At 73.7% G+C, this 48,719-nt stretch carries 42 protein-coding genes; 16 read left to right on the top strand and 26 right to left on the bottom strand.

Features of this window, described 5'->3' with window-relative positions:
• Positions 1-94: 94 nt before the first annotated feature.
• Both ABZ924_RS11785 and ABZ924_RS11780 read right to left on the bottom strand, forming a co-directional pair.
• The gene (locus tag ABZ924_RS11785; protein WP_361907141.1) at positions 95-919 is read right to left on the bottom strand and encodes a hypothetical protein; all 825 of its coding nucleotides are present in this window, start codon (positions 917-919) and stop codon (positions 95-97) included.
• Positions 919-2,208, bottom strand: a complete 1,290-nt coding sequence (locus ABZ924_RS11780) for a VWA domain-containing protein (protein WP_361907139.1) — start codon at positions 2,206-2,208, stop codon at positions 919-921. The genes ABZ924_RS11785 and ABZ924_RS11780 overlap by 1 nt, the downstream gene beginning before the upstream one ends.
• A 188-nt stretch (positions 2,209-2,396) precedes the next feature.
• Here ABZ924_RS11780 and ABZ924_RS11775 point away from each other — a divergent pair, with 188 nt between their 5' ends.
• The gene (locus tag ABZ924_RS11775; protein ID WP_361907137.1) at positions 2,397-2,675 is read left to right on the top strand and encodes a hypothetical protein; all 279 of its coding nucleotides are present in this window, start codon (positions 2,397-2,399) and stop codon (positions 2,673-2,675) included.
• A 102-nt stretch (positions 2,676-2,777) separates the two neighbouring features.
• On the opposite strand, the gene ABZ924_RS11770 is transcribed toward ABZ924_RS11775, so the two are convergent.
• Complete coding sequence (locus ABZ924_RS11770; protein ID WP_361907135.1) at positions 2,778-6,272, bottom strand: M28 family peptidase; 3,495 nt, start codon at positions 6,270-6,272, stop codon at positions 2,778-2,780.
• Positions 6,273-6,430: 158 nt separating this feature from the next.
• On the opposite strand from ABZ924_RS11770, the gene ABZ924_RS11765 reads away from it, so the two are divergent.
• Together ABZ924_RS11765 and ABZ924_RS11760 are read left to right on the top strand one after the other, a co-directional pair.
• On the top strand, positions 6,431-7,390 hold the full coding sequence (locus ABZ924_RS11765) for a LysR family transcriptional regulator (protein WP_361907133.1): 960 nt from the start codon (positions 6,431-6,433) through the stop codon (positions 7,388-7,390).
• 233 nt (positions 7,391-7,623) lie between these two features.
• Complete coding sequence (locus ABZ924_RS11760; RefSeq protein WP_361907274.1) at positions 7,624-8,256, top strand: NAD(P)H-dependent oxidoreductase; 633 nt, start codon at positions 7,624-7,626, stop codon at positions 8,254-8,256.
• A 48-nt stretch (positions 8,257-8,304) separates the two neighbouring features.
• Here ABZ924_RS11760 and ABZ924_RS11755 read toward each other — a convergent pair whose 3' ends face one another.
• On the bottom strand, positions 8,305-8,913 hold the full coding sequence (locus ABZ924_RS11755; RefSeq protein ID WP_361907131.1) for a TetR family transcriptional regulator: 609 nt from the start codon (positions 8,911-8,913) through the stop codon (positions 8,305-8,307).
• A gap of 103 nt (positions 8,914-9,016) precedes the next feature.
• Positions 9,017-11,125: a discoidin domain-containing protein gene (locus ABZ924_RS11750; RefSeq protein WP_361907129.1), complete on the bottom strand. Its 2,109-nt coding sequence runs from the start codon at positions 11,123-11,125 to the stop codon at positions 9,017-9,019.
• A gap of 435 nt (positions 11,126-11,560) precedes the next feature.
• Here ABZ924_RS11750 and ABZ924_RS11745 point away from each other — a divergent pair, with 435 nt between their 5' ends.
• The gene (locus tag ABZ924_RS11745; protein WP_361907127.1) at positions 11,561-12,097 is read left to right on the top strand and encodes an HPP family protein; all 537 of its coding nucleotides are present in this window, start codon (positions 11,561-11,563) and stop codon (positions 12,095-12,097) included.
• Here ABZ924_RS11745 and ABZ924_RS11740 read toward each other — a convergent pair.
• Both ABZ924_RS11740 and ABZ924_RS11735 read right to left on the bottom strand, forming a co-directional pair.
• Entirely contained in the window at positions 12,085-13,323 is a 1,239-nt protein-coding gene (locus tag ABZ924_RS11740; RefSeq protein ID WP_361907125.1) for an aromatic amino acid transaminase, read from the bottom strand. The genes ABZ924_RS11745 and ABZ924_RS11740 overlap by 13 nt on opposite strands.
• 69 nt (positions 13,324-13,392) lie before the next feature.
• Positions 13,393-14,361, bottom strand: coding sequence for a DMT family transporter (locus ABZ924_RS11735; protein WP_361907124.1), 969 nt, complete (start codon positions 14,359-14,361; stop codon positions 13,393-13,395).
• A gap of 151 nt (positions 14,362-14,512) precedes the next feature.
• Between ABZ924_RS11735 and ABZ924_RS11730 the strand changes: the two genes are divergently transcribed.
• Positions 14,513-14,971 (top strand): Lrp/AsnC family transcriptional regulator, encoded by a 459-nt coding sequence (locus tag ABZ924_RS11730; RefSeq protein WP_360633737.1) that lies wholly within the window; start codon positions 14,513-14,515, stop codon positions 14,969-14,971.
• Here the strand turns inward: ABZ924_RS11730 and ABZ924_RS11725 are convergent.
• A complete protein-coding gene (locus tag ABZ924_RS11725) occupies positions 14,937-15,650 on the bottom strand; it encodes a hypothetical protein (protein ID WP_361907122.1) in 714 nt (237 codons plus the stop codon). The genes ABZ924_RS11730 and ABZ924_RS11725 overlap by 35 nt on opposite strands.
• The gene (locus tag ABZ924_RS11720) at positions 15,647-16,930 is read right to left on the bottom strand and encodes a hypothetical protein (RefSeq protein ID WP_361907120.1); all 1,284 of its coding nucleotides are present in this window, start codon (positions 16,928-16,930) and stop codon (positions 15,647-15,649) included. The genes ABZ924_RS11725 and ABZ924_RS11720 overlap by 4 nt, the downstream gene beginning before the upstream one ends.
• 335 nt (positions 16,931-17,265) lie before the next feature.
• Here ABZ924_RS11720 and ABZ924_RS11715 point away from each other — a divergent pair, with 335 nt between their 5' ends.
• On the top strand, positions 17,266-18,711 hold the full coding sequence (locus ABZ924_RS11715) for a glyceraldehyde-3-phosphate dehydrogenase (protein WP_361907118.1): 1,446 nt from the start codon (positions 17,266-17,268) through the stop codon (positions 18,709-18,711).
• 106 nt (positions 18,712-18,817) lie between these two features.
• Positions 18,818-19,483 (top strand): MSMEG_1061 family FMN-dependent PPOX-type flavoprotein, encoded by a 666-nt coding sequence (locus ABZ924_RS11710; protein WP_361907116.1) that lies wholly within the window; start codon positions 18,818-18,820, stop codon positions 19,481-19,483.
• An 89-nt stretch (positions 19,484-19,572) separates the two neighbouring features.
• Here the strand turns inward: ABZ924_RS11710 and ABZ924_RS11705 are convergent, their stop codons facing one another.
• The 6 genes from ABZ924_RS11705 to ABZ924_RS11680 all read right to left on the bottom strand — a co-directional run bounded on the left by ABZ924_RS11705 (position 19,573) and on the right by ABZ924_RS11680 (position 26,213).
• Positions 19,573-20,877 (bottom strand): MFS transporter, encoded by a 1,305-nt coding sequence (locus ABZ924_RS11705; protein WP_361907114.1) that lies wholly within the window; start codon positions 20,875-20,877, stop codon positions 19,573-19,575.
• A complete protein-coding gene (locus ABZ924_RS11700) occupies positions 20,874-21,995 on the bottom strand; it encodes a PLP-dependent cysteine synthase family protein (protein WP_361907112.1) in 1,122 nt (373 codons plus the stop codon). Before ABZ924_RS11700 ends, ABZ924_RS11705 begins: the two co-directional genes overlap by 4 nt.
• A gap of 135 nt (positions 21,996-22,130) precedes the next feature.
• Complete coding sequence (locus ABZ924_RS11695) at positions 22,131-22,610, bottom strand: hypothetical protein (protein ID WP_361907110.1); 480 nt, start codon at positions 22,608-22,610, stop codon at positions 22,131-22,133.
• A 110-nt stretch (positions 22,611-22,720) separates the two neighbouring features.
• Complete coding sequence (locus ABZ924_RS11690; protein ID WP_361907108.1) at positions 22,721-23,083, bottom strand: hypothetical protein; 363 nt, start codon at positions 23,081-23,083, stop codon at positions 22,721-22,723.
• 194 nt (positions 23,084-23,277) lie between these two features.
• Complete coding sequence (locus ABZ924_RS11685; RefSeq protein ID WP_361907106.1) at positions 23,278-23,964, bottom strand: DUF2993 domain-containing protein; 687 nt, start codon at positions 23,962-23,964, stop codon at positions 23,278-23,280.
• An 8-nt stretch (positions 23,965-23,972) separates the two neighbouring features.
• A complete protein-coding gene (locus ABZ924_RS11680) occupies positions 23,973-26,213 on the bottom strand; it encodes an MMPL family transporter (protein WP_361907104.1) in 2,241 nt (746 codons plus the stop codon).
• Between the two features lie 101 nt (positions 26,214-26,314).
• Between ABZ924_RS11680 and ABZ924_RS11675 the strand changes: the two genes are divergently transcribed.
• The gene (locus tag ABZ924_RS11675; protein ID WP_361907102.1) at positions 26,315-26,971 is read left to right on the top strand and encodes a TetR/AcrR family transcriptional regulator; all 657 of its coding nucleotides are present in this window, start codon (positions 26,315-26,317) and stop codon (positions 26,969-26,971) included.
• Between the two features lie 144 nt (positions 26,972-27,115).
• A complete protein-coding gene (locus tag ABZ924_RS11670; RefSeq protein WP_361907100.1) occupies positions 27,116-27,571 on the top strand; it encodes a GNAT family N-acetyltransferase in 456 nt (151 codons plus the stop codon).
• A 205-nt stretch (positions 27,572-27,776) separates the two neighbouring features.
• Here the strand turns inward: ABZ924_RS11670 and ABZ924_RS11665 are convergent, their stop codons facing one another.
• Positions 27,777-28,028, bottom strand: coding sequence for an EF-hand domain-containing protein (locus ABZ924_RS11665; RefSeq protein WP_361907098.1), 252 nt, complete (start codon positions 28,026-28,028; stop codon positions 27,777-27,779).
• Positions 28,029-28,188: 160 nt separating this feature from the next.
• Positions 28,189-29,664, bottom strand: coding sequence for an amino acid permease (locus tag ABZ924_RS11660; RefSeq protein WP_361907095.1), 1,476 nt, complete (start codon positions 29,662-29,664; stop codon positions 28,189-28,191).
• 602 nt (positions 29,665-30,266) lie between these two features.
• Between ABZ924_RS11660 and ABZ924_RS11655 the strand changes: the two genes are divergently transcribed.
• Positions 30,267-31,028: a DJ-1/PfpI family protein gene (locus tag ABZ924_RS11655; protein WP_361907272.1), complete on the top strand. Its 762-nt coding sequence runs from the start codon at positions 30,267-30,269 to the stop codon at positions 31,026-31,028.
• 31 nt (positions 31,029-31,059) lie between these two features.
• Here ABZ924_RS11655 and ABZ924_RS11650 read toward each other — a convergent pair whose 3' ends face one another.
• The 5 genes from ABZ924_RS11650 to ABZ924_RS11630 form a co-directional block, all read right to left on the bottom strand.
• Positions 31,060-32,214 (bottom strand): substrate-binding domain-containing protein, encoded by a 1,155-nt coding sequence (locus ABZ924_RS11650; protein WP_361907093.1) that lies wholly within the window; start codon positions 32,212-32,214, stop codon positions 31,060-31,062.
• Positions 32,215-32,268: 54 nt separating this feature from the next.
• On the bottom strand, positions 32,269-33,327 hold the full coding sequence (locus ABZ924_RS11645) for an ABC transporter permease (RefSeq protein WP_361907271.1): 1,059 nt from the start codon (positions 33,325-33,327) through the stop codon (positions 32,269-32,271).
• Between the two features lie 26 nt (positions 33,328-33,353).
• Complete coding sequence (locus tag ABZ924_RS11640) at positions 33,354-34,943, bottom strand: sugar ABC transporter ATP-binding protein (RefSeq protein WP_361907091.1); 1,590 nt, start codon at positions 34,941-34,943, stop codon at positions 33,354-33,356.
• A gap of 191 nt (positions 34,944-35,134) precedes the next feature.
• Positions 35,135-37,888: a SpoIIE family protein phosphatase gene (locus ABZ924_RS11635; RefSeq protein ID WP_361907089.1), complete on the bottom strand. Its 2,754-nt coding sequence runs from the start codon at positions 37,886-37,888 to the stop codon at positions 35,135-35,137.
• Positions 37,889-37,989: 101 nt separating this feature from the next.
• On the bottom strand, positions 37,990-38,931 hold the full coding sequence (locus ABZ924_RS11630) for a cyclase family protein (RefSeq protein ID WP_361907087.1): 942 nt from the start codon (positions 38,929-38,931) through the stop codon (positions 37,990-37,992).
• A 222-nt stretch (positions 38,932-39,153) separates the two neighbouring features.
• Here ABZ924_RS11630 and ABZ924_RS11625 point away from each other — a divergent pair, with 222 nt between their 5' ends.
• The 3 genes from ABZ924_RS11625 (at position 39,154) to ABZ924_RS11615 (ending at position 43,634) form a co-directional block, all read left to right on the top strand.
• The gene (locus ABZ924_RS11625; RefSeq protein ID WP_361907085.1) at positions 39,154-40,302 is read left to right on the top strand and encodes a PP2C family protein-serine/threonine phosphatase; all 1,149 of its coding nucleotides are present in this window, start codon (positions 39,154-39,156) and stop codon (positions 40,300-40,302) included.
• Between the two features lie 168 nt (positions 40,303-40,470).
• The gene (locus ABZ924_RS11620; protein ID WP_361907083.1) at positions 40,471-42,255 is read left to right on the top strand and encodes an ABC transporter ATP-binding protein; all 1,785 of its coding nucleotides are present in this window, start codon (positions 40,471-40,473) and stop codon (positions 42,253-42,255) included.
• Positions 42,256-42,305: 50 nt separating this feature from the next.
• Positions 42,306-43,634 carry a hypothetical protein gene (locus ABZ924_RS11615; protein ID WP_361907081.1) on the top strand — a complete coding sequence of 443 codons (1,329 nt, stop codon included), beginning with the start codon at positions 42,306-42,308 and terminating at the stop codon, positions 43,632-43,634.
• Between the two features lie 61 nt (positions 43,635-43,695).
• Here ABZ924_RS11615 and ABZ924_RS11610 read toward each other — a convergent pair whose 3' ends face one another.
• Positions 43,696-44,259, bottom strand: a complete 564-nt coding sequence (locus ABZ924_RS11610) for a hypothetical protein (protein ID WP_361907079.1) — start codon at positions 44,257-44,259, stop codon at positions 43,696-43,698.
• Positions 44,260-44,351: 92 nt separating this feature from the next.
• Positions 44,352-44,648 carry an acylphosphatase gene (locus tag ABZ924_RS11605; RefSeq protein ID WP_361907077.1) on the bottom strand — a complete coding sequence of 99 codons (297 nt, stop codon included), beginning with the start codon at positions 44,646-44,648 and terminating at the stop codon, positions 44,352-44,354.
• A 212-nt stretch (positions 44,649-44,860) separates the two neighbouring features.
• Between ABZ924_RS11605 and ABZ924_RS11600 the strand changes: the two genes are divergently transcribed.
• Complete coding sequence (locus ABZ924_RS11600; protein ID WP_361907076.1) at positions 44,861-45,802, top strand: NAD-dependent epimerase/dehydratase family protein; 942 nt, start codon at positions 44,861-44,863, stop codon at positions 45,800-45,802.
• 65 nt (positions 45,803-45,867) lie between these two features.
• Here ABZ924_RS11600 and ABZ924_RS11595 read toward each other — a convergent pair whose 3' ends face one another.
• Both ABZ924_RS11595 and ABZ924_RS11590 read right to left on the bottom strand, forming a co-directional pair.
• Positions 45,868-46,617: a TetR-like C-terminal domain-containing protein gene (locus ABZ924_RS11595; RefSeq protein ID WP_361907074.1), complete on the bottom strand. Its 750-nt coding sequence runs from the start codon at positions 46,615-46,617 to the stop codon at positions 45,868-45,870.
• Between the two features lie 65 nt (positions 46,618-46,682).
• Positions 46,683-46,937, bottom strand: a complete 255-nt coding sequence (locus tag ABZ924_RS11590; protein WP_361907072.1) for a hypothetical protein — start codon at positions 46,935-46,937, stop codon at positions 46,683-46,685.
• A 146-nt stretch (positions 46,938-47,083) separates the two neighbouring features.
• Between ABZ924_RS11590 and ABZ924_RS11585 the strand changes: the two genes are divergently transcribed.
• The gene (locus ABZ924_RS11585; RefSeq protein WP_361907070.1) at positions 47,084-48,052 is read left to right on the top strand and encodes a Ku protein; all 969 of its coding nucleotides are present in this window, start codon (positions 47,084-47,086) and stop codon (positions 48,050-48,052) included.
• An 83-nt stretch (positions 48,053-48,135) separates the two neighbouring features.
• Complete coding sequence (locus ABZ924_RS11580) at positions 48,136-48,555, top strand: CBS domain-containing protein (protein WP_361907068.1); 420 nt, start codon at positions 48,136-48,138, stop codon at positions 48,553-48,555.
• Positions 48,556-48,719 lie beyond the last annotated feature (164 nt).

Raw genomic sequence — 48,719 nt, 5'->3', positions numbered from 1 at the left:
CCGGCGGGGGGGGGGCGCCGGGGGCGCCCGCCGCGGCCCCCCCCCCGGGGGGGGGCCCCGCCGCCCCCCCCCCCCCCCCCCCCCCCCCGCCGCGTCAGCCGCGGGGCGGTAGGTGCGACGGGCGTCCCCGGCCGCGGGTGAGCGAGTACCCGAAGATCCCGGCGAGGGCGCCGAGCACCCCGCCGGCCGCGGTCCAGACCCAGCGGTCGGACCACCGGCCGCCGGACCAGCCGCCGTCCGGCTCGCCGACCGCGGCCGGCTGGCCCTTCTTGGGCTTGTCGGCCGCCGCCTGCGCCGTGATGCCCGGCACCAGGGGCTTGGCGAGGGCGCCGTCCGAGGCGAAGGCGCCGCCCGTGTCATGGAGGTCGGCCTGCACCTCCGCCCGTACCCGCAGGCCGAGGTCCTCCTGGGCGAGGTTCACCGCGGTCAGCCGGACGTAGTAGCTGCCGGGCAGCGGGTCGTTCGCCCAGGGCTCCGCCCCGGGTCGGACCGTCCGCAGGGTGCAGGACAGCTCGACCGCGGCGGCCTCCTTGCCCGCGGCCGCGGTCTGGGTGCCGTACGTGCACGCCTGCCGGCGGCGCAGGCCGTCGTAGACGTCGAGCTGCCAGGTCGAGGCGGCGTGCCGGCTCGCCGCCTCGGGCAGCGTCACCGTCGCCTTGACGGTGGCCCGCTGGCCCGAGTCCAGCGGGAGCACCCAGTACAGGTAGTCGCCGGTGGCCGCCTCGGCCGTGGCCCGCTGGCCCGGCTTGAACGGCATGGCGGTACGGAAGGCCGTGCCCGCCTCGGTCGGGCCGGACGGCTTGCCGCCCGGGCTCGCGCTCGCGGCCGGCGAGGGGGTGTCCGCCGCCGCCGGGCCGGCCGTGGCGAGCACGCCGCCGCAGGTCAGCGCCGCGGCCGCCAGTATGCGTACGGTACGCATCAGTTCGTCCTCCAGACCGAGATACGCCAGCGGGAGATCCAGCCCCACACCAGGCCCGCGAGAAGGCCCGCGAGCACCAGCACGCCGAGCAGCCACCAGCCGCGCCCGAGGCCGAAGGCGGCCGCGTCGGACGTGTCGTCGGGGCCGTCGACGACGTCGATGGTCAGCTCGACGGGCAGGCCCGGGGTGGTCTTGACCGAGGCGGGGGCGGAGAAGGAGTTGCTGACCTGGAGGCAGACGGTCTCCGCCTTCGGCTTGCCGTCCCCGTCCGTGCCCTCGCCGTCCTCGTCGTCGACCTCGGCCTTCGGGTAGCGCAGACCGGCCGAGATCATGTCGGTGCGCCCGTTGCCCGCCTCCGAGCCGCGGACGATCTCCCGCCCGTGCACGGTCGTGGCCCGCAGCAGGACGCCGTAGTCGTTGTTGACGGCGCGGTCGGCGGCGATGCTCACCGAGGCGCGCAGCTCCTGGCCGGGCTTGACGTCCACCTGGTACCAGCGGTGCTCGCCGAAGGACTCCCGGTCGGTGTACAGGCCCGCGCCCAGCTTCGGGGCGCCCTGGCACTGCTTGGCGCCCTCGGTCGCCACCGGGGTGACCACGGGCGCCGCCGCCCGGTCCACGAGCTGCTTCACACGGCCGGAGAGCTCCGCCGTGTGCTGCACCGAGGTGTAGGTGCCGCCGGTGGCCTCGGCGATGCAGACCAGCTGGTCGCGCGTCTTGGCGTCGGGGACCAGGCCGAGGGTGTCGATGACGAGGTGGATGCCCTGGGCGGCGATGTCACGGGCCACCTCGCAGGGGTCGAGCGGGGCGCAGGTGTCCTCGCCGTCCGTGATCAGGACGATCCGCCGGGTGGCGTCGCCGCCCTTGAGGTCCTCGGCCGCGCCCAGCAGCGCGGGTCCGATGGGCGTCCAGCCGGTCGGGGCCAGGGTGGCCACCGCGGTCTTGGCCTCGGTCCGGTTGAGCTTGCCGACCGGGTAGAGCTGCTTGGTGTCCTTGCATCCGAGCTGGCGGTCCTCACCCGGATAGGTGGCCCCCAGCGTCCGTATCCCGAGCTGCACCTCGTCCGGCGTCGCGTCCAGCACCTCGTTGAAGGCCTGCTTCGCCGCCGCCATGCGGGACTTGCCGTCGATGTCGGTCGCCCTCATCGAGCCGCTGACGTCCAGCACCAGCTCGACCTTGGGCGAGTCCTTCGCCACCGGTTCGCCGGCGGCCGCGCTCGCCGGGAACAGCCCGACCGCCAGCGTGGCCAACAGGCCGCACGCCCCGGCCGCCACCCATTTTCTTGTGATCATCGCCGGATCGTATTGAGGATCGTGCGGCAATCCAAAACGTTCTTCGCGGACCGGCGTTCACGGACCGGAGCCGGGTCGGGGGCCGATCGGGGCCGGGGGAGGCCGCCGGCCTGCGGGCCGCGCCGCCCGCGCTTACCCTGGAGTGCAGGGAGGGGACGGTGTTGCTGCGCCCGGCCGGAGGCGACCCCATGAGACGACGCCATCACTTCCACATCGACCACGCGGGGCACTCCGTCAGTGCGACCGTGGAGACGGGCCAGCGCGTCGACGTGGAGATCCTCGTCGACGGCAAGGAGACCGGCCACGGCATCACGCACGGCGACCGCCCGGTGAGCGTGCCGGTGGAGCTGCCGACCGATCCGCCGATCCCGGTCAGCGTACGCACGACCCCCGGCCCCGGCGTCCCGCGCTGCGTGCTGGAGATCCCGGACGGGGACCCCCACGTCATGTCGCCGCGGCCGTACTGAGCCCGCGGGCGGGCCGCGGACCGGTGCACGACCGAGCGGCACACACCCCGGCCGGAGGGCCGGGGGCGTGCCGCTCGGGTGGGACCCGGGATCAGGCGGGCGTCAGCTCACCTGGAGGGTGACGTCGTCCACGACGAAGGACGTCTGCAGGGACGCGTCCTCCACGCCCTTGAACGTCAGGGTGACGGTCTGGCCCGCGAACTTGGACACGTCGTAGCTCTTGAGGACGTATCCCTGGTTCGCGTCCAGGTTGGACAGGGTCTCCAGCGTCTGGCCGCCGACGGAGACGGTGAACCGGTCGTAGACCACGCTCTCGTTCTCGTCGGTGTCGATGTGGAGGTAGAAGGAGAGCCGGCCGGTGGTGCAGCCGGAGGGGAGGGTCAGCGACTGCGAGGCGCTGTCGGTGTGCGTGCTGCCGTAGCCGTTCAGCCAGGCCATGTACGAGCCGCCGTGCGGGACCTGACCGGACTGGTTGGTGACGACCCCTGCGGTGGCGGTCCAGGGGCTGCTGCCGTTCTCGAAGCCGCCGTTGACGACGGCGTCGCGCGGGGTGCAGCCGCCGCTGCCGCCGACGGTCAGGGTGTAGGTGGTGCTGTGGGTCGCCGTACCGGTGCCGGTGACGGTCAGGGTGTACGTCCCCGCCGCGGTGCCCGCGCCGACCTGGACCGTGAGGGTCGAGGAGCTGCCGGACTGCACGGAGGTGGGGCTGAGCGTCGCGGTCACGCCGGACGGCGCGCCGGACACGGACAGGGCGAGGGTCTGCGCGCTGCCGCTCACGGTGGCGGTGTTCACCGTGGCGGTGACGCTGCCGCCCGGGTTGGCGGAGCCGGCCGCCGGCGAGGTGCTGATCGAGAAGTCCTGCGCCGGGGTGCCGCCGCCCACCGCCTGCTTCCAGATCGCGTAGGCCACGCCGTCGGCACTGCGGTCCAGGATGGTGGCGTTGATGTTGTTCGAGGTGTCGCAGGCGCTGTGGTAGCAGGAGTCGTACGCGGCGTTCGCGGTGCCGCCCCACTTCGTCGCCTGCGCGGACGTCTTGCGGGCGCTGGCGCCGGCCGCATAGCCGGAGGTGGGGATGCCGCCCTGCTGGAAGGAGTAGTCGTCACTGCGGCCCTGGCCCTCTGTGTTCTCCTCGGGGGCGAGGTTCAGCGAGGTCCAGTACGCCTTGAGCGGGGCCGCGGTGGTGGAGTTGAGGTTGTTGATGAAGTAGCCGCCGTTGGGCGAGCCGACCATGTCGAAGTTGTAGTAGCCCTTGATCGCGGCCTTCTCGGTGCTGCTGAGCCGGCCCACGTAGAACTCCGAGCCGTTCAGGCCCTGCTCCTCGTCGGTCCACCAGGCGAAGCGGACGTGCTTGGTCAGGGTCGGGTTCTTCTGCGCGAGGACGAGCGCGTTCTCCAGCAGGGTCGCCGAGCCCGAGCCGTTGTCGTTGATGCCGGGGCCCGCCGAGACGCTGTCGAGGTGGGCGCCGAACATGACGACCTGGTCGGCGGGGCCGCCGGGCCAGTCGGCGATCAGGTTGTTGGAGGGGTAGGTGCAGGAGGTGCAGCTCTGCTCGGTCACGGTGTAGCCGGCCGCCTGGAGCTTGCCCTTGATGTACGCCACGGACTGGGTGTACCCGGCGCTGCCGGCCCGGCGGTTGCCGCCGTTCTGCGAGGCGATCGTGTTCAGCTGGGCGAGGTGGGCCTGCACGGCGGCCACGTCGATGTTCGGCGGGTCGGTGCCCGGCTGGGTGCTGCCGACGGTCAGCGCGTAGTCGACGGTGTGCGCCAGGCCCGGTCCCTGGCCCTTGACGGTGACGGTGGAGGCTCCCGGAGCCGTGTTGGACGAGGCGGACAGGGTCAGCGTCGAGGACTGGCCGGACTGCACGGTCGCCGGGTTGAACGTCGCGGTGACCCCGGACGGCAGGCCGGAGGCGGTCAGCGTGACCTGCTGGGCCTGGCCGGAGGTGGTGTTGGTGGTCACGGTGGTGGTGACCGAGCCGCCCTGCTGGACGGTGCCCGACGCGGGGTTCAGCGCCATGGAGAAGTCGTCGTTCTGGCCGCTGGGGGTGCAGGTCGGGTCGGCGGACTGGGCGGGCACGCTGATCGCGTCCCAGGCGGCCCTGGTCTTGTTGAACAGGTTGCAGGTGGTGGGGTCGAGGGACTTGGCGGAGCTGAGCGTCGCCGTCCGGTACTTCTTGTAGGACATGCTGCTGGTCTTGAGCAGCATGCCGCCGTAGAAGATCTTGCCGGCGTTCTGGACGCCCACCCCGGTGACCGTGGACTGGTTGCAGGTGGGGCTGTTCGGCTTGCCGCCGCCGGGGTTGCTGCCCTCGGCCAGCAGGTAGAACCAGTGGTTCAGGGGGCCTGCGGCCGCGTGCACCTCGGTGCCGGGTATCGCGGAGCTGTAGCAGGCCGGGTCGTTGTCCACGGCCGGCGGGTTGTACATGTTCCGGATCGGACCGTTGCCCGTCAGGTTGATCATCTCGCCGACGGTGTAGTCCGGGGCGTCGTACGGGGCCTGCTCGTTGGCGTACGCCTCGGTCAGCGCGCCGAAGATGTCACCGGTGCCCTCGCCGAGCCCGGCCTCCTGGCCGCTGGTCCCGCCGGGGGTGTTGGAGTCGATGGCGTGGCCGTACTCGTGGCCCACCACGTCGATCCCGGCGATCCACTCGTTGGCGCTGTTGTGCCCGATGGTGACCGAGCTGCCGTCCCAGTACGCGTTGAGATCGCCCAGGCCGACCTTGCCCGGGAAGCTGCGGCCGTTGCCGCTGACCCCGTTGCGGCCCAGCCACTGGGCGAGCATGTCCCACTGCTTCTGGGCCGCGAACATCAGGTCCGTGCAGCCGGTCTCCTTGGACGTGGGGTTGCCCGTGCCCCAGGAGTCCGAGGACTTCGTGAAGACGCTGCCGGAGCTGTAGTCGGCGCAGCTCAGACCCGGGCGGTTCGGGTCGCGCAGCGAGTACGAGCCGCCGGAGGCGGTGGTGTCGATGGTGAGCGGGTTGGGGCCGTTCCACTTGCTGTTGCCCGTGCCGGCGACGACCTCGTCGTGGCGGTCGATCACCTTGCCGGTGCGGGCGTCGACGAACACGTGCAGCTTGCTGGGAGCCGTCTTCGTGGCGCCGGAGAGCACGGTCTCCCAGGCCAGGTACGGCTTGTCGTCCTTGAGCCGGACGACGAGGCGGCTGTCGAGGACCTTGTCGACCTTGGCCAGCTCGGCGCGCGAGGTGGCCTCCGCCGCCTTCTTCGCGACGGCCGGGGTGGTCGCCACGTCGATCGCGGTCGAGGACGCCGACTGCACGGCGCGCACCCGGCCCTCGCCGTCCGCCAGGACGACGGCGTCGCCGCCGACGACCGGCAGGCCGCGGTAGCTCCGCTCGTAGGCGACGGAGTACAGGTCCTGCACCCAGGGGGTGACCAGGCGCCGTTCGTACTGCTGCTGGGCCGAGTTGACCAGGGTGTCGAGGCCGCTGCGGACGGCCGCGTCGGCGGCGGCGACCGCCCGGTCTGCGGACGTGGCCCGGGGAGCGGGCGGGGGCCCGCTGTGCTGCGCGGCGTGCGCGGTGCCGGCGAGGGTGCCGGCGAGGCTCGCGGCCAGCGCCATGGCTGCCACGGAAGCCATCCATCTGGTGGGCTGCAAGAGTCCACTCCGATCGTGTGTGGGGGGTAGGGCCGGCTTTCGCGCCGAGTATGAGCGTGTACATGGCGAGATTGGGACATCCCTGCAGCCATAAGGTCCGCGTTATGGTGCCGTTGCGTGACGCTGCGTAAGCTGCCCGGATGCAGCTGGAGTTGAGGCATCTGCACGCCGTCTGCCAGATCGCGGAGGCCGGCAGCCTGGGGGGCGCGGCGCGGCGGCTGGGGGTCTCCCAGCCCGCACTGTCGGCCCAGTTGCGCAGGATCGAGCGGGTCACCGGCGGTGAGCTCTTCGTACGCGGCCGCTCGGGCGTCGAGCCCACGACGCTGGGCCAGTTCGTGCTCGCAAAGGCGCGGCGCGTGCTGAGCGAGATGGAGACGCTCGGCGCCGAGACGCGCGCCATGGCCACCGACACCCCGCTGCGGCTGGGCTGCATCCTGCTCGTGCTGATCGACGGGCTGCTCGCGCGGACGGACCTGACCCTGTCGGGGCGCGAGCTCACCGTGGACGTCGAGCACTCGGTCACCGCACTGGTGCGGATGCTCGGCGCGGGCCGCTACGACGTCATCGTCTACGGCGAGGTCAACGACCACGAGGTGGCCCTGCCCCGCGGGGTCCTGGCCAAGACCCTGGTCCCCAAGGAGCCGTTCTGCATCCGCATGTCCACCGGGCACCCGCTGGCCGGGCGGGAGGTCCTCGACCTCGCGGACCTGGCCGAGGAGCAGTGGATGACCCTCGTCGAGGACGACGACGGCGGCCCCGAGGCGCTGGTGGCCGCCTGCGCCGAGGCCGGCTTCGTCCCCTCGCTGCGCTACCGGATCACCGACCGGCAGATGCGCCACGACCTGGTCGCCGCGGGCCGCGCGATCTCCCTCACCCAGCCCACGGCCCCGGCCGTGGCCGGCACGGTGATGCGCCCGCTGCTCGGCACGCCGATCACGGGGCGGATCCGGATCGCGTGGAACCGCTCGGCGGTCTCCGCCCGGCAGGCCGAGCTGCTCTACCGCGCCGCGGCGGGCGCCTACCTGGCCAACGTGGGCAACAACCCCTTCCACAAGGCCTGGTGGGACGCCCACCCGGAAGCGCACCCCGCGCTCGACTGACCGCACGGCGCCCGCAGACGCGAGGCGACCGGCCGGGTGAAGTCCGGGCGGGAGGGGCGGCCGGTGCGGGCGCCGCACGGGAGGGGTGCCGTACGGTCCCCGGTGTGACCGACGCGACCGCAGCCCCTGCCACACCTCCCGCCACAGCCGCCACCGGAGCCACCGCCACCCCCGGGGCAACCGCAGCGACCGAGGCGAAGCCCGGCGTGACCGTGGCCGAAGGGCCCGGCGCCCTGCGCGTGCTCGTCCTCGCGGGCTCCTCCCGCGAGGGCTCCGTCAACGCCCGGCTGGCCGCACTCGTCGCGGCGCACGTCGAGCGGTCGGGGGCCGCCGTGGACCTCGCCCGGATCCGCGAGTTCGAGATGCCGACCTACGACGGGGACGCCGAGGCCGACCAGGGGCCGCCGCCGGGTGCGGCCCTGCTGCACGAGCGGCTGCTGGCGGCGCAGGCGCTGGTCATCGCCTCGCCCGAGTACAACGCCTCGGTCCCCGGGGTGCTGAAGAACGCCGTCGACTGGGTGTCCCGGTTCCGGCCGCAGCCGTTCAAGGACAAGCAGACGCTGCTGGTGTCGGCCTCGCCGTCCATGGTCGGCGGCAACCGCGGACTGTGGGCGCTGCGCGTCCCGCTCGAACACCTCGGGGCGCGCGTCTACCCGGACATGTTCAGCCTCGCCATGGCGCACGCCGCCTTCCGCGAGGACGGCGCCCTCGCGGACGAGGGGCTCGGGGAGCGGCTCGCGGCCACCGTGGACTCCTTCCTGGCGCTGGCCGAGGCCGACACCCGCTACCTGTGCCTCCAGCGCCGCTGGTACGAGTTCCTGGGCGACGAGAGCAGCGCCCCGGTCACCCAGCGCGCCGAGGACTGAGCGGAGCCGGCCGCGGGCCCACCGCGCCCGCCCTGCCGCGCCCCGGTGTCAGGCGTCCGCCGCCCCGGCGTGGACGAGTCCGGACACGTGGTCGGTGACCATGTCCAGGATCTCCTTCGCCGCGCTGTCGTCGCCGAGCACCAGGAAGTTCAGGGTCAGCCCGTCGGTCATCGCGGCCAGGTACCGCGCGAGGACGGGGACCGGGACGCGCAGCTCGAAGTCGGCCTCGCCGCGGACCTGCTCGACGAGCTCGGCGTACGTGGCGCAGTACAGCTCGTGCTGGCGCCGCGCCAGGTGCTCGAACCCGGGCTGGCGCAGCGCGTACTGGGTGAGCTCGTACGTGAGCATGTGCTCGGCCGGGTGGGCGCGGACGTGGTCCCAGTACGCCTGGAAGCCCGCCCGTACCGTCTCGCGCAGGCTGGTCCGCGGCAGGATCGCCTCCCGGACCACCCGCAGGTAGTGCTCGGTGATCGTCTCGATGACGGACTCCAGCAGCGCCTGCTTGGAGTCGAAGCAGTAGTGGAAGACGCTCAGCGACACGCCCGCCTCGGCGGCGATCGAGCGGGTCGTGGTCCGGGAGACGCCGTCGCGGGCCAGCGCGCGGATCGCCGCCTCGGTCAGCTGGCGGCGCCGCTCGGCCAACGGCATCCGTGGCATGGGGGTTCCCTCTCGCTCGTACGCCGGGGCCGGCCGGATCGGGAGTGCCGATCCGGCCGGCCCCGGCCGGTGTGGTGTGCCGTACTGCGTCCCTGCGCGGCGGTCAGCTGCTGTAGACGCCGACCTCGTACAGGGAGTAGCCCCACTGCGTGCCGCGCCCCGCGCCGTGGATGCGGACGTAGCGGGCCGGCACGCCGGCGAACTGCACGGTGTCCAGGCCGCCGTCACCGGTGGTCGTGGACCACACGGTCTGCCAGTTCGCATCGTCGGTGGACACCTCGATGCGGTAGGCCCTGCCGTAGGCGCGCTCCCAGTCGAGCGTGACGCGTTTGACGAGGGAGGGGGAGCCCAGGTCCAGCCGGAGCCACTGGTCGTCGCTCCACTCGCTGGCCCAGCGGGTGCCCCGGTCGCCGTCCACGGCCCGGCCGGGCGCGTAGCTCACGAACGGGTTCCACCACTCCGTGGTGGAGGCGGCGGCTGGGGCGCCGGCGGCGAGGTTGACCCCCGCCTTGTGCTTCTCGGAGGCACCCCAGGTGCCGAGGTAGGACTCGGCGCCCTTCATCAGGTCGTCGACCACGTCCTGCCCGCCGGTGACCCGGATGTCCTCGATCCAGTCCGGTACCAGGCCGTACTGCGCGCCGCCGTCGGTGTTGTAGTCCCAGGTGCGCTGCCCGGTGACCTGCCGGTCGAGGACCGACCCGCCGTCCGCGCTGCGGAACGGATAGCGGACCGGGTTCGCCGTGTTCGCCCCGCGCGGGGCCGGCCAGCCGCCGACGCCGTTCATGTCGGTGCCGACGCCGTACCCGACGTGGTACTTGTCGCGCAGCGCCTTGGTGCGGCGGGCCTCGGCGGTGAAGCCCTCGGAGCCGTTCATGTACTGGCCGATGAAGCCGCCGAGCTTGTACAGCCGCTCGGTCCAGTCCATGTCCATCCAGCTGTGCGAGGAGATGACGCCCGGGTAGCTCTCCGACTCCATGATGTCGAGGGACCGGCTCGCGGCCTTCACGCTCATGTGGTCGAGCTCGAGCATCATCTTGCGCTTCATCATCCCGCGCAGGGCGTACTCGCCGAGGTCGGTCAGGCCGCGGGAGTTGCACTGCGCGTCGCCGGCGTACCCGGGCAGCGAGACGCCCTCCGGCAGCATCTTCACGGCCTCCGGCGCGGCGGCGGCGTTCAGGCCGATGGGGTTGTCGTGCTGCGGGCCGGCGCACTGCTCGGTCTTCCAGAAGGTCCCGGTGGACAGGAACTGGCCGACGTTGATGGCCACGCCGAGCGCGCCGGAGTCGAAGCGCACGCCGCACAGGGCGTTGTCGAACTTGTGGCACAGGAACATGCTGCGCACACCGAGCCCGTACAGCTCGTCCAGGCCGCGGTCGATGTCGGCCTTGCTGCACTGCGCGACGTCGAGGATCTGCTTGCAGCCGAAGGGCTCGGAGGTCTCGACACCGAGGACGACGGCGAGCTTGCCCTGCTTGATGACCTCGCGGGCCTGCGCGGAGTCGGTGACGATGCGGAAGAAGCCCTTGCCCGGGCCGCCGTACATCTTGTCGATGTAGTCCTGCATCTCGTAGGTCTTGCGCGCCTCCAGGCGGATGGCGGTCATCTCGTCGCAGCTGCGGTCCTTGAAGAAGTAGACCGAGCAGATGACCCCGTTGGTGACGAGGTCGTTGACCAGCACGCGCTGGCCGCCGCGCCAGGCCCGCTCGACCCAGGCGTAGTACGTCTGCGTGTGGGTCAGCGAGTCATGGGCGGGCCAGTCCTTGAAGGTGGGCCAGCCGACGGGGTCGTGCTTGCCGTCGCCGCCCTTGGTGATGAAGTCGAAGACGGCGAGGGAGCCGTCGGGGTAGTGCTCGGGGCAGTCCTTCAGGGCGTCGGCGATGCCGTCCTGGGAGAACGGCTTGCCGCAGATCAGGCGGCCGCCGAAGCCCTCGTTGGACATCAGGTGCACGTGGTCGTCGACGAAGCCGCGCACCTTGCCGTTCGCGTCGGTGCCCTTGAAGGGCTCGCCCGTGACGTTGATCTGGGAGTCGGGCGCGGGCCGGGCGGTGGGGACCCACCAGCCGGACTCGGCGCCGGCCGTGCCGTCGGCGGCGGCAGCAGCGGCATCGGCGGAGGCGCCGGACGCGGGACCGAGGGCCATGGCCATCACGGTGGTGAGCAGTAACGCAAGGATCGAGAGGGGTCTGCGCCGGCTGGGCGGGCGTCGGGTCATTGGTCACACTCACGTCATCGGGAGTCGGATGGCGCGGTCGAGGACGCTGCCGGCAGTCCTTCCGTAATCCGAACAGCCGGTGAATTGTCATGTCCCGCGCGAATGTGCGACGAGGATCGCGACTGGCGCGGGGAGAGTCAAGAGTCCGGGACAACTGACCTGATGAAGAATCAGGTCCACCGGCGGCCGCCCCGCCCCACGGTGACCTGCGCCACCCGCACCACCCCCGGTGCCGACTCCGGGGTCCCGGGACGATAGGGTCGGGTCGGACTGTGCCGGTTTGTACCCCATGACGGCACGGGCCGGCCCGCGGGATCAAGGCCGTTGTCGATCACAGACCGCCGATCACGGGCCGTGCTGCCGCGCAGCGCCGGCCCCGCCGCTGCCGACCGACCCCTGACCCGCCCTCCGCCTGCCAGGAACGAACGCACCGCCATGAGCACGCCCTCCCCGCTGCGCGCGCCCGAGCGCCCCACCCCGGCCCCCGTGGCGCCGAGCGCGCCCGCCCGCCCCACGCCGGCCGCCGCGGCCCACAGCATCAGCGGGGCCACCGTGGTCCTGCTCGCGCTGGTGGGGATCGGCGCCGTGATCCACGAGCCGGTACTCATACCGTCCCTCGCCGCCAGCGCCGCCCTCGTGCACAGCGCCCCCACCCTGCCGCTCGCCCAGCCCCGCAGCGTGATCGTCGGGCACCTGATGGGCGCCGCCGTCGGCTACGCCGTGCTCGCCGCCGCCGGCAGCACCCCTTGGGCCGCGGCCGTCGCCGCCGGGCTCACCCTGGCCGCGAACACCGCCGCGCGCACCCCGCACTCGCCGGGCTGCGCCAGCGCCGTGATCGTCGTCCTGCAGACCCCCGCGCCCGGGCGCTTCGTACCGCTGCTCCTCGGCGCGACCGTCCTGCTCGTCCTCACCGGGTACGCGGCCTCGCGCATGCGGCCCAAGGCGCCCCGCTACCCCGCCTACTGGTGGTGAGCGGGCGCCGGCTGCGCGCCGTGTGACTCCGGCCGGCCGGCGTCCTCGGCGAGGACCGCCGAGATCCCCTGTGCGAGGCACGCGATCCGCTCCGCAGGCAGGCCCGCGATGTTGATCCGGCCCGCGGTCGTGCCGTATATCGCGAACCCGCTGCGCAGCCGGAGCATCTGGCGCGGCGAGAGCGGCAGCATCGAGAACATCCCCTTCTGCCGCGCCAGGGACTCGGCCTCGACCGGCCGGCCCAGCGCGGCCAGCTGCCGCGCCAGGCCGCTGCGGTTCGCCTCGATCCGGGTCCGCATGGCGTCCAGCTCGGTGCGCCACAGCGCCCGCAGCCCGTCGTCCTCCAGGACCGTCGCCACCACCGCGGCGCCGTGCTCGGGCGGCATGGAGTACAGCGTCCGCGCCGCGTTCTGCAGGGCCGTCTCCACGTGCTGCAGCGAGCGGCGCGAGGAGCCGAGCACCACGGCGCAACCGGTGCGGTCGCTGTAGAGCCCGAAGTTCTTCGAGCAGCTGATCGCGATCAGCATCTCGGGCACCCGCTCCGCCAGCATCCGCGTGGCCGCCAGGTCGGCCTCCAGGCCGTCGCCCAGCCCGTGGTACGCCAGGTCCACGAACGGCACCCAGCCCGCCGACGCGGCGAGCCCGGCCAGCGCCTCCCAGGTCTGCGGCGACGGGTCGACCCCCGTCGGGTTGTGGCAGCAGCCCTGGAGCAGCACCACGTCGTCGCGGCGCGCCTGCGCCAGGTCGCGCAGCAGCCCCGCCTCGTCGGCGCGGCCCTCGGCGTCGAGCCAGCCGTACGTGCGCACCGTCAGCCCCGCGGCCTCCAGGATCGGCCGGTGGTTGACGTACGCCGGGTCGCTGATCCACACCGTCGTGCCCGGGCGGGTCCGGCAGATCAGATCGGCCAGCAGCCGCAGCGCCCCGCTGCCCGCGACGGTCTGCACGGCGACGGCCCGCTCGGCCGCGCCGCCGGTGCCGAGAACCATCGACAGCATCGCCCGGTTGAAGGCCGTGTTGCCGGAGAGCCCGCGGTACTCCTTGGACGCCGAGCGCTCCGCCAGGCGCAGCTCGGCCTCGCGCACCGCCGCCATGACCGGGGTGCCGCCCGACTGGTCGCGGTAGACGCCGAGGACCAGGTTCAGGCGCTCGGGCCGGGCGTCGGCGCCGTACGCCTCGGTCAGGTCCCACAGCGGGTCGACGGGCGGCGGGAGGAGGAGCTCAAGCATCTGCGGGAACCTCGGACTGGGGATCGGGAGGGGTGTACGGAAGAGGGCGGGCGGAAACGGGACGGGCGGTCAGGAGGGGGCGGGGGCGCCGGCCGCGGGCCGGGGGCGCCGGTTGGCCAGGAAGACCCCCGCGGTGATCAGCGGCACCCCGACGAGCACGGCGGCCGTCGGAGATTCGCCGAGCAGCGGCACGGCCAGCAGGACGACCAGGACCGGGCTGAGGCTCCCGTAGGCGGAGCTGCGCTCCGCGCCGAGCCGGCGGATGGCGAAGGCGTACAGCAGGCCCGCGCACAGCCCGACCCCCAGCCCCTGCACGACCAGGAACAGCACGATGTCGGAGCCGGCCGCGGACGCCAGGCCGCTGGGCAGCCCCCCGGTCAGGACCAGCAGCGCCATTACCGCGAACGAGGGCAGGCACAGCAGTCCTATCGACCCGACGGGATCGAGCTCGACCTCCTTCAGCCCGACCGTGTACAGGGCCCACAGGCCGCTCGCGACGAGCAGGATCCCGGCACCGGCGAGCACCGAGGCGTCGAACGGCAACACGTAGCGCCAGACGAGGGCGACGACGCCGGTCGCGATCAGGGCGAGCCCGGCCGCCTGCGTGCCGCGGGGCGCGCCGCGGCCGCCGGCGACGACGAGCGCGGCGACGAACAGCGGGACCATCCCGGGCACGATCGAGCCGACGAACGCCGCCGAGGTCAGGGAGCCGCCGTACATCGCGGCCAGGAAGAAGGGCACCCCCGCCCCGCAGGCGATCTTGAGCGCCGCGGCCGGACGTACGGCGGCGAGGGCCCGGCGGCGCCGCCAGAGCGCCGGCGCCAGGACGACGAGCGGGACGCCGAAGCGCAGCAGCGCCGCATCGGCGGGGCGCAGCGAGGAGGCGCTCAGGGCGCGGGCGCTGAGTGCGAAGGCGGCCCAGATGAGCACGGTCACCGCCAGCGCGAGCAGGCCCTGGGCCTGCGGGGAGAGCCGGCTGCGGCCCGCGGGGCGCACCCGCACGGGTGCCGGCGCGGGCGCGGTCTTCGTGGCGGCCACGGTGGTTCCTCCAGCCTCAAAGGGGCCGGATCCGGCCACGGGGCAACGCTAGGGCTTTTGCCGGGGCAGCCGATTGCCAGTTCTGCCCTCCAGGCATAGGTTGGGGGCAGGATCTGCCAAGAATCCTCAAGAAACCTGAGGAGGAGCCGCCATGGATGCAGTCGATCTGCAGATCATCCGCGAGTTGCAGGCCGACGGGCGGCTGTCCAACCAGGAGCTCGCCGACCGGGTCCGGCTCTCGCCTTCGCCCTGCCTGCGCCGGGTGCGGCGGCTGGAGGAGGCCGGCCTCATCCGCGGCTACACGGCCATGGTCGACCAGGTCGCCTACGGACTGCCGATCACCGTGTTCGTCCGGATACGGCTGGAACGCCACACGGCGGAGGCGGTCCGGGTCTTCGAGGAGCACGTCGCCGTCATCGAGCACATCCAGGACTGCTACTTGATGGCGGGCAGCAGCGACTACCTGCTGAGGGTCGTCATCGAGAGCCTCGAGGCGTACGAGGCCCTGGTCCGCCACCGCATCCACGCCATCCCCGGCATCGCGTCGATCGAGTCGAGCTTCGCCTTCGGCAGCGTCAAGCAGTCGAGGGTCTATCCCGCCCCCAAGTGACGGGCGGGGTGGATGTGGGCGCCGGGCCGGGCGGGTACGCGGGAGGGGCTGGGGCGTCCGGGGGCGGCAGCAGGGGGATGGGGGCGCGCAGGCGCATCGTCGCCGGCAGGTCCAGCCGGCCCTGCCGGGTCGCGACGGTGATCCCGCGGACGGCGAGCTTCGCCTCCATCTCGCAGGCCCCGGCGCGCACACCGGTCAGCAAGGCGTCCCGCACGACCGCGACGAGGCCGCGGACGTGGAAGACGACGGTGAGTCCCACCTCCACGGTCGCGGCCGGCGCCCCGTCGACCAGGAGGTCCACGTGGGGGTGGTGGGTCGAGGTGACGGTGTGGGTGGCCATCGCGACCACCTCCTCGCTGCCCGGGAGCCGGCGGGTCCGGTGGGCGGCGTCGCGGAGCGCGGAGTGCTTGGACCAGCCGTGGGCGAGGAGGGAGACGAGGTCGAGGTCGAGGAAGCCGTCGACGACGTTGGCCAGCTCGGCTTCCACGGCCCGGTCCGCCGCGTCGGTGAGGCCCCGCCCGTGGGGCAGGACGCCGGTGGCGGCGCCGCCCTCGTGCAGCCTGTCTGCGAGCGCCGCGGCGGAGCGGTCGAGCTCCGGCCCCAGCAAGAAGACCCGGACCGTGAGCGGTTCCAGGGCGGGGGCGGGGGCGGGGTCAGGGTCAGGGGCAGGCGTGGTCATGGGCCGTCCTCCTCCTCCGTCACGGTCCGCTCACCGGGATCCGCATGCGGCTCCAGCCGTACGGTGCGGGTCCCCGGGCCGGGGTCCTGGCGGGTGTCGACCACGGCGGTCGCCGCCGGCAGGGGCCGCAGCCGGGCGCTGACGTGCCCGCGCACCCAGCGCGGGCCCCGGGGGCGGCGGCCGAGCAACACGAGCCCGGCGGCCAGCAGGCCCACCCCGAGGAGGCTCGCCCCCACCACCAGCCCGATGGGCACCACGCCGTCGGGGGGCGGCGGCGGGTTGGGGGTCGGGTTCGGGGTCGGCGGCGGGACCGGGCCGGGACCCGGCGCCGTCACGGTGAACACCTCGTCGTCGCCGACGCCCGCGTCGTCCGCGCACTGGGCCCGTACGGTGTGCTGCTCCTCCGCCTCGCCCGCCGCAACGGCGAACTCGGTGGCGAACGTGCCGTCGTCGTCGACGCTGACGGTTTCCACCGACCCGCCGTCCCACAACACGTCCGCCTCCCGACAGTCGAATCCGGAACCGGACACCCGGACCGGCGAGGTACCGGCAGGCCCCTCGGCGGGGTCGAGCGCCACGCGGGGCGTGGAGGACGGAGGCGAGGGCCCCGGGCCGGCCTCGACCGTGAACCGGGCCACGGCATTGACGGTGTCGTCATCGACGCATTGCGCCGTCACCGTGTAGTCGCCGGCGGCAGTGTCGGCGGGAACGTCGAACTCGGCGGTGAACCCTCCCTGCCCGATACCGGCCGGGTCCGGTTCCACCTCCAGCCCGGGGCTGCCGTCCCACGACAGCACCGCCGTACCGCCGGCGCAGGCGTCGAATCCCGAACCGGTTGCCCGGACCGTGGTGTTCGCGGGCGCGCTCTCCGGTTCGAGCGCCAGGGCCGGTTCGGGAGGCGGTGTCACGGTGAACTGCGCGGTCGCCCGGATTCCCGAGCCCTTGGCCGTGCACACGGCCTTCACCTCGTACCGGTCGGGTGCGGCGTCGGACGGAACCCCGACGTCGGTCTCGAACTCGCCGGAGTCGAGGTCGGCCTGGGTCGGGACGGGGCTGCCGTCGGCGAAGGTGACGTCGATCTGCGCCGGGTACCGCCGCCCGCCGCCCGTGGCGCCCTGCCGGGAGGTCAGGCAGTTCTGGAAGCCGTAGCCGTGCACGTGCACCGACGTGCCGCGCGGCCCCTCCGCGGGCGTGAGCTCGATGGAGGCGTCGGCCCTGGCCGGCGGGGCCACGGCCACACCGCCCCAGGCGACCGCGGTGCCCAGCAGTACCGCGGTCAACGAACGGATGGCCCATCGGGCGGCGCAGGACATGACCCTCCGTCGGTCCATTCTCCTCCGCCCCCTGGCTTCGCGCCCGTCAGACGGTTGCCCCGGCGGTCTTTCGGTGAGATGGACCACACCGTCCCGCGGGCTGTCGCCCACGCCCGTGTACGCGCGCAGCGAATCGGGAGGAGTGGGGAGGGGTTGGTGGTTTACGGACTGTCAGGTGGGTGATTTGTCTGGTTTGGGGTGAGGGTGGCCCGTGGGGGTGGAGTCATGTCGGGGTGCCCCTTGAGGGATCAAAGTACGAGGGGGTTAGCATATGAGCGCCGCCTAGCTCGAAAGATACGCCTGTGACTGTCAACGAGGACTCGTTCACTAACTGGAAGAACCGCGAGGAGATCGCGGAGTCGATGATCCCGATCATCGGGAAGCTGCAGCGCGAGCGGGACGTCACGGTCCTGCTGCACAGCCGCTCCCTGGTGAACAAGTCGGTGGTCAGCATCCTGAAGACCCACCGGTTCGCCCGGCAGATCGACGGCGAGGAGCTGTCGGTCACCGAGACGATGCCGTTCCTGCAGGCGCTGACCGCCCTGGACCTCGGCCCCTCCCAGATCGACATCGGCATGCTCGCCGCCACCTACAAGACCGACGACCGCGGTCTGTCGGTGGAGGAGTTCACCGCCGAGGCCGTCGCCGGTGCCACGGGTGCCGACAAGATCGAGCGCGGCGCCGGCCGCGACGTGGTCCTCTACGGCTTCGGCCGCATCGGCCGCCTCGTCGCCCGCCTGCTGATCGAGAAGGCCGGCTCCGGCAACGGGCTGCGCCTGCGCGCCATCGTCGTCCGCGGGGGCGGCGACCAGGACCTCGTCAAGCGCGCCTCGCTGCTGCGCCGCGACTCGATCCACGGCCAGTTCAACGGCACCATCACCGTGGACGAGGCGACCAGCACCATCGTCGCCAACGGCAACGCGATCAAGGTGATCTACGCCAACGACCCCTCCGAGGTCGACTACACGGCGCACGGCATCAACGACGCCATCCTCATCGACAACACCGGCAAGTGGCGCGACCGCGAGGGCCTCTCCAAGCACCTGCGCCCCGGCATCGACAAGGTCGTCCTGACCGCTCCGGGCAAGGGCGACGTCCCGAACATCGTCCACGGCGTCAACCACGACACCATCAAGCCGGACGAGCAGATCCTGTCCTGCGCCTCCTGCACCACCAACGCGATCGTCCCGCCGCTGAAGGCGATGGACGACGAGTTCGGCGTCCTGCGCGGTCACGTGGAGACCGTCCACTCGTTCACCAACGACCAGAACCTGCTGGACAACTACCACAAGGCCGACCGCCGCGGCCGCTCCGCGCCGCTCAACATGGTCATCACCGAGACCGGTGCCGCCTCCGCCGTCGCCAAGGCGCTGCCGGACCTCAAGGCCCCCATCACCGGCAGCTCGATCCGCGTCCCCGTTCCGGACGTCTCGATCGCCATCCTGAGCCTGCGCCTGGGCCGTGAGACCACCCGCGAGGAGGTCCTCGACTACCTCCGCGACGTCTCGCTGAACTCGCCGCTGAAGCGCCAGATCGACTTCACCACCGCGCCCGACGCCGTCTCGATGGACTTCGTCGGCTCGCGCCACGCCTCGATCGTCGACGCCGGCGCCACCAAGGTCGACGGGGACAACGCGATCCTCTACCTCTGGTACGACAACGAGTTCGGCTACTCCTGCCAGGTCATCCGCGTCGTCCAGCACGTCTCGGGCGTCGAGTACCCGACCTACCCGGCTCCGCGGGTCTGATCCCACAGAACCGCACAGCGCGTACGGGGCGCTCGGCCCGGGCAACTGCCCGGACCGGGCGCCCCGTTCCCGTTTACCCTGATCCGCCTTTCTATAGTGGCGCGACGTGAGCACTCAGCCCCGGCCCTCCGGCCGCATATTCGACGCCCTGAACTCCGCCGCCCTGCAGGACGCCGCCCAACTGCGGGACCTGTACGAGCAGCCCAGCGAAATGGTCCGCCACAAGGAGGTGGACCGGATCCACGACGTGGCACGGGCGTTCATCCAGAGCTCCTCGCTCGTCTTCATCGCCACCGCCGGCGCCGACGGCCGCTGCGACGTGACCCCGCGCGGCGGGCCCGCCGGATTCGTCGCCGTCCTGGACGAGTCCACCCTCGCCATCCCCGACGCCACCGGCAACCGGCGGCTCGACAGCGCGCACAACATCGTCGAGACCGGCCGCGCCGGCCTGATCTTCCTCGTCCCCGGCCGCGGAGCCACCCTCCGGGTGAACGGCAGGGCCTGCGTCACCGCCGACCCGCGGCTGCTGGAGCAGCTCACCCCGGTCGGCAAGCCCCCGCGCAGCGCGATCGTCGTCGAGGTGGAGGAGGCCTACCAGCACTGCCCGAAGGCCTTCCTGCGCAGCGGCGCCTGGAAGCCCGAGGAGTGGCTCGCCGAGGACGCGGTCCCCAGCTCGGCCGAGATCACCCTCTCCCACCTCGGCATGCCCGACCTGACGCTGGAGCGGATCCGGCAGGACGAGCGGGAATCGCTCCTCCACCGCTACGAGTAGCCGGCGTCGCAGCTCGCAGCTCGCAGCTCGCAGCACGAAGGGGCGGGCGCCCCGCGGGCACCCGCCCCCTCGTCACACCGGCCCCGCCCTCAGGCGGCCGCGGGCGCCGCCCGGCCCACCGCGGCGGGCCGGGCGAGGCGGCCCGTGCGGTGGAGCCAGAGGAGTGCGCCGGCGCACAGCAGCCCCAGGGCCAGCAGGCACAGCCACGGCAGCACCGGCATGCCCGCAGCCCGCGCCGTGTCCAGCGCCGCGCCCGTGAGCAGGTTGCCGAGCGTGATCCCGATCCCGCAGATGGTGTTGTACAGCCCGTAGTGCGTGGCCACGAGCCGGTCGCCGGAGAGCCGGACGATGGTGTCCATCTCGAAGGGGTACGCGATCATCGTGCCGAGGGCGAGCAGCAGCGCCGCCAGTGTCGGCGGCACCACGGTCGCGGGCCACCGCCACGCCCCGCCGTCGGGCAGCGGCACCGCCGCCGCCAGCAGCAGCGGTACGAAGGCCGCGCCCATGGTCAGCAGCCCGAGCGTCAGGGCCCGGCCGGGGGTCGTCCGGGCCTTGCACCACGCGGTCACCCGGGCCTGGAACAGGATCGTGCCCAACCCCGAGGCGGCGAACAGCCCGGCCGTCGCCGCCGTGGTGAGGCTTCCCCCGCCGCCGAGGCGCCGGACCTCCAACGGCAGCGCCAGGTAGACCTGGAAGGACAGCACGTACGAGCCGATCATCGCGGTGGAGAACAGCAGGAACGGCCGGTTGGCGAAGATCCCGCGCCACTGGGCGAGCACCTTCTCCCGCGCCCCGTCCTGCGCCGGTTCCGCCCCGCCCGCCCGGCGGGCCGGCAGGCTGCGGATCTGTACGGCGCTGAGCAGCGCGAAGATCCCGGCCGCGACGAGGCAGGTGAGGCGGAAGTCGACGCCGGTGAGCAGCATGCCGGCCAGCGGGCCGAGCAGGATGCCCGCCTGGTAGAAGACGTTGAACAGGGCGAACGCCTCCACCCGCCGCTCTCCCGCGTCCACGGCCAGGTAGGCGCGCACGGCCGGGTTGAACAGCGCCCCCGCCAGGCCCGTCGCGGCGGACGCGGCCAGCAGCGCCGGCAGCGAGTCGACCAGCCCCAGGGTGGCGAAGCCGGCCGTCCGCAGCAGGCAGCCCGCCACGATCAGCGGCTTGTAGCCGAGCCGGTCGGCCAGGGTGCCGCCGACCAGGAACATGCCCTGCTGGCTGAAGTTGCGCACGCCGAGGACGAGTCCGACGGTCCAGCCGGCCAGGCCCAGCGATCCGGAGAGGTGCGCGGCGAGGTAGGGCATCAGCATGTAGAAGCCGAGGTTGATGGTGAACTGGTTCACCATCAGCAGCTGGACGCTCTTCTCGTAGGAGCGGACCTGCACGAGCGTGGCCTTCACCGGTCCGCGCCCTCACCGGTCGCCGCGTCCTCGAGCGCGGCGTCCTCGAGCGCGAGCGGGTCGACGACGGCCGTGCACCGGGTCCAGCGCGTGACCTCCTTCTCGTCCGGCCGGCCGACGACCTCCGGCTCGGCGGCCGCGGGCCCGTCGAGGAGCCCGTGGGCGGCGCAGTAGTCGTCGTCGTACACCGTGCCGAGGTACCGCTGGGGCCCGTCGGGGAAGATCGCGGCGATCCGGGTGTCGGCGGGCCGCGTACGGGCCAGCCAGCCCGCCACCAGCGCCACCGCGCCGACGCTCCACCCGCCGGTGGCGTAGTGGGACGACGCGAGCTGCCTGCAGGCCCACACCGCCTCCGACGGCGCCACCCAGTGCACCTCGGTGAAGTTGCCGTACGCGACGTTGCGCGGGTAGATGCTCGACCCCAGGCCGCGCATGAGCCGCGGGCGGGCCGGCTGGCCGAAGATCGTCGAGCCGACGGTGTCGACCCCGACGAGCTCCAGCTGCGGGTACAGCTGCCGCAGGACCCGCGAGACGCCGGCCGAGTGCCCGCCGGTGCCGACGCTGCACACGAGGACGTCGACGTGCCCGAGCTCGGCCGCGAGTTCCAGCGCGAGCGGGGTGTAGGCGCTGGTGTTGTCCGGGTTGTTGTACTGGTCGGGGCACCAGGATCCGGGGTGCCGGGCCATCAGCTGCCGCACCCGCTCGCGGCGCGCCTCCTGCCAGCCGCCGGTGGGGTGCGGCTCGGAGACCACGTTGACCTGCGCCCCGTAGGCGGTCAGCAGTTTGGTCATGGACGCCTCCAGCCCCGGGTCGGTCACCAGGGTGACGGGGTGCCCGTACACCATGCCGGCCAGGGCGAGGCCGAGGCCCAGCGTGCCGCTGGTGGACTCGATGATCCGGGCGCCGGGCTTCAGGGCGCCCCGGGCGCGGGCCCGTTCGACCATGTGCAGGCCGGGGCGGTCCTTGATGCCGCCGGGGTTGAAGCCTTCCAACTTGGCCCAGAATCCGTGGCCTTCGGGGGCGAACGGCTCGGAGACGCGCAGGAGGGGGGTGTTGCCGACGAGCCCTGAGAGGGCCGTGCGGAGGGGCTGGGTGGTCTGAGTGGACGGAGAGGACATTTCCTCGGCTCTCGTTCGTGGATGGCTGTTTCCGTGCACATCGCGCCCGTGCGCCGGCCGCGCGGAGGAGCAGGACGGGCTCCGCGGGGCGGGTACGGGCGGCGGCCGCCGCAGGAGCGGCCGCTCGAACGAGTCCTAAATGCGCCAGCAGCAGACGGTGGCCTGCACGGTCCGGCCCTCGCGGGCCCGCACGGGAAAGGGAGAACCGCGCCGTCGTCCGGGCACGGGCAGGCGCGCACCGAACAGGCCGAGCACCACCGCGAAGAGAACGGGTACGGAGGCGGGGCGCGGCGCGGAGGACTCCTGGACCGTCCGGGAGGGGTAATCCGGAATGCAGGATTCGTCGTGCTCGGGAACGTCCCGGGAATCCCCCGTGAACCAGGGGTGGTGAGGGTGGGGCTGGTGGTCGTGCGCGGGGGCGCCGTACGCGGCTGCCGCTGCCGCTGCCGGTGAGGTGGACGGGGCCCCGGTGTGGTGCAGGCAGCCGATCAGGGCCGCGGTGAAGGCGAGCAGGGTCAGGGCGGCCAGGACGAACCGCCGGGTCCGGCCCTGCGGACCGCGGTGGCGACAGGACCGGGGCCGGGGCCGGGGCCGGTGATGGGGGTGGAACGACACGGTTCCTCCGTGGAGCCGCTTCGGCTCGGGCAGCGGTGTACGCCGGGTCGCGGCCCGGCGTACACCCCGGGAAGGGTGAACCGAACGGGCCGACTCGGCCCGTGTGCCGCCTAGATGCGCAGCACGCCGGGGGTGGGACAGACCACCACGCCGTACGTCTGCGGCGCACCCGGCGGCGCGGGCACCGCGCCGCCGGGGAGGCACGCGGCGCCGTGGGGCCCCTCGGCACGCGGGCAGTCGGCGGTCACCGCATCGAGATCCGGCCGCCCCGGTACGCAGTGCTCCACGGGATGCGGGGAACCGTCCTCCGGGGGAGCGGACACGGCCACGGCGGTGCTCGTCCCGCCCGGGAACGCGGCGGCCGAGACCTCCACCGCCGGCGGGGCGGAGAAGTGGTGCGCCGTACCGGCGGCGACGCCCGCAGCGGTACCGGCACACGCACCGTGCGCACAAAGGAAACCGAAGAACAGCAAGGCCAGCCAGAACGCTGCGACCGGATTCCGGCATCCCCGAATCCGCGGCGCACCTGAGGATGACCGGGCCGTGATCATGCCGGGATCCTAACCGCGCGAATGCGGCGGACGGCCGACCCCTCCGCGAGAAGGGCCGAAAGTGTTCCCCGACACTCCTTTCGGAGCCGAATACCGCCGCCCGCCGCAGTGCCCGCTCAGCCGAGGGCGACCCGTTCGCCGCGGGCGTGGGCGGTGACGCCGTCCGGTCCCACCGTGATCTCCGAGGCCCGCAGCCCCAGCGGGAGGGCGGGCAGCTCCCAGCGCCGCTCGGCGAGGGCCTGGGCGATGGCCGGAGTGGCGGGGTCGACGGGGTGCCCGGCCAGGGTGGCGGCGGAGGCCTGGAGCGTGACCGTGTTGTTCTCCAGGTGCGGTCGGGCCGTGACGACGACGGGTATGCCGAAGGCACGGCGTTCGATGCGCAGACGGCCGTCTCCCGCGTCGGACACGCGCAGGGCGCGGTCGGTCCGCGCGCCGAGCGAGTCGAAGGGGACGGTGAAGCGGGCGTCGACCTCCGACGCGCAGTGGCCGCCGGGGCATTCGGAGACCTCCCGCAGTTCCACGTCCGCCCGTACGGGATGCCCGTCCGCGGTGACGGCGTCGGCGGTGACCCGGACCTCGGGGTGGGAGCCGCGCGCGGCGTCGAGGAGGAAGGGGTACCCCTCGATGCTCACCTGCGGGGCCGACCGCAGGTCCGGGTGGCGGGAGGCGATCCGGTCGGCGAGCCGGCTCTCGCCCTGGTGGCGGGCGAGGGCATCGGCCGCGGGGAGGGCGGTCGCGAGCAGCGCGGTGACGGCGATGGCGGTACGGGCGCGGCGGCGCGGGCGGCTCGAAGCGGCGGGCATGCGGTTCCTCACGGGGCGGAGACGGACTCGGTGGTGGTGGTCGCGTTGGTGGTGGCGGGGGCGGTGGCAGGGCCCGGGGCGGCCGCCGGCAGCGACTCGCCCTCGATCTCCATGTGGGGCAGCAGCCGGTCGAGCCAGGCGGGCAGCCACCAGTTCCGGGAGCCGAGCAGCACCATGCTCGTCGGCACCAGCAGCCCGCGTACGACGGTTGCGTCCAGCGCCACGGCGGTCGCCAGGCCGATGCCGAACATCTTGACCACGGGATCGTCGGACAACAGGTAGCTCAGGAACACACAGACCATGATCATGGCTGCGGAGGTGATGATCCGACCGGTGCCGGCCAGGCCCGTGACCACCGCGCGTCGGTTGTCCCCGTGCTGCAGGTACGCCTCGCGCACGGAGGCCAGCAGGAACACCTCGTAGTCCATGGACAGCCCGAACAGCACGGCGAACATCAGCAGCGGGACGTATCCGGGGATCGGCACGGGCCCGTCGAGGCCGAGGGGTCCAGCCCCCCAGCCCCACTGGAACACGGCGGTGAGCACCCCGTACGCGGCGCCGACCGAGAGCAGGTTCATCACGGCGGCCTTGGCCGCGACGACGGGCGAGCGGAACGCGAGCAGGAGCAGCAGTGCGGCGACGGCGACGACGGTGGCGATGACGGCGGGCATCCGGCCGGCGAGCCGGTCGTTGAGGTCGGCCTGGGCGGCGGCCGCCCCGCCCACGTGGGTGACCGCGCCCGTGCCGGCGGTGGCTCCGGGCAGGGTGGACTCCCTGAGGCGGGCGACGAGTTCGGCGGTGTCCGGGTCGCCGGGGCCGGTGGTGGGGGTGACCTGCCAGCGGACGGTGCGGGCGTCCCCGGCGAGCTGCGGCGGGCTGACCGCGGCGACGCCCGGAGTCCGCCCGAGGGCGGCGGTGACCGCGTCGACGCGGCTGTCCGTCGGCCCCGGTGCGGGGGTCGGCAGGGAGGCGGTCACCTGGAGCGGGCCGCCCGCGCCGGGTCCGAAGGCGTCCGCCATCCGGTCGTGGGCGAGGCGGCTGTCGGTACTGCGGGCCTTGTCCCCGGCGTCGAGCTGACCGAAGGTCAACGAGGCGGCGGGCAGGGCGAGTACGGCCATCAGCGCCAGACCGCAGAGCAGATGGCGCCAGGGCCGGTCGGCGACGTGCACGGCCAGCCGGTGCCAGCGCGCCCCGACGGCGGTGTCGTGGTCGGGGTCGTGGTCCGAGCCGGTGGCGTTCGTGCGCGGGGCCAGCCGCCTACCGAGCAGGGAGAGCAGGGCCGGCAGCAGGGTGAGGGCGGCCAGGACCGCCACGAGCACGGCGATACCCGGCGCGAGCGCGAGTGCGTACAGCAGCGGAAGCCCGCCGAGCGCGAGGCCCGCGAGGGCGGCGGCCACGGCGCAGCCCGCGAACGCCGCGGCCTTGCCGGCGGTGGCCGTGGTGCGCGCGGCCGCCTCCTCCACCGGTATGCCCGCCGCCAGGAGCGTGCGGAAGCGGGTCAGGCAGAACAGCGTGTAGTCGATGCCCACGCCGAGCCCGATCATGGCGGCGATGGTCGCACCCGAGGACGGCATGTCCATGAGGTGCCCGACCAGGCCGATCACGGACAGCGAGATCACCAGGCCCGCGATCCCGACCGCGAGCGGCAGGCCCGCCGCGGTGGCGCTGCGCAGCCCGAGGAACAGGATGACGGCGGCCGCGGCCAGGCCGATCAGCTCGCTGTGCCCGGTGGACCCCTTGTCCGCGGCCGCGGCGAGATCGCCGCCCGGTGCCACCTCGATCCCGGCCCTGCGCGCCGGCTCGGCGGCGGCCGTCACGGCGCGGCTGACCTCGGGCGTGATGTCGCGGCCGGTGACGTCGAGCCCGACGGAGAGGTACGCGGTGTGCCCGTCGGCGCTCATCGCCGCCCGGCCGGCGGGGGAGTAGGGCGTGGTGACGGAGACGACGTGGTCGACGCGGGCCATGTCCGCCGCGGCGGCCTCGACCGCCGTCCGCAGGGCCTCGGAGGTGAGCGGGGCTCCGCCGGCCGCCGTGTGAAGGACCACGGGCTGGCTACCGGAGGCCGGTCCGGGAAAGGCCTCGGCCGCGTCCCGCGCCGCCTGGCTGTCGCTGCCGGGGATGGTCACCGCCTCGCTCGTGGCCCGGCCGTACACCAGGACCGCGGCGCCGAGCGCGAGCAGCAGCGCCAGCCAGGCGGTGAGGACCCGGCCGGGTCTACGGGCACAGCTGCGCCCCAGGGCGTGGAACATCGTGCGGCTTCTCCTCTGCTGCCGGAACAACTTGCACTCGGAGTGCAGATTCACGTTTGCACTTGAAGTGCAACAATGTCAATCGGAGAAGGGAGGCCGGGGTGGAGCGCACACCGGAACGGAAGCCGGGCCGGAACCCGGAGCGGGGCAAGGGGGCCGGGGCCCGGGCCGGGGCCGCGGTGGACGGGCGGACCGAGCGCGGCCGGCAGACGCGCGAGAAGATCGCCGACGCCCTGCTGGCCCTGCTCGACGAGGGTGCCACCGAGTTCCCCGCGGAGAAGGTGGCCGCGTACGCCGGGGTCTCGCGGCGCTCCGTCTTCCACCATTTCGCCGACATGGCCCAGCTCGTGGACACCGCGATCACCCGGCGGCTGGAGCAACTGGCCGAGCAGATCAGGCCGTTGCCGACGAGCGGGGCGCGGGCGGTGCGGGTCGCCGCGCTCGTGGAGCAGCGCGCCCGGATCCTGGAATGGATGACTCCGACACGGCTGGCGGTGATGCGGCTGGACCACCCGTCGCCCCGGATCCGGCAGGCCTGGGACGAGGCCTTCGCCGAGGGGCGCCGGCGGTTGGAGGCGGTGCTGGCGCAGGAACTGGACACGCTGACGGGCCCGCGCCGTACGGACCTCCTCAACGGGCTGGACGTGGTGACCACTTGGGGGGCCTGGTACCACTGGCGCACCACCGGGCTCAGCCCCGAGGAGGCGCGGCGGGCCATGGAGGCCACGGTCCTGACCCTGCTCGCCTCGGTCGACTGACCCGGCCGTGCGGAGGCCGCCCGACCTGTCCACCGCGGCGCACTCCCGGCCCCGGCTTCGACGGGCCGGCGGCATTGCCGGTGCGGGCCTCCGGCATGATCGGTTTCCCGACCGACAGTTCGAGCCGTACGAAGGTGTGTCCCCATGTCCGACATCCAGGTCCGCGCGGTCCGCGCGGAGGACTTCCCGCAGTGGCGTGCGCTCTACCGCGGGTACGCCGACTTCTACCGCGTCGAGCAGACCGAGGAGGCCGCGGAGCGGGTGTGGTCCTGGGTGCGGGATCCGGAGCACGAGGTGAACGCCCTCGTCGCGGAGGACGCCGAGGGGCGGCTCGTCGGCCTGGCCCACTACCGGCCGTTCGCGCGGCCGCTGTCGGCGACGGTCGGCTGCTTCCTCGACGACCTGTTCGTCGCTCCCGAGAGCCGGGGGTCCGGCGCGGCCGACCTGTTGCTGGCCGGGCTGCGGGAGATCGCCGCGGAGCGGGGGTGGAGCGTGGTGCGGTGGATCACCGCCGATGACAACCACCGGGCGCGGGGCAAGTACGACCAGGTGGCCACCCGCACGATGTGGATCACGTACGACATGACCCCGACGGCCTGACCACCCCGGCCCCGCCGCGGAGCCCGTCCGGCAGGGCGGAACCGGGTTTCTTGGGGCGCTGCCCCAGACCCCGCGCCTCAATCGCCGGCGGGGCTGGATTCGCCGACCCCGGCTTCGAAGACCGGCGGGGCTGGTTTTGCCGGGCCCCGGCTTCGAAGGCCGGCGGGGCTGGATTCGCCGACCCCGGCTTCGAAGGCCGGCGGGGCTACCAGCCGAAGCGGCGGTCGGCGACTGCTGCGAATTCCTCGAAGGTCAGGACGCGGTCGCCGTTCTGGTCGGCGGCGTCGAAGAGGGCCGAGGAGTCGTCCTCGTCGCCGACGCCCCAGAAGGGGATCACGCCCTGCGCGGCAAGGGTCGGGCCCTTGGCCCGGAGGGCCTCGATGACCTCGGCGCGCGTCAGCGTGCCGTCGTGGTCGAGGTCGAGCGCGTCGAAGAGAGTGCGGGCCTTGTCGCTCATGGCATGTCCTGCTTTCGTGGGCGGCGCGCGTCACGCGTCCTGCCGAGAAGGACGCAGGAGCCTCGTGTGGGGTTGCCCTGCGCGCCACGCCGAAGGGGGCGTACCGACCGTGGTGCGGTCGGTACGCCCCCTTCGGACAGAGCAGGGCAGGGCACGCGGGTCAGCGGCCCGCGGGCTCCAGCTCCGGGTCCTCGTCACCGGCACCGGCACCGGCCCGCGCCGCGATCTGCGGGTTGCGGGACTTCAGCACCGCCCAGCCGACCGCCAGGCACACCGCCCAGCCGGCGCCCACGTACAGGGAGACGCGGCTGTCGGGGTCGATGGCGATCATCGCGGTGACCAGCAGCAGGAAGGCCACGGCGATCCAGCTGCACACGGTGCCGCCGGGGGCCGGGAAGGAGGAGGCGGGCAGCTTGCCGGCGTCCACCGCGCGGCGGTAGCGGATGTGGCTGACGAGGATCATCAGCCAGGTCCAGATGCCGGCCGCGGTCGCCACCGAGGTGACGTAGCCGAAGGCCTTCTCCGGGACGACGTAGTTGAGGACCACGCCGATGCCCATGAGGGCGACGGAGAGGGTGATGGCGATCGCCGGGGTCTTGGTGGAGCTCAGCTTGCCGAGCACCTTGGGGGCCTCGGAGTTGGCGGCCAGGTCGCGCAGCATGCGCCCGGTGGAGTACATGCCGGAGTTGCAGGACGACAGGGCCGCGGTGAGGACCACGAAGTTGACGATGGCCGCACCCGCCGGGATGCCGATCTTGGCGAAGGCCGCCACGAACGGGCTGACGCCCGGCTGGAACTCGGTCCACTTCACGACCATCAGGATCACGCTGAGGGCGCCGACGTAGAAGACGATGATGCGCCACGGCAGGGTGTTGATCGCCTTGGGCAGGGTCTTCTCGGGGTTCTCGGACTCACCCGCGGTGACACCGACGAGCTCGACGGCCAGGTACGCGAACATCACGCCCTGCAGGGTCATCAGGCTGGAGCCGACGCCCATCGGGAAGATGCCGTCGAAGGCCCACAGGTTGGAGACGGCGGCGGTGTCGCCGGCCTGGCTGAAGCCGAAGGTCACGACGCCGATGCCGATCACGATCATGCCGATCAGGGCGGTGACCTTGACCATCGAGAACCAGAACTCGATCTCGCCGAAGATCTTCACCGAGATGAGGTTCGCGACGTACAGGACGACCAGGAAGACCAGGGCCGTCACCCACTGCGGGATGTCCGGGAACCAGAAGTGCACGTAGATGGCCGCGGCGGTCAGCTCGGCCATGCCGGTGACCACCCACATGAGCCAGTACGTCCATCCGGTCACGAACCCGAAGAACGGACCGAGGAACTCGCGGGCGTACTCCGCGAAGGAGCCCGAGACGGGCCGGTACAGGAGCAGCTCGCCGAGCGCCCGCATGATGAAGAAGACGATGACGCCGGCGAGGGCGTACATCAGGATGAGGCTGGGCCCGGCCTTCGCGATGTTCGCGCCCGCGCCCAGGAAGAGGCCGACGCCGATGGCGCCGCCGATGGCGATCATCTGGACCTGGCGGCTGCCGAGACCGCGCTCGTAGCCCTCCTCGGGCGTGCTGCCCGTGGCCGTGGTGCCGTCGCCGTGGTGGTTGTCGACCTGCGTCGAGGTCATGCTGTGGTGCGCCTTTCCGCTCCATGCCGACCCGCGCCGCGCTCGGCTGCGGATCGGGTTCCGATCCCCCGGATGCTGATGGAGTTGCATGCCGGCGGTCGGCCGGCGTCAGCGCCCCTGCACGGACATGGGTGGTGTCCGGCAGGCGGTCGTGAAGATGTATCACGGCATCCGGCGCATGACCGTGGCGTACATCACGGGCATATCGGTCATTCGCCTGTGACCAGGCCTAAAGACCCTGTCCGGTGACGCGATCGTTATCCGGATCTGAGCATCCTCTGAGCGAACACCGAATGACATCGAGGCAACACGTGCCGCCTCCGGCACGGCTCCGCTCGTTACGGACACGTAGCGTTACGGGAGGCCCGCCTCCAAGGGGTCTTGCGCATCTCGTTCTTCTCCGCTATGCGTCCGAACAGGGCATCCCGCGCCCGCAGTTCGTGCTCCGTCCGCACCGGCGGCGCCCGATGGCTGCCGTCACCGTCGGTGTCGACCTCGGCCTTCCCGGGAACCCGGAGGGCGGGCCGTCCGACTGTCTGTTGCGTGGCCCCGGGCCACATCCCCCGCACCCGAACCGCAACCGGCAGGAGTACTGCATGCACCTGAACCGAAGGGACGTGCTCCGCGCGTCGACCGTGCTCGGCGCCGGCGGGGCCGTCGGCGCCGTGGCCGGGCTCTCCGCAGCGGCCCCGGCACACGCAGCCGCCCCGTCCACTCCGTCCGGGGCCCGCACACCCGGCGCGCCCCTGCGCGTCCACGTCGTCATGTTCGACGGCGTCGAGGAGCTCGACTTCGCCGCACCGTACGAGGTCTTCTCCGCGGCCCGCTTCTTCACGGACCGCCCGGTCGACGTCCGCTACGTCACCGCCCCGCACCGCCCCGCGGTCCGTGCCGCCTACGGTACGGAGGTCCGCGGCCTGCACCCGTGGGCGCCGACGGAGGCCGACGTGCTGGTGGTGCCGGGCGGCGGTTACGCGCGCCGCACGGATCCGGGGGTGTGGGCCGAGATCGGGCGGGGCACCCTGCCGCGTGCCCTGGCAGCTGCCGCCCGCCCCGGGCTCACCATCAGCGCCCTGTGCACCGGCGTCATGCTGCTGTCCGCCGCCGGACTCACCAAGGGACGCCCCTGCACCACGCACCACAAGGCACGGGCCGATCTGGAACAGCAGGGCGGCGTGCTGAAGAGCGCGCGCGTGGTCGACGACGGCGACCTCGTCACCGCGGGCGGCATCACCTCGGGCCTCGAACTCGCCCTGTGGCTCGTACGCCGCGAGCTCGGGGCCGACGCAGCCACCGGCCTGGAGGCCATGCTCGAGTACGAGGCCCGCGGAACCGTGTGGGCGTCCGCCGCGCCGCCCCGGTAGTCGGCGGCCCCACCCCGCCGCCCCGCGGGCGCTACCCGTGCCAGATCTTCTCGTACGCCTCCCGGTAGCCCCGCGGGTCCCAGGACGTTGCCCCGCCGCTGTTGTCGGCCGTGACCACGTGGACGGGGGCGACGTAACCACTGGCGGGCTGCCCGGCGAAGGCGCGGTTGAACTCGTCGACGATCTGCCAGCCCTGCTGCGCGAGCGGTTCGGGGACGGTCGCGGCCTGGTACTGCCTGCTGTTGACGCGCTGGAAGGCGGACGGGTCGCCGTCGCCCGCACCGATGTTGAACGGCGGCCCGGTGCCCGGCTTCCCGGCGGCGCGCAGGGCCGGTGCGGCATCGGCGAAGTAGAGGTCGTTGATGGCCACGGAGTGGGTCCACGCGCCGCGGAAGCGCGACAGCAGGGAGGAGACCTCCTGCGGGGTGCGCTGGCTCGCGTCCGGGATGGGGATGTTCTCGGAGGACAGGAGCCTCACGCCGGGGCATCCGGCCAGCTGCCGCCTGATCAGCTCGGCCTTGGTCCGGGCGAAGGGGATCGAGTCGTCGGTGAAGACGACGACCCCGCCCTGGCCCCCGGACCGGGCGATCACCCAGTCGGCACTGATCCTCGCGACGTCCTCCACCTTCGTGGTGACGTTCGTGAAGAGCGGCGGGTCCGCGCTCGGTCCGGGCGAGCTGACCGCGTGCCAGCCCACCAGCGGGATCCCCGCCGCCCGGGCCGCGGCCACCTGCCGGGAGGTCAGCCGGGGGTCGAAGCCGCCGATGACGATGCCGGAGGGTTTGAGGGCGACCGCCTGGCTGAGCGCGGCCTGGACCCCGGCCGGGGTTCCTTCCCCGTCGATCACCCGGACCTTCCAGCCGATGGCCGTGGCCGCCTGCTCGACGCCCTTGGCGACTCCGGCCACGCCCGGGTTGGTCATGGTCTGCGCGACGTAGACGAGCGTCTTGTCGGGGACCGCCGCAGGTCCGCTCGTGGGACCGTTCCACGCGGCGTCGGTGTTCTCGGCCGCCCGCACGGCCGCCTGCGCCGTCCTCAGGGCGGCCGGGCAGCCGCCGGACGACGACGGGACGGCGCTCGCCGGCAGGCCCGTGCCCGCGGGTCCGCCCCCGCAGCCGGCGAGGGCGGCGGCCGCGGCCGCCACCAGGGCCGCGGTCGCGAGGGCGGTCGTGCGGTTCGGGTACACGGTGCTCCTGACGATGACGCTGGGGGACGTTGACCTGGACTGCGGGGTCGGGCGCTACCCCGTGCCGTTCCCCGCCGGCGCGGGCGGCGGCCCCGCGGCCGGCGGCCGGTCCGGGGCGGCCCGGGTGCGCAGCCGCCGCCGGGAGGCGTAACCGGCCAGGCCGACCGCCAGCAGCAGGGTGGCGCCGTTGAACAGCGGTGTGGCCCAGAACCGGGCGCCGAGCTGGCCGATCCCCGCGAGCCCCACGGCGAGCACGCTGACGGCCACGAGCGTGCCCAGGGCGTTGGCCCGGCCCGGCTTGATCGTGGTCGAGCCGAGCAGCGCCCCGACGAAGGCGGGCAGCAGGTAGTCCAGGCCGACGCTCGGGTTGCCGATCTGCTGCTGCGCGGCGAGCAGGACCCCGCAGACGCCGACGACCAGGCCCGAGCCGGTGAAGGCGTACACGCAGTACCGCCGGGTGGGGATGCCGAGGACGGCGGCGGCGCGGGGGTTGGAGCCGATGACGTACAGGTACCGGCCCAGCGGCAGCCGCTCCAGCACCACCCACAGGGCGACGGTGACCCCGAGGACGTAGAACGCGGGCAGCGGCAGGCCGAGGAACCGCCCGTCGTACAGCCCGGTGAAGGCGGCGGGCAGGCCCTCCGGGCCGGGGACGATGCGGCTCCCTTCGGTGAGCCGGCCGGTGAGGGCGTACATGATGCTGCCGGTCCCGAGCGTCGCGATGAACGAGTCGATCCGCCCGAACTCGACGACGATGCCGTTCAGGGCGCCGACCAGCGCCCCGCCGAGCACGACGGCCAGGCAGGCCAGCGGCCAGGCCACGCCCTCGTCGACGATCAGGTGCATCACCATGACGTGCGCCAGCCCCAGCCCGTAGCCGATGGACAGGTCGAAGTTGCCGCTGGCGACGGGGATCGTCGCGCCGAGCGCCAGGAGGGCGGGCACGGACTGGTTGAACAGGATCGAGGAGACGTTCTCCCGCGTGGGGAAGGTGTCGGGAAGCGCGAGGGAGAAGACCAGGAACAGCAGGGCGGTCAGGGCCAGGAGCCCGTACGTGCCGAGCAGGTGGCCGTGGCCGTGGCCGTGACGGTGGCCGTGCGGCAGCCCCGGCAGCCGGCGGCGCGCGGACGGTCCGGCCGTCACCGGTGCGCCGCGTTTCCGGTGATGGCGGGCATGGCCGAGGCGGTGCGGGTGAGTTCGGCGACGGTCAGGGCCTCGCCCGACAGCTCGGCCGCGACCCTCCCGCGGACGAACACCAGGGCCCGGTGGGCGAGGTCGGCGACCTCCTCGAAGTCGGAGGAGACGAGCAGGACCGCCAGGCCGGAGGCGAGCGCGTCGTCGAGGAGGCGGTGGATCGCGGCCTTGGCGCCGACGTCCACGCTCGCGGTCGGCTCCTCCAGGACCAGCAGGCGCTGCCGCCCCCGCAGCCACCGCCCGACGACCACCTTCTGCTGGTTGCCGCCGGACAGGCCGGCGATGGGCACCTCGCTGTCCCGGGGGTGCACCGAGAACCGCTCGATCAGGGCGGCGGCCTCGGCGCGCTCCCGGCGCGGAGCGGTCCAGCGCAGGCCCGGGACTCCGGCCGCCCGCGGGTTGGCCAGGAAGTTCTCCCGTACGGTCAGGTCGGCGGCGCAGCCCTCCTCCTGGCGGTTGCCGGCCACGAAACCGACGCCGCGGCCGACGGCCTCGGCGACGGTGCGGGGGCGGTACGGACGGCCGCCGAGCAGTGCCCGCCCGCCGAGGCAGGGCCCCGCCCCGGCGAGGGCGCGGCCCAGGTGGAGGTGGCCGGATCCGGTCAGGCCCACCAGGGCGAGGACCTCGCCGGGGCGCAGCTCCAGGCTGACGGGTGCGGTGCGGTCGGTGGCCACCGCGTCGAGCCGCAGGACGGGCAGCGGGCCGGCGCCTGCGGAGGCGGCCCCGGAGGCGGGGGTGGCGGCGGGCGTGGCGGCGGCCGTCCGGCGGCCGGGCAGTTCGCTCCCCACGATGTCGCGCACCAGCAGGGACGGGCTGTACGGGGCGAGGGGCCCGTGGCTGACGAGGCGGCCGTCGCGCAGCACGGCGAAGGTGTCCGCGACCCGGTACACCTCGTCGAGCCGGTGGCTGACGTAGAGGATGCCGTGGCCCCGGTCGCGCAGCGCGTGCAGGACGTCGAAGAGCCGGGCGCAGTCCGCGGCGGGAAGGGTCGCGGTCGGCTCGTCGAGGACGAAGAGCTCCGCCCGCTTCGCGAGGGCCCGCGCGATGGCGACGAGGGAGCGCTCGGCGGGGGCGAGGTCGGCGATCCGCGCGTCGGCGTCCAGGTGTCCGGCGACGGTCTCCAGGGCCTCGGCACAGCGCTCCCGGGTCCGTCGCCAGGAGACCAGGCCGAAGCGGCGCGGGTAGCCGGTGCCCAGGGCGATGTTCTCAGCGACGGTCATCCAGTCGACGAGTCCGAGGTCTTGGTGGATGAACGACATCGTCCGCGCGGCGGCGTCGGAGCCGAGCGGGTGCCCGGCGACGGTCACCTCGCCCGCGTCGGCGTGGTGGACGCCGGCGAGCACCTTGATCAGCGTGGACTTCCCGGCTCCGTTCGGCCCGAGGAGGGCGAGGACGCTGCCGCGGTGGAGGTCGAGGTCGACCCCGTCGAGGGCGACGGTGCCGCCGAACCGCTTGGCCAGACCGCGCACCCGGACGAGAGGCTCCGCGCCGGGGCGCCCGGGCGGGCTCGTCGAGGGGGCGGAAGTGTCATGCACGGACGTCTCCGGGGCAGGCCGGGGCAGTTCTCGTCCGCAGCGTAGGGCGGAGGCGGGGGAACCCCGGGGACCTACGGTGCACTACCCGGCACATCGCCATCCTTGTGGCTCCAATGGTCCAGTGGCCGAGTGCCCGGGTGGTGTCCCCGGGTGGTGTCCGGTTTGGGTGCCCGGGTGGTCGACCGTTGCCGTCAGGCGACCGCGTCGAGCGCGCACTCCGCCCAGATGACCTTGCCCCGGGGCGTGTAGCGGGTGCCCCAGGCCTGGGAGAGCTGTGCGACGAGGAACAGGCCGCGGCCGCCCTCGTCCGTGCCGGCCGCGCGGCGCAGGTGCGGGGCGGTGCTGCTGCCGTCGGAGACCTCGCAGATCAGGGTGCGGTCGCGGATCAGGCGCACCTGGATGGGCTCGGTGCCGTACCGGACCGCGTTGGTGACCAGCTCGCTGAGCATCAGCTCCGCGGCGAACGCCAGCTCCTCCAGTCCCCACTCGGCGAGCCGACGGGTGGCGGCGGCGCGGACGTCGCCGACGAGGGCGGGGTCGGCGGCCAGGTCCCATGCGGCGATCCGGTCGGCGGGCAGGGTGTGCGTACGGGCCACCAGCAGGGCGATGTCGTCGCCGGGGTGTTCGGGGGCCACGGCGTCGATGACCGCCTGGCAGGTGGCCTCGGGCGCCCGGTCCGGGTGGGCCAGGGCGCGGCGCAGCTGGTCGAGGGAGACGTCGATGTCGCGCTCGCGGTCCTCGATGAGCCCGTCGGTGTAGAGCACCAGCGTGCTGTCCTCGGGCAGCTGGATCTCGGCCGTCTCGAAGGGCAGGCCGCCCAGTCCGAGCGGGGGGCCGGCGGGCAGCTCGGGGAAGGACACGGTGCCGTCCGGATGGACCAGCGCGGGCGGCGGGTGGCCGGCGCGGGCCATGGTGCACTGCCGTGTCGTGGGGTCGTAGACCGCGTACAGGCAGGTGGCGCCGGCGATGCCGGCGGTGCTGCCGGTCCCGTCGTCGCAGCCCTCCTCCCGGTCCAGCCGTACCAGCAGGTTGTCGAGGTGGGTCAGGAGCTCGTCGGGGGCGAGTTCCAGTTCGGCGAAATTGCGGGCGGCGGTCCGCAGCCGGCCCATCGTGGCGGCGGCGTGCAGTCCGTGGCCGACGACGTCGCCGACGAGGAGGGCGACGCGGGTGCCGGAGAGCGGGATGACGTCGAACCAGTCGCCGCCCACCCCGGATTCGGCGGGCAGGTAGCGGTGGGCGACCTCGACGGCGCCCTGCTCGGGGAGGCCGCGCGGCAGCAGGCTGCGCTGCAGTGCCAGGGCGAGGGTGTGCTCGCGGGTGTAGCGGCGGGCGTTGTCGATGGACAGGGCGGCGCGGGCCGCGAGCTCCTGGGCCAGCCAGCTGTCGTCGTCCCCGAAGGGGGCCGGGTCCTGCGCGCGGTAGAAGCTCGCGATGCCCACCAGGACGCCGCGCGCGAGCAGCGGGACCGAGATCAGCGAGTGCACGCCGCGGGCGAGGATCCGCCCGGCGTGCTCGCTTCCCTGGCATATCCAGCCGGCGGCGAGCGCCAGCTCGGGTTCCAGGACGGCCTGCCCGCTGGCCAGGCAGCGCATGTGGGGGGTCTCGGGGCGCAGTTCCACCCGCCGGCCGACCGGATAGAACGGGCAGTCCTCGCGGATGCCGTGGACGACCGTGCGCTGCAGCTCGAGCGCGGGGTCGACGGCCTCGTCGCCGCGCAGCACGGCCTCGGGTACGTCGACGGTGACGTAGTCGGCCAGCCGCGGGACCGCCACCTCGGCGAGCTCCCGGGCGGTCCGGCTCACGTCCAGGGTGGTGCCGATCCGGGTGCTGGCCTCGGCCAGCAGCTCCAGGCGGCGCCGGGCCGCGACGGCGTACTTCCCGACCCCGGGCTCGCCCACGAGCACCAGCCCCGTGGTCGCCCCGCGCCCGGTGGCGTCCGGCCCGCGGGGGCGCGCGGCGGTGTCGGGCACGGGCGGCGCGGCGGCCGGGTGGTGCACGGGCGGCGCGGCGGCCAGGTGGTGCACGGGCGGCTCATCGCCGGTCAGGACGGCCTCGACGGCCACCCCCTCCACCCCGGTGCTGCTGGTGAGCGGGAGGCTGAGGAGGGTGACCTCGCGGCCGTGCGGTAGGGGCACCTCGACCGCGGCCCGCCGGTTCGAGGAGATGAGCTCGCTGGCCTTCTCCTTCAGGAGCATCTGGTCCAGGGGGTCCAGCCCGCTGTCGGCCAGCTCGTCCAGCCCGACCGGCTGCCCGTTCCCGCCGTGGCCGGCGGCGGCCCCGACCCGCGCGCGGGTTTCGAGGTACGTGTGCAGCAGGCCCTGCTCCCGGGCCGAGCTCTCCTCCATCAGCCGCCGCTCGATGCTCTCGGCCGCCCGGCGGATCAGCGCGGGCAGCACCGGGTCCTCGTAGGTGTGCGGGTACCCGAAGCACAGGACGCCGACGATGTCTCCGCTGAGCTGGTCGCGGATGGGGGTGGCGGAGCAGGCGTTCGACTGGGACCGCTCGGCGAAGTGCTCGGCCCCGTACACCTGGATGAGGCGGCGCTCGGCGAGCGCGAGGCCGATGCCGTTGGTCCCCGCGTAGCGTTCGGCGAAGACGAAGCCGGGCACGCTCTGGATGGGGGGCAGGGCGCGGGCCAATGCGGGGTCCCCGAAACGGCGTTGCAGCACGGTGCCGTTGCCGTCGGCCAGGCACACGTTCATCTGGCTGCCCGAGAACCGGGACTGCAGCCGGTCCAGCACGGGTGCGGCGGCGTGCACGAGCCGGCTGTCGGGGTCGAAGTCGTTGCGGTAGGGGAGCTCGGTCTGGTCAGGCGAGAGCCCCAGCAGCCGACAGCGCTCCCACGAGTTCAGGATGTCGCTGCGCACGCCCGTCTCGACCGGCTCGCCCAGCAGGAACCGCTCACGGGAGCGTGCAGGGCCGACCTGCTCTCCCCTGACCCCCATCTGCATCACTTCCCTAGTGGGACCGTGGTCCGGCCGTGCCGGGATGGTTGCGCCCTGAATCAGTCATTCGAGTATATTCCGGGGCGTTCGGGGCCACCGTCTCACAGGATCGCGACCGGGTTGACGGGCGAGCCCGTCCCGCCGGGCACGTCGAGCGGCGCGACGACGATCATGAACTCGTGCCGCCCCGCCCCGGCGCAGGCGGCGGAGAGCCCCTCCAGGTCCAGGTTGTCCAGCAGGGGCACTCCCATGGCGGCGACGGCGAGGGCGTGCACGGGGGAGTGCAGGCCCTCGACCGGAGAGGGGCGCAGGTCGCTGTCCCCGTCCGCGCCCAGCAGGGCGATGCCGCGCTCCGCCAGCAGCGGCACGGCGTCCACGTGCAGGCCCGCGCCGGCCGCGCCGACGTCCCAGGGGCCGAGCTCCCGGCGGCGGCGGAACCGGCCGGAGCGCACCAGCACCGCACAGCCCTCGTCGACCGTGACGCCGAGCGCCCGCTCTGCGGCGAGGAGGTCCGCGGCCCGGACCGCCTGACCGGGCTCCAGCCAGTCCACCCCGAGGACGGCGGGCAGGTCGAGCAGCACGCCCTTGGCGACGAACGGGCCGAGCGCCGCCACGGACCCGAAGCGGGCGCCGCCGGCGCCGACGGCCTCCCGGGCCGGGCGGCCCCCGTAGAGCAGCCCGCGGTAGGCGACGTGGGAGAGCGCGTCGAGGTGGCTCACGGCCTTGCCGTGGTAGTCGGTGCCGAGGAAGTCCTTGTGGGTCGCGGGCTCCGGGGCCTCCACGTCGCCGAGGTCCGACATGTAGTGCAGGGCGGGCCTGTCGTTGTCGGGGCCGGGCCGGGTGTCCCAGGGCAGGCCCAGCGGCACCGCCGTGCCGGACCGGACCAGGGCCGCGGCCCGGCGCACGTGGTCCGGGGTGACCCGGTTCCAGGCGCCGCGGTCGGCGGGGGTCCAGCGGCCCCAGGTGCGGACCGCCGCGAAGAGGGCGTCGAACTCCTCGCGGGAGACCCGGCGCACCGGGTCGGGGGCGGGGTCGGTGCTCATCCGTACTCGCGCTCCATGGTTCGCAGGGGCCGGCGCGGCGGCTGGGGCGGGGCGGGGCGGGCGAGCGGGCGTCCGGCCGCCGCCCGTACGGTGACTCGCATGCCCGCGGGCCCCGGACGCCACGCGCGCGGGCCCGCGACGTCCGCCGTACGGCGGCCCGGGAACGGGGCGGCGGTGGTCGGCGAGTGGCAGTGATCTGCCCGGGAGGGGCAGGCTGGACCCATGAGGGCGTTCTTCCGCTCGCTCTCTCGGCCGGGAGCCGGCGGTCACCACCACGCCCTGTTCCGGCTCGCGGAGTGCGTGCCCTTCGTGATCGCACTGGCGGTGCTGGCCATCGAACTCTCGCCCGCGCACGTCATCTACACGGGCCCCCTGCTGGTCGCGACGCCCGCCCTGGCCGCCGTCACCATGGGGCCCATGGGGACCGTCGCGGCGGCGCTGGGCGCCGTCGGGGTGAGCGTCACCACCGCCACGCACAACCACGCCTGGGGCGGCCAGCAGGTCTACACCAATTTCCTGGCCCTGTTCCTCGTGTCCACGGCGAGCGTGATGACGAGCAGGACCGTACGGACCCGCCGGCAGATGGAGCTCAACCAGGTCCGCCGGATCGCGGCGGCGGCGCAGGAGGTCCTGCTGCGGCCCGTTCCGGAGCGCCTCGGCCCGGTCCGGGCGGCCAGCATGTACCTGGCGGCCGAGACGGGAGCGCAGATCGGAGGCGATCTGTACGAGGCGGTGGAGACCCGGTACGGGGTCAGGATGATCGTCGGGGACGTCCGGGGCAAGGGGCTGCCCGCCGTCCGTGCGGCCGCTGTGGTGCTGGGCGCGTTCCGGGAGGCCGTGCACTACGAGGACGAGCTGGTGGAGGTCATCAACCACTGCGCGGCGGCGCTCGAACGGGACGCGGTGGCGGCGAGCGCGGACGACCCGCCCGGACTCCTGGAGGGCTTCGTGACGGCGCTCGTGGTGCAGGTGCCCGAGGGCCCCACCGTGGAGGTGGTCAACCGTGGCCATCCCCCTCCGCTGGTCTTGCGGAACGGCGAGGTCCACGCCCTGCACCCCATGTCCCCCCAGCCGCCGCTCGGGCTGGAGGAGTTCATCGACGGCCCGCCCGGCCGTACGGACAGCTACGTGTTCGAGCGCGGGGACCGGCTGCTGCTGCACACCGACGGCGTGATCGAGGCCCGCGACGGCGACAACGCCTTCTTCGCCCTGCCCGAGGCGATGGCGGAACTGCAGGACTGCACCCTGCAGGAGTTCCTGGAGGGGCTCCACGAGGGACTGATGCGCCATACCCGGGGCCGGCTGGCGGACGACGTGGCGGTGATCGTCGTCGACCGCGCCGAGCAGGGGAGCGGCGAGGCCGCGGTGTGATGATTCGCTACTGCGGGTGATGGGCGTGATCACGGCGCGTAGCCGTGGGCGGGTCGGGGAAGGCAACCGCGTGGATCGCCGACCGCCTGGGGGGATGGGATGGGATCAGGAGTAGAAGCAGAAGCAGTATCCGGATCAGGATCCGGATCGGCGCCGGAGCGGGGGCCGGTGGTCCTGGCGCTGCGCCACTACGGGCGGGAGCTGGCCCGCCTGCGGCGGTACGCGGTTCCCGCCATGCTCTTACCCGCGCTGGGCAACATCGGCATCAACTACGTGGCACCGCTGGTCGTCGCGAAGCTCGTCGCCCGCCTCGCCGGGGACGACGGGGCCACCTTGGGCCGCGCGCTGCCGTACGTCCTCGGCTTCGGCGGCGTCCTGCTGCTCTCCGAGGCGCTGTGGCGCCTCGGCCTGCACTGCCTGAACCGCGTCGACGCCCTGGGGATCGAGCACCTGTACGTGATCGGCCTGGACGAGCTGTTCGCCCGGGACGCCGCCTTCTTCCACGACAACTTCGCCGGATCGTTGACCAAGCGGGTGCTCAGCTTCGCCTCCCGCTTCGAGGAGTTCGTCGACGCGCTGACGTTCTCGGTCATCGGCCGCTTCGTACCGCTGCTGTTCGGCTCGGTGGTGCTCTGGCAGTACGAACCGCTGCTCGTGGTGTGGCTCCTGGCGATGATCGCGGTGACCGGCCTGTGTGTGGCCCCCCTCATCCGCCGCCGCCAGGCGCTCGTCGACCGGCGCGAGGCGGCGATCGCCAGGGTGTCGGGCCATGTCGCCGACAGCATCATGAACATGGACACGGTCCGGGCGTTCGCGGCGGAGCCGCGCGAGGCCGCCGAGCACCGCTCGCGCGTCGCGGAGTCGAGGCGGCTGATGCTGAGGTCGTGGGACTACGGCAACCTCCGCATCGACACCGTGGTCGCACCGATGTCCGTGCTGGCCAACGCGCTGGGCCTGCTGATCGCCGTCGCGGTCGGAGTCGGGGCCGGCGGCGGGGGCGGGCACGGCGTGGAGGCGGTCGTGGTGGCCTTCACGTACTTCCAGAACGCCACGCGGATCATGTTCGAGTTCAACCAGATCTACCGTCGCCTGGAGAGCTCGATGACGGAGGCCGCGCAGTTCACGGAACTGCTGCTGACCCCGCCGACCGTGCTCGACCCGCCCCGGCCGGAACCGCTTCAGCCCGGGGCCGCCGACGTCCGCTTCGAGCGCGTCCGCTTCGCCCACGCGGGCGCGGAGCCGCTCTTCGAGGGGCTCGACCTGGACGTGCCCGCCGGGGCGAAGATCGGCCTCGTCGGACGCTCCGGCGGCGGCAAGACCACCCTCACCCGGCTCCTGCTGCGGATGACCGACGTCAACGCCGGCCGGATCCTCATCGGCGGCCAGGACATCAGCCGGCTGCGCCAGGCCGACCTGCGCAGTCTGATCGCGTACGTCCCGCAGGACCCGGCGATGTTCCACCGCACGCTGCGGGAGAACATCGCGTTCGCCCGGCCGGACGCCGGCGACGCCGAGATCCGTCGCGCAGCCGAGGCGGCGCACGTCACGGAGTTCGCCGACGCCCTGCCCGACGGCTTCGACACGCTGGTGGGCGAACGGGGCGTGAAACTGTCCGGCGGCCAGCGCCAGCGCGTCGCCCTCGCCCGGGCCATCCTGCGCGACGCGCCGCTCCTGCTGCTCGACGAGGCGACCAGCGCCCTGGACTCGGAGAGCGAGATCCTCGTCCAGCAGGCGCTGTGGCAGCTCATGGAGGGCCGGACCGCGCTCGTGGTGGCGCACCGGCTGAGCACGGTCGCCGCCATGGACCGGCTCGTCGTCCTCGACCGCGGGCGGATCATCGAACAGGGCAGCCACCAGGAACTGCTCGCCCTGGACGGGGCCTACGCGAAGCTGTGGCAGCACCAGTCGGGCGGCTTCCTCGACGACGGGACCCCGCGGACCGCGCACGGGTGAGCGCGGGCGCCCGCCCCGTGTTGTCAGTGGCCGCGGGCACAATTCCGTACATGATCCAGACGTTTCCGCTGGCGCTGCCCGGCACTCTCGTGGACACCCACCGCATCGACTTCACCCGCCTGTACTCGACGGGTTGGGGCGTCGCCGCCCACGACGTCGCCGCGGCTGCGAACGGGGACGTGTACGCGCTGTACGGGGTCAGCCGGTACACCTCGGGCGTGGCCGAGAGCGAACCGGACCCGGCCCGGGCCAACTTCACGTACGTGATCATCACCCGCTACTCGGCGCAGGGCGAGGTCCTGGCGAGCGCCGTGGCCGGGCGGTCGGGCCGCAACTACCTGGACGGAACCGAATCGGCCCTGGCGACCGGCAGGGACATGACCCTGTGCGTGCTGCCCGACGGCACCCTGTCCCTGAACGCCCACCCGAACTCCACCACGCTGATTTCCCCCGACCTGAGCCGTGTCCTGGCCGCCTACTCCTCGGGCGACGGCCGCCCGTTCCGCAAGCCGTACGTCCCGGGCAACCCCTTCGCCGGCTCGATCAGCGTGACCCCCTCGGGCCGTCTGCTGTGCGTCGCCGCCGAGTACGGGGTGTGGAACTACGGCAGCGCCATCCCCAACCTCGTGGGCGTGGCCGACGGCCCCCTCACCCCCGAACACAGGCCGGTGATCCGCGCGTTCGCCTCCCTCGACCCGCAGCCCAAGCACCAGGGCGAGGTCGACGTGCAGCCCCACGTCCGCCACGGCGGCGAACCGGTCGGCCTCACCCACCGGCCCCGCCCCTCGCTGTCCGAACTCCTCGCCGGCGAGGGCCACCCCTGGCGCTGGCACGGCGCCCGCCTCCAGCGGCCCGTCCCCCTCGCCGACGACCTCTTCGTCCTGCCCGTGTACGCGCGCACCCTGCGCGGCGGCAGCCGCGGCCTCGCCTTCTCCTACTCCCTCGTCGACGACCAGGGGGCCCCGGCCGGCCGCCTCGACGGCATGCACCCCTACCGCGACAGCCCCTTCACCGGCTTCTGCTGGAACCTGGCCTCCGATCCGCACCGCGGCCGCGCCTACCACCTCAACCGCTACGGCCTGTTCGCCTGGAACAAGGCCGGAGAGCTGCGCGCCCGGCTCGACACCGGGACCAAGACCTACCGGCCGCTGACCCGCTTCACCCTCACCGCCTGCACGCCCTCCGGCGACCTGCTGCTCGTCCACCAGAAGCAGCACCTGATCCTGCGCGTGCCCGCCCCGGACGATCTCGGGGACCTCGCCGCCTCCGTCGAGCAGGCCCTCGGCGTCTACACCAAGCAGCGCACCGCGCTGAAGAAGCGGTGGACCCCGGAGAACTGGCACTGGACCGACCCCTCCACCCCGGTCCACCACCTCTGACCGGCCCGTTCGGCACGGCGGGCCCCGCCGCCCCCGGCCGCCCGGGCGGAAGCGGACGGCGTCACGGCACGTCACCCGACGTGTCGGCCGCGCCCGAGTTCGCCCTGCGCACGCGCTCGTCGGCGGCCGGAGGCTGCGCCCCCGTCCCGGTCCGCGACGGCACGCCGGGCTCCCGGCCGTGGTCGTCCGCCGTCCCGCCCTCGTGCTGCAAGAGCGGGCGCGCGCTCGCGGCCGGTGCGCTCGTCGGCCCGGGCCCTTCCTCGGGCTCCTCGGGGAGCAGGGCGCGCAGGGCCCGCTCGGCGCCCTCGGGATCGGGTACGGACAGGGCCAGGCGGCTGAAGGCCGCGTCCCGGTCCAGGTCGATCCAGAGCACGGGGCCCCCGGCCCTCACCGCCACGAAATCCCTGCCCCTGCCCCCGTCCACCCGCCGGACCCCCACGCACCGCCCCGGCCGCCACACGCCCCGGTCGGGAGCTCCGCGCAGGACGCGCCACCAACTGGGCTCCAGGCCGACCCGGCGCAGCGCCGCCACCGGTACGCGCAGCTCCCGGCGGCGCGCGCCCGGCCACTCCCGCAAGGACAGCCGGACGACGACCTCGCCGCCCTCCACCGATATCCGCGGCATGGCTCCTCCCTCGGCCTCGACAGCGCCCCTGCGGCGGTCCGCACGGCGCCCTGCGCGCCTACCCGCGGCCGCAGCCCGGACACGCGCCGGCGTCAGCCGCCGCGCGGCGGGGTGGGCCGCACCTCGAACCCGCCGGGGCCGGCGGTCGGGCCCGGGGGCTCCTCGTACACCTCGACCGCGCGCACCTCGGCCGCCGGCGGCCCGGTGTGCATCCACCGGACCATCCGTGCGACGGCGGCCTCGTCCCCCTCGAACACCGCCTCGACCTCACCGCCGGGCAGGTTCCGCACCCAGCCGGCCACCCCCTGGTCCCGGGCCGCACTGCGGCAGCTGTCCCGGAAGAACACCCCCTGCACCGTCCCCGAGACGATCACGCGCCGGCGCATCACGGCGCCGTCACGGGGTCGACCGGGGCCTTGGCCGCCGGGGCCGTGTCCGCCGAGGCCATGGGCATCGTCGCCTCCTCCTGCTCGGGCCGCGCCACCCCTCGACCCTGCCCCGTGCCGCACGGCCGCGCAACGCGAAACGGCGGCCGCCGGCGCGGCCGGCCCGGCGCCCCGCACAAGATCGCCGAGCGCGCGGCCCGCGTTAGTGTGCGTACGTGAGCATTCATGTCGTCATAGGTTTCGGGCCCGCGGGGGCCGCCACCGCCCGGCTGCTGGCCGAACAGGGCCACACCGTAAGGGTGGTCACCACCTCGGGCCGCCGCCCGGAGCCCGGGATCGAGCACCTCGCGCTGGACGCCTCGGACAGCGCGCGGCTGACCGAAGCCGCGCGGGGCGCCACCGCGATCCACGCCTGTGCCGCGCCGCCCTACCACCGCTGGCCGGCCGCATGGCCGCGGCTCGCCTCCTCGCTGTGCGCCGCGGCCGAGGCCACCGGGGCCGTCCTGGTCCTCCTGGGGAACCTCTACGGCTACGGGCCGGTGGACGCTCCCCTGACCGAGGACCTGCCGCTCGCGGCGACCGGCCCCAAGGGGCGGGTGCGCGCCGCCGTCTGGGAGCGGGCCCGTGCGCTGCACGAGCAGGGCCGCATCAGGGCGGTCGAGGTGCGGGCCTCGGACTTCTTCGGGCCCGGTGTGACCGACGGCGGCCACCTGGCCGCGCGGGTCGTGCCGCGGCTGCTGCGCGGCAAGCCGGTCTCCACCCTCGGTAACCCGGACGCCGCGCACAGCTGGACGTACCTCCCCGATGTCGTCAGGGCCTTGGTCGAGGTCGCGGGCGAGGAGCGGGCCTGGGGGCGGCCCTGGCACGTCCCGACGCAGCCCGCCCGCTCCGTACGGGAGATGGTCGAGCGCCTGACCGCCCGTGCGGGCACGGGCCCGGTCGCGGTGCGCAGGCTGCCGCCGGCCGTGCTGGGCGTGGCCGGGCTCTTCTCCCCGCTGATCCGCGAACTGAAGGAGATCCGCTACCAGTTCGACCGCCCGTTCGTGGTCGATGCGAGCGCGTACGAGGACGCGTTCACGGTGCGCGCCACCCCGCTCGAGGAGCAGGTCGGGGCGACCGTGGACTGGTGGCGCGAGCGAGGCACTGCCGCCGGGTGACGCGGGCCGTCGCCCGGTGACGGGCCGCCGCCCGGGGCGGCGGCCCTGCTGCCCCGCGTCCGGGTTCAGCCGGTGGCGCCCGCGGCCTGCCCGGCGGGCTCCTCCAGCGGCACCACGAGCCCGACGCTCTCGGCGGCCACGGCGACGGCGTAGTCGAAGAACGCGGCCTCGTCCCGGACGCTGTCGTGGGTGCGGCTGAAGACCTGGAAGACCAGGAGGCCGATCAGATTGCTCCACAGGACGATGCCGCGCTCGAGGAGGTCCGGGAACGGCGCCCCGGGCGCACCGCCGAAGAGCTCCGTCGCGGCCGGCAGGAGCAGCGGCGGCCCCGGCACCGGGCGCCGCGGCGGGGTCAGCTCACCGGCCTCCAGCGCCGACCGTACGATGCCCGCGAGCACCGCGGGGGTGCGCGAGGCGGGTCCGACGGTGTCCTGCGGGGCGTGGTAGCCGGGCACGGGCGAACCGTAGATCAGCGTGAACTCGGCCGGGTGGTCGAAGGCCCACTGCCGCAGCGCCCGCGTGACCGCGAGCAGCCGGGCACCGGCCGGTGCGCCGGCCTCCACCGCGGCCCGGTCGGCCTGCTCCATCGCGGCGCCGGACGCGTCATAGGCGTCGACGACCAGCGCGGTCAGCAGGTCGTCCCGGTGGGGGAAGGCGGCCTCCACCTCGGCGAGGGCCCACCCGCCGCCCCGGGCGACGGCCTCCAGGGACAGCGCGGAGGCCCCCACCTCGACCAGCTGCCGGCGCGCGACGTCCTTGACGGCCGCCGTCGGCGTCTGGCCGTCGCCGGTCGAACTCATTGCGGAATAGTCCATGTTGGAACCGTACCCGCCGGCCACCGCGGCCTTCCGCGCGGCCCGACGGGTACCGCGCTGCGCGCTCAGCGGTCGTCGCGCATGTCGTCGAGGTCCTCCTCGGTCAGGTCGTGCATCACGTCGCGCATCGTCGCGTCCTCCCGGCCGCGCTCGTGCGCCACCTCGTCGGGAGTGCGCGGCCGGCCGCCCGTCCTCAGCTGGTCGGGCTCCGGCGAACGCCCGCGGATCTGCTCCTCGCGGCCCTTGCCCGGCGTCTGGCGCTTGTCGTCCATGCCGCCGCCCTGCTGCCTGTCCGGCCTGTCTGCCCTGTCTGCGCCCATGACGGCTCACCTCTTCGCGATCCCCCTGTACGGCAGCTATCCGCTCCGGCGGCCGCCAAACACGTACGGCCCCCCGGGCTCCCCAGACGCCGTTTCCGGCCGGGCCCGGCGGGCAGACGCCGGGAACGGAGCGACGCGGCGAAGCGGTGATCGTCACGGCCAGACCGGTCTGGACCGGGGTGCTGAGCTTCGGGCTGGTCAGCGTGCCCATAGGCATGTACACCGCCACCGACAGCCACACCCTCCACTTCCACCAGCTGCAGCGCGGCACCTCCGACCGGATCCGCAACCGGCGCGTCAACGAGCGCACCGGCAAGGAGGTGGACCTCGACGACATCGTCAAGGGCTTCGACACCGGCGAGGAATACGTCCTGGTCGAGCCCTCCGAGCTCGACGAGATCGCGCCGGGCCGCTCCAAGGCCCTGGAGATCAGCGGCTTCGTCGACCTGGACGAGATCGACCCGGTCTTCTTCGACCGCACCTACTACCTCGGCCCCAAGGGCCAGGAGTACGCCAAGGTCTACGGCCTCCTGGAGCAGGCCCTCGCCAGGACCAACCGGGCCGGTATCGCGACCTTCGTCATGCGCGGCCGCGAGTACCTGGTCGCCATCAAGTCCGAGGACGGCCTCCTGACGCTGCACACCCTGCACTGGGCCGACGAGATACGCGACCCCCGCAAGGAGGTCCCCGACCTTCCCGAGGCGTCCCGTACGAAGGCCGGGGCCAAGGAGACGAAGATGGCGGAGCAGCTCGTCACCGCCCTCGGCATGCGCTGGGACCCGGAGGAGTTCCACGACACCTACCAGGAGAAGGTCGCCGCCCTCATCCGGGCCAAGCAGGCAGGCGAGACCGTGGAGAAGGCCGAACTCCCGGCGGAGGCCACGAGCGTGGTCGACCTGACGGAGGCCCTGCGGGCGAGCGTCGAACGGGCCCGGAGCGGGGGAAAGGCCACCGGCAAGCGTGCTCGCCGCGGTCGGGTCACGGACTCGTCCCTGGAATCCCTGAGCAAGGCGGAGCTGTACAAGAAGGCAGCGTCCGCCGGCATCCGCGGCCGCTCCGGCATGACCCGCGACCAACTGGCCGAGGCCCTCACCCGCACCGCCGAGGCCGCCTAGCGGTTCCTCAGGGTGGTCCTCCGTTTACCCCTGTGCGGCCGGGGCAGGCGCCGCAACGAGGGCATCCCAGAGGGAGGAAATCCATGTCCCAGAAGATCCGAGAGATCATGACCGAGCGGGTCGTCACCACCGCGGCGCAGGTGTCGGTGGCCGAGGCCGCGCGCCGTATGCGTGACGAGGACATCGGCGACGTCCTCGTCGTCGACGACGGCCACATCAAGGGCGTCGTCACCGACCGCGACCTCGTCGTCCGCGTCCTGGCCGAAGGCAAGGAGCCGGAGCAGACGACCGTCGCCGAGGTGTGCAGCGAGGACGTCGTCACCGTCAGCCCTGACGACGACATCGAGAAGGCCGTCGAACTGATGCGCTCCCACGCTCTGCGTCGGCTCCCCGTGACCGAGAAGGAGCACCCGGTGGGCATCGTCTCGCTGGGCGACCTGGCCATCGACCGTGACAGCCGGTCCGCCCTCGCGGACATCAGCTCGGCCGCGCCGAACTCCTGACCCCGGCCCAACTGCCCGGCGCCGCCCTCCCGTTCCGGGGGCCGGCGCCGGCCGTCCCCAGGCGTCGCGCAAGCCCGCTGCGCGGAGCATGTCCCCTCCCCGCCCCTTCTCCCCCAGCTACCGCTGGGAGGTGCCCCCAGAAACCGGGGGCTCCGCCCCCGGAC

The sequence above is a fragment of the Streptomyces sp. NPDC046876 genome (assembly GCF_040645035.1).
In the GTDB taxonomy this organism is placed as follows: Bacteria; Actinomycetota; Actinomycetes; order Streptomycetales; family Streptomycetaceae; genus Streptomyces.
Note: the sequence above shows the minus strand (reverse complement) of the source record. Positions and strands in the feature narration are given on the sequence as shown.

Coding starts and splice junctions, on each gene's coding strand:
- ABZ924_RS11785 (WP_361907141.1), bottom strand. CDS start 919: ATGCGTACCGTACGCATACTGGCGGCCGCGGCGCTGACCTGCGGCGGC.
- ABZ924_RS11780 (WP_361907139.1), bottom strand. CDS start 2,208: ATGATCACAAGAAAATGGGTGGCGGCCGGGGCGTGCGGCCTGTTGGCC.
- ABZ924_RS11775 (WP_361907137.1), top strand. CDS start 2,397: ATGAGACGACGCCATCACTTCCACATCGACCACGCGGGGCACTCCGTC.
- ABZ924_RS11770 (WP_361907135.1), bottom strand. CDS start 6,272: ATGGCTTCCGTGGCAGCCATGGCGCTGGCCGCGAGCCTCGCCGGCACC.
- ABZ924_RS11765 (WP_361907133.1), top strand. CDS start 6,431: ATGCAGCTGGAGTTGAGGCATCTGCACGCCGTCTGCCAGATCGCGGAG.
- ABZ924_RS11755 (WP_361907131.1), bottom strand. CDS start 8,913: ATGCCACGGATGCCGTTGGCCGAGCGGCGCCGCCAGCTGACCGAGGCG.
- ABZ924_RS11750 (WP_361907129.1), bottom strand. CDS start 11,125: ATGACCCGACGCCCGCCCAGCCGGCGCAGACCCCTCTCGATCCTTGCG.
- ABZ924_RS11745 (WP_361907127.1), top strand. CDS start 11,561: ATGAGCACGCCCTCCCCGCTGCGCGCGCCCGAGCGCCCCACCCCGGCC.
- ABZ924_RS11740 (WP_361907125.1), bottom strand. CDS start 13,323: ATGCTTGAGCTCCTCCTCCCGCCGCCCGTCGACCCGCTGTGGGACCTG.
- ABZ924_RS11730 (WP_360633737.1), top strand. CDS start 14,513: ATGGATGCAGTCGATCTGCAGATCATCCGCGAGTTGCAGGCCGACGGG.
- ABZ924_RS11725 (WP_361907122.1), bottom strand. CDS start 15,650: ATGACCACGCCTGCCCCTGACCCTGACCCCGCCCCCGCCCCCGCCCTG.
- ABZ924_RS11700 (WP_361907112.1), bottom strand. CDS start 21,995: ATGTCCTCTCCGTCCACTCAGACCACCCAGCCCCTCCGCACGGCCCTC.
- ABZ924_RS11685 (WP_361907106.1), bottom strand. CDS start 23,964: ATGCCCGCCGCTTCGAGCCGCCCGCGCCGCCGCGCCCGTACCGCCATC.
- ABZ924_RS11680 (WP_361907104.1), bottom strand. CDS start 26,213: ATGTTCCACGCCCTGGGGCGCAGCTGTGCCCGTAGACCCGGCCGGGTC.
- ABZ924_RS11670 (WP_361907100.1), top strand. CDS start 27,116: ATGTCCGACATCCAGGTCCGCGCGGTCCGCGCGGAGGACTTCCCGCAG.
- ABZ924_RS11665 (WP_361907098.1), bottom strand. CDS start 28,028: ATGAGCGACAAGGCCCGCACTCTCTTCGACGCGCTCGACCTCGACCAC.
- ABZ924_RS11660 (WP_361907095.1), bottom strand. CDS start 29,664: ATGACCTCGACGCAGGTCGACAACCACCACGGCGACGGCACCACGGCC.
- ABZ924_RS11635 (WP_361907089.1), bottom strand. CDS start 37,888: ATGGGGGTCAGGGGAGAGCAGGTCGGCCCTGCACGCTCCCGTGAGCGG.
- ABZ924_RS11630 (WP_361907087.1), bottom strand. CDS start 38,931: ATGAGCACCGACCCCGCCCCCGACCCGGTGCGCCGGGTCTCCCGCGAG.
- ABZ924_RS11625 (WP_361907085.1), top strand. CDS start 39,154: ATGAGGGCGTTCTTCCGCTCGCTCTCTCGGCCGGGAGCCGGCGGTCAC.
- ABZ924_RS11615 (WP_361907081.1), top strand. CDS start 42,306: ATGATCCAGACGTTTCCGCTGGCGCTGCCCGGCACTCTCGTGGACACC.
- ABZ924_RS11610 (WP_361907079.1), bottom strand. CDS start 44,259: ATGCCGCGGATATCGGTGGAGGGCGGCGAGGTCGTCGTCCGGCTGTCC.
- ABZ924_RS11595 (WP_361907074.1), bottom strand. CDS start 46,617: ATGGACTATTCCGCAATGAGTTCGACCGGCGACGGCCAGACGCCGACG.
- ABZ924_RS11590 (WP_361907072.1), bottom strand. CDS start 46,937: ATGGGCGCAGACAGGGCAGACAGGCCGGACAGGCAGCAGGGCGGCGGC.
- ABZ924_RS11580 (WP_361907068.1), top strand. CDS start 48,136: ATGTCCCAGAAGATCCGAGAGATCATGACCGAGCGGGTCGTCACCACC.